We start from the raw sequence: 57,014 nt of genomic DNA, 5'->3' as shown, positions 1-57,014 counted from the left end.
GGGGGCGTCCCGCCGGCCGGCGACCGGATCACGCGGGTCCGGTCGCCGGCGCGGCGACGGCGCGGTGGAACGGGGCGCGGACCTGGAGGGCCTAGGTGAGCATGTCCTTGGCCTTCTGCAGCAGGTTCTTCGTGTCCGTCTGCGGCGTCGGGTACAGCCGCGGATCGCCCGGGGGCAGGATCGGCGCGTCGGCGGTGGCCTCGATCGGCCGGGCCGTGTACGTGCTGCGGCCGTCGTAGGACGGGCCGTTCGCCCAGCGGCCGGACGCCGCCTCGGGGCCGTCGGAGGCGTCGATGAACGTGTACCCCAGGTCGCCGACCTCCTCCTCCAGCGGGAATGCCTCGGGGACCGGGATGCCCTCGAGGCCGTCGGCCTTCAGCTCCTCGGTCGCGTGCAGCCACTGCTGCTGGTGGTAGTGATCGCGGGTGAGGAGGAACCGGAGCATGTCCTTCACGCCCGGGTCGTCGGTCATGTTGTAGAGCCGGGCCACCTGCAGCCGGCCCTGCATCTCGGCCGTGGCGTTGTACATGAAGTCGGCCATCAAGTTGCCGCTGGCGGTGACGTACGCGCCGCTCCACGGGTTGCCCATGCTGTCCATGTAGCTGGCGCCGGCCCCGTTCTGGATCGGGTGCTGCGGGTTGTGCTGGCCGTAGCCCGCGGCGGCCTCCTTGGTGCGGTCGGCGGCGTCGGGCTTGAGCGGGATGTGGTCCAGCAGCCGGTCGATCATCGTCACGATCATCTCGACGTGGGCCAGCTCCTCGGTCCCGATCGAGAGGAGCAGGTCCTTGTACTTGCCGGGCAGCCGGCAGTTCCAGCCCTGCAGCAGGTACTGGGTGGCGACGGTCATCTCACCCCACTGACCGCCGAGGATTTCCTGCATCTTGCGGGCGAAGTCCGGGTCGGGACCGTCGGGCTTGGCCTCGTACTGCAGGGCGTGGGTGTGCGTGAACACGGGCTCTCCCTCGGTGCGTCGTCGCGCCACCGCCGATGCGGTGACACCGGGGATCTGCCCGCTCCCGCTGGCCCGCCCGTGCCGTCCGCTGGCCCTCCGGTGCCATTGTCCGGGCGCAGCTCAGGTCATCTGTCGGGGAGCGCGACGGTGAGCGTGAAGACGTCGCCGTCGTCGTGCCAGGTGAGGCGCCCGCCGAGCTCGCGGGTCTGCCGCTGCACCGACCACAGCCCCAGGCCGGTCAGGTCCAGGGGCGGGCGGGTCTGCTGCAGGTGCCCGACCACCCGGTCGACGGGCACCCCGGCCTGCGAGAGCGCCAGCCGCACCCAGCCGGCACGCAGCGTCGCCTGCAGCCGCACCGGCCGGCCGCCGCCGTGCCGGTGCGCGTTCTCGAGCAGGTTGGTGAGGATGCGCTGCACCCGGGCGTCGGCGACCGGCACCTCACCGGCGCCATCGAGGACCTCGACGGTCAGCAGGGTCCGCGGCAGGCCGGAGGCGGCGACGCCGGCGAGGACGACGTCGCGGAGCAGGCGGGCCCCGGTGCCCCGCACGGCGCCGCCGGTGGCGTCGGCGGTGCGGAGCATGGAGGCGAGCTGGGCGGTCTGGGCGCGGGCGAGGGCGAGCAGTTCGCGGGCGCGGTCGGGGGGCCCGTCCAGCGACCCGAGGACCGCCTCCAGCGAGGCCAGCGGGCTGCGCATGTCGTGGCAGAGGGCGCGCAGGACGGCGTCCTCGGGGGTGGGTGCGGCCCCCGCGTCCGTCGCGCGCCGGCGTCGGGGCAGGTGGCCGCGCAGCACGCGCGCGAGGTCGGCGAACAGGTCGCGGGCGGGATGCGGGATCGGTGCGTCAGCAGCGAGGGTCACGGGCACTCCTGGGTGGTGCCGGTCAGCAGCGCCGGTGGGCGACGGCCGGCAGGAGACGGATGTCGGAGATCGACGGAGCGCTCGGTGCTGAACGCGGGACCCCGGTGGACGTGGTCGTGGTGGACGACCACCCCCTCTTCACCCGGGGGCTGGGCCTGCTGCTGCCGGGGCTGAGCGGCGGCAGGGTCCGTGTGGTCGGGACGACGGACGACGCCTCGGCCGCGGCCGCGCTGGTCCGGCGCCACCACGCGGACGTGGCGATCGTCGACCTGCACATGCCACCACCGGGCGGGACCAGGGCGATCGCGGCGATCCGCCGGGCCGACCCGATGGTGCGGGTGGTCGCGCTGTCCGGGCTGGCCGAGGCCGACGCCGCGATCGAGGCGCTGCGCGCCGGCGCCTCGGGCTTCCTGCCGAAGTCGGCGGACCCCGAGTCGCTGGTGCGGCCGCTGCTCGCCGTCCTCGACGGCTGGTCGGTGGTGCCCGAGGCGCTGCTGCGGCAGCTGCTGGCGGACGCCGCGCCGGCCGGGCAGCAGAGCATCGCCGACCAGCTGACCGCCGACGAGCGCCGGCTGTGGCGGCTGATCGCCGAGGGGGCCAGCACCGTGGACATCGCCACGACGCTGCACGTCTCGGAGCGGACGACGAAGCGGCTCGTGGCCCACCTGCTGCGCCGGCTGCACGTGACCACGCGGGTGGAGGCGGCGGCGCTGGCCGGGCGGGCCGGGCTCGGGGTAGCCGAGGGCCGGCCGGGGTGAGCGGGGCGCGACCTCATCGTGGACCGGCTACCCGCCGCCGTGATCGTCACGCACCCGGGACGGAACGGTTCACCTCGCCGTCCGCCCGGGGGAGGAGCTGCTGCGCCCACGGCTCCGACGCCGCGACCGCGAAGGCGGCGACCTCGTCGGCGGCCATGTCCAGCGCGATGTAGCCGCCGCGCCCGGCCCCGACGCAGGCGACGACGGAGGCCAGCCCGGCGCGGCGCTGCGCCCAGGACTGCGTCACCTGCCAGCCGACGACCGCCCGGCGCTCCAGCACCGCCCGCTCCCGCACCAGCCAGCCGACGCGGACGGCGAAGGACCGTTGGCCGGTCGCGTGGCCCAGCGACGCGTACCGGCCCAGCCCCAGCGGCACGCCCAGGACGGTGAGGACGACGCCGGCGACGAGCAGGGGCCACCACCCGCTGGTCACGGTGAGCACCGCGCCGGCGGCGGTGACGAGCAGCCCCGTGGCCACCGCCCGCACGATGCGCCGGCGCCGCGCCGCGGCCGGGTGGGGTGCCAGCGGGCCGGGGTCGTCGACCAGGCGGCGGCTGAGCCGCTCGGCCTCCGCGCGCGGTCCGAGGGGCAGCAGCTGACCGCGGCGCTGCGCGTCGCCGAGGCCGGTGACCAGGCCGTTCACCCGGGCCGCCCCGACCAGCCGCATGCCCGCGCCGTCGGCCACGGCGACCCCGCGGATGCGGTCGATCTCCAGCTCGGTGTGCCGCCGGGTGAGCAGCCCGCGGACGGCGATGAGCGAGCCGCCGCGGCGCACGAGGCGGAACCGCCAGTTGACCACCGCCGCGCCGATCACCGCACCCGCGGCCAGCACCACCAGCGACACGGCCACCGCGATCAGGGCGACGACGGGCGAGTCCAGAGCCGGGCCGTCGACGTGGGGGAGGAACCGGCCGGGCAGCTCGTCGAGGATCCGGGACAGCGCCCCGACGGCGGCGACGGGGACGGCGAGGTAGCTCCCCACCAGCGGCGCGTACAGCAGCCACCGGTTGTCGAAGCGGGCGAACTCCTCCTCGGGCTCCGGCGGGGGCGGGGCGCCGTCGGCGTCGTCGACCGCGGGCACCGGGACGCGGCCGCGGGTGGTGAGCACCGCCGTCCGCAGCCGCTCCCCCTCGGCGCGGGTGACGCCGTCGATCAGCAGCTCCTCGTCCTTGCCCGCTCCCCGCCCGGCGCTGGTGGAGCCGCCGGCGGCGGCGTCGATCCGCACCCGGACCAGGCCGAGCAGCCGGTGCACCGGCGGCGCCTCGATCTCGATACCGCGGATCCGGTCGTTGGGCACCGTGCGCGTGGAGCGCGACACCAGCCCGCGCGTGACGACGACGGCCGTGGGCCCGTCCAGGTAGCTGAACCGCCACCAGCCGAGGGCCGCCGTCGCCAGGGACACCAGGGTGATGACGACGACGAGCCCCACGACGGTCCAGCGGCCCCCGCCCAACCCGATGCCGGCCAGCGCCGGGATCGCGAACGGGACGAGCTGCCGTGCCTGCCGGAACGTGGCGGTGTCCACCAGGACGATGCGCCTCGACGTCCGGCGGGGGGCTGCCGCGACCGGCCAGGCCCCCGCCCGCGGATCGGTCACGTGGCCTGGTCCCGGGTCCGTTCCGCCCGGACGGCGAGGTCGTCGGCGACCCGCTGGGCGATGCCCTGCTCCAGGTGCCAGATGTGCACCGTGCCCTGGCTGGACGCGGTGAAGACCGCGACCGTAGCCAGCCCGAACAGCTGCTGCAGCACTCCGCGGGTGACGTCGACGGTCTGGATGCGGGAGACGGGGACCAGCGTCCAGGTCTGGGTGAGCCAGCCGGTGCGCGTGTAGACGGCGTCCCCGGTGACCTCCCAGCGGTAGACGCGGTGCTTGAGCCAGGGCCGCACGCCGACGGCGACCAGCGCCTCGAGCACCGCGGCGATCGGCACCGCCCAGCGCAGGAAGGGCACCGGGCCGCCGAGATCGGCCGGCACCCAGATGAGCAGCGCCCCGACGACGACGGCGGTGACCAGCACGCCGACGAGGCTCTCGGTGACCCACAGCCCGATGGCCGTGCGCGGCAGCGACCAGGCGGGCTCGCGCACGGGGGCGGGGGCGGCGGTCATCGCGGCCATCCTCGCAGGCCCGCCCGCCCGCGCGGCCGTGCCACGATGGAGTGCGTGATGCCGCAGCAGGTTCCGACCGTCTCTGTCAGCGAACTGCCCGGGGACGCCGTGATCCTCGACGTCCGTGAGGACGACGAGTGGGTGCACGGCCACGTCGAGGGCGCCACCCACATCCCCATGGGTCAGATCCCCTCCCGGCTGGACGACCTGCCCGAGGGCGACCCGCTCTACGTCACCTGCCGCGGCGGCGGCCGCTCGGCACGGGTGGCCGCGTGGCTCAACCAGAACGGCTACGACGCGGTCAACGTCGCCGGTGGGATGGGTGACTGGGAGGCCGCCGGCAAGCCCATGGTGAGCGAGACCGGCGAGCCCCCCTTCGTCCGCTGACCCTGCTCTTCCGCGGAAAAGCAGGACGCTTTTCCGCGGAGAAGCAGGGTCAGGACTCCAGCGAGTACTCCGCGAACTTCGCGCGCAGGTCCTTCTTGGAGAACTTGCCGACGCTGGTCTTGGGCACCTCGTCGATGAACTCGACCGCGTCGGGCAGCCACCACTTGGCCACCAGCGGCTTGAGGTGCTCCAGGATCTCCTCCGACGTCGCCGTCTCGCCCTGCTTGAGGACGACGCAGGCCAGCGGGCGCTCGTCCCACTTGGGGTGCGGCACGCCCACCACCGCGGCCTCGGCGACCTTCGGGTGGCTCATGATCGCGTTCTCCAGGTCGACCGAGCTGATCCACTCGCCGCCGGACTTGATGAGGTCCTTGGTGCGGTCGGCGATCCGGATGGAGCCGTCGGGGCTCATCGCGGCGACGTCGCCGGTCTTCATCCAGCCGTCGGAAGTGCTGAGCTCCACGCCGGCGTCGGGGTTGTAGTAGTCCCTGGCGCACCAGTTGCCGCGCACCTGCAGCTCGCCGGTGGCGGTGTCGTCCCAGGGCTGGGGCTCCAGCGTGTCGGCGTCGACGATCCGGGCCTCGACGCCGAACAGCGGGATGCCGGCGCGGGCGCGCACGTTCGCCTTGGTCTCGTCGTCGGCGTCCTCGTAGCGCTTGGGCAGGATGCCCGACGAGGCGACCGGCGAGGTCTCGGTCATGCCCCAGGCCTGCAGGATCGGCAGGCCCACCTGCTCGCGGTAGGCCTCGCTCAGCGCCTTGGGCACCGCGGACCCGCCGCAGCCGATCTCGCGGAGCTTGTGCTCCTTGCCGGCGAGGTGCGGCAGCACGCCCTGCCAGATGGTCGGGACGCCGGCGGTGAACGTGACGCCTTCGTCGACGATGATCTTCGCGAGCGCCTCGGGCTGCATCATCGGGCCGGGGAAGACCAGCGCCGACCCGGCGGCGGGCGCGGCCTGCGCGATGCCCCAGGCGTTGGCGTGGAACATCGGCACGACCGGCATGGCGACGTCGCGGACGCTCAGCCCGAACGCGTTCGGCGAGAGCGCGGCCATCGTGTGCAGCACCGTCGAGCGGTGCGAGTAGACGACGCCCTTGGGGTTGCCGGTGGTGCCGCTCGTGTAGCACATCGACGCGGCCAGGGACTCGTCCTGGACGTCGAAGTCGACCGGCGACGCCTCGGCCAGCAGCGTCTCGTAGTCGAGGATCCGCGGGTCGTCGGGCAGCTCGGCGTCCCCGCCGTCCTCCATGACGACGACGTGCCGGACCGTCGTCATGGTGTCGACCAGCGGCCAGAACAGGCCGAAGACCGAGCGGTCGACGAAGACGACCTCGTCCTCGGCGTGGTTGGCGATGTAGGTCAGCTGCTCGGGGAACAGCCGGATGTTGAGCGTGTGCAGCACGCGGCCGGTGCACGGAGCGGCGAAGTAGAGCTCCAGGTGCCGCTGGCTGTTCCAGCCGAAGGTGCCGACGCGGCCGTCGGCGCTGATGCCGAGGGTGTCCAGCACGCCACCGAGCCGGCGGGTGCGCTCCGCCCACTCGCCGTAGGTGCTCCGGGTGGCGCCCTGGGGGCTGTTGGTCACGATCGCGACGTCGCCGTAGTGCTGTTCGGCGTGGCGGAAGATCGTGTCGATGGTGAGGGGGCTGTCCTGCATCAGGCCGCGCATGGAGCGGATCCTGCCAGTGACCGCGCTCACGATCCAGACGGGGCGGTGGCTCGGCCGAGGACGACGGGCAGGGTCCGCAGGCCGCGGATCACGAACTCGGGACGGCGCTCCGGGGCGCCGCCGAGCTCGAACGTCGTCGTCCGGTCGAGCAGCGCGCCGAACGTGGCCTGCAGCTCGACGCGGGCCAGCGGCGCCCCGATGCAGAAGTGGACGCCGGCGCCGAAGGTGATGTGCGGGTTGTCGGCCCGGCCGACGTCGAAGCTGTCGGGCTCGGCGAAGACGGCGGGGTCGCGGTTGGCCGCACCCAGCAGCGCTGCGATCTTCTGCCCGCGCTCGACGGTGACGCCGCCGATCTCGACGTCCTCGGTGGCGGTGCGCTCGAACAGCTGCAGCGGGGAGTCGTAGCGCATGAACTCCTCGATCGCCGTCGGCAGGAGCCCGCGGTCCTCGCGCAGCCGCTGCAGCTGGCCGGGGTGCCGCAGCAGGGCGAGGGTCCCGTTGCCGCTCACGTTCACCGTGGCCTCGTGGCCGGCGTTGAGCAGCAGGATGCAGGTGGTGACCAGCTCGTCCTCGGTGAGCGCGTCGCCGGCGGCGTCCCGCAGGCCCACCAGGTGGCTGACCAGGTCCTCGCCGGGGTTGGTGCGCCGCTCGGCGGCCAGGCCGCGCAGGTAGGCGACGAACTCCCCGGCCGCGCGCTCGGCCGACGCCTCGGTCTCCGCCGTCCGCCCGTACTCGTACATCTTCACGATCGCGTTGGACCACGGGCGCAGCAGCGGCCGGTCGGCCTCGGGCACGCCCAGCAGCTCGGCGATGACGGCGACCGGCAGCTGCTCGGCCATGCCCGCCAGCAGGTCGACCGCCTCCGAGCCGCCGGAGCGCTCGACCAGCTCGTCGACCAGCGTCCGCGCGAGGTCCTCGACCCAGGGGCGCAGCCGCTCGACGTGCCCGCGGGCGAACGCCGAGCTGATCAGCCGCCGCAGCCGGGTGTGCTCGGGCGGCTCCATCTCGAGGATGGCGTTGCGGTGGATGAGGTTGAAGCTTTCGAACCGCTCGGCCGGTTCCTTGTCCCGCCAGATCCGCCCCAGCCGCCGGTCCCGCAGCATCGCGTTGGCCTCGGCGTGGCCGAACGCCAGCCACAGCCCCATGCCCTCGTGCCACTGCACCGGCGCCACGGCCCGCGCCCGGGCGAAGGCCGGGTACGGATCGGCGACGACGGCCGGGTCGGTGAGGTCGAGCGGGACGGCGGCGGCCGGGGTCACGCCGCCGAGCCTAGGGACGAGCGGGGACGACGTCGGTCACACCCTCACTGCCGCTCGAGCCATGCGATCTCGTGGCCATCAGCCGCCGATGGCCACGAGATCGCATGGTTCGGCGCCGGCCAGGGCCGGCGGGGGTGAGGGAGGCCTGCGCTCCCCGTCCGCCGGCGCACCTACGCTGGCCCGCATGGCTTCCCGCAAGCGCTCCTCCGCCCCCGCCGTCGAGTCGGAGGGCATCAACCCGAAGGCGCCGTGCCCCTGCGGTTCCGGGCGTCGCTACAAGCACTGCCACGGCTCGGGTTACGCGCCGCCGGTCATCCGCTCCTTCGAGGGGCTGCCCGGCGAGGCCGACTGGGTCGCGCTGCGCGAGCTCGTCCCCGCCGCCACCGCGAAGCTGCGGACGACGGACGGCCGCGAGGTGACCCTCGCCAGCGTGCTGCCCGGTGGCTCGCCGGCGCTGGTCCGCGCCAACGGCGAGATCCTGCTCGGCGTCCAGCTGCAGAGCTCCTCCGACGACGTCAGCCGCGACCTCGGCACCGCGCTGGCCGCGGCTCTCGAGGCACCGGGCGGCGCGCCGGTCGACCCGGGCCCGATCGGTGGCGCGGGCTCCGCCGGCCCCCGGCTGCAGGAGCTGCTGGACACGACGGCGCCCCTCGACGTGACCGTGCACGACGACTTCGGCTTCTGGCTGGAGGGCACCGAGCCCAACGCCGCGGCGAAGGCGGGTCTCGAGCACGCCAACGAGGCGATCCTGCCGACCGTGCGGCTGGCCGGCCTCGAGGCGGCGTACTGGGTGCGCCCCGGCTCCGAGCGCGCCCACCTGCGCTGGGTGCGGCCGGAGCCCGAGGAGAAGCTGCTCGACGCGCTGGCGCGGCTGCGGGCCGCGGGCGAGCCGATCCTGCTGGGCGAGGGCACCCGCTACGCCGGGGCGTTCCGCGCGCACGGGCTCGTCGTCCCCGTGTGGGACCTCCCTGCTGACACCCCCGCCGACGACTGGGTGGAGCCCGCCACCCAGTGGCAGGCGCGTCTCGAGCAGGCGCTGGCGGTCACCGAGTCGCTGACCGCCGACGAGCGCCGCGCCCGCGCCGGCCTGCTCTCCCGCCAGATCACCATCCGCTGAGCCCCGTCCGGGGTCCGTAGGCATAGGAACCTCTGCCTACGGATCCGGGGGCCACGGCGTAGGTAGAGGTTCCTATGCCTGGGGCGGCAGGGGGGCGCGGGCGACGGGGCAGGACATGCACCGCGGCCCGCCCCGGCCGCTGCCCAGCTCCGAGCCGGCGATCCGCACCACCTCGATGCCGGCGGCCTCCAGCGCGGTGTTGGTGACGCTGTTCCGCTCGTAGGCGACGGTCAGCCGGGGCGCCAGGGCGAGGGTGTTGTTGCCGTCGTCCCACTGCTCGCGCTCGGCGGTGACCGGGTCCAGGCCGGTGTCGATCACCCGCAGCCGGTCGATGCCCATCGCCGCCGCGGCCGCCTCGACGAAGGGGCGGGGGCCGTCCACCTGCAGCTCCACCGGGTCGGCGTCGTCGGCCACGCCGTCGGGCGCGGTCACCGTCCACGCCTTCAGCGAGTCGGCCACCGCCGGGTACATCACCAGCGCGTCGACGTCGACCATGGTGGCGATGGTGTCCAGGTGCATGGTCGCCCGCTCCTGCGCGATGGGGACGACGAGCACCGTGTGCGCCAGCCCGCGCGCGAACAGTCGCCGCGCGAGCCGTTCGGCGCCACCGGGCGTCGTCCGCTCCCCGACGCCGACGGCCAGCACGCCCGGGGCCAGCAGCAGCACGTCGCCGCCCTCGAGGTGCTCGAGGCCGGCGCCGTAGAGCTGCTCCACACCGGCGAAGCGCGGGTGGTGGGTGTAGACGGCGGCGGTGATGGTGCTCTCGCGGTGCCGGGCGGGCATGGCCAGCGAGGTGACCGCGACCTCGTCGCCGATCCAGACCGAGGAGTCCCGCGTGAACAGCAGGTTCGGCAGCGGCGGGACGACGAAGTCCGAGCGGTCCATCACCTCGTAGGCCAGCCCCCGCCCGCCGCGCAGCTCGTCGTGGGCGAGCCCCGCGATGAGCGTGGCCGCGAGGTCCTCGGGCGCGAGCCAGGCGAGGTGCCGGGTGGTGGCCCGCTGCAGGCTGGCGCCCAGCCGCGGGTCGTCGACGGCGGCGCCGATCAGCTCCGCGCGCGCCGACGGGAAGGACAGGATCTCGGCCAGCAGCCGGTCGAGGTAGAGCACCTCGACGCCGCGGGCGGTCAGCGCCTCGGCGAAGGCGTCGTGCTCCTCCTGCGCGCGGTCCACCCACGGCACGCCGTCGAAGAGCAGCTGGTCGTTGTTGCGCGGGGTCAGCCGGCGCAGCTCGTTGCCGGGCCGGTGCAGCAGCACCGTCTGCAGCGCACCGACCTCGCTGGTCGCGCCCATGGCCGGGGACGGGGTCATGCGCCGAGGCTGGCACAGGGTCCCCGCGCCGACGCTCTCGGGAGGGGCGGCGCGCCGTCTGGCTAGGGTGCCGTACGGGCCGGCGGCGCAGCCGGGCCCGACGACGGAGGTGCGGCGTGGACCTGTTCGACCTGACCGGCAAGGTGGCCGTGGTGACCGGCGGCACCCGGGGCATCGGTCTGATGATCGCCCGGGGGCTGCTCCAGGCCGGGGCGGCGCGGGTCTACATCAGCTCCCGCAAGGCCGAGGCGGGGGACGCCGCCGTCGCCGAGCTCGCCGAGTTCGGCACCGCGATCTCCATCCCGGCCGACGTCTCCCAGGAGGCGGAGTGCATCCGCCTGGCCGAGGAGGTCGGCAAGCGTGAGGAGCAGGTGCACGTCCTGGTCAACAACGCCGGCGCCACGTGGGGCGAGGACCTGGAGAAGTTCCCGGAGTCGGCGTGGGACAAGGTGCTGAACCTCAACCTGAAGGCGCCGTTCTTCGTCACCCGCGCGTTCCTGCCGCTGCTGGAGAAGGCGGCCTCGCACGAGGACCCGGCGCGGGTGATCAACATCGGCAGCATCGCGGGCCTGCAGCCCACCGCCGCCCGCACCTACTCGTACTCGACGTCCAAGGCCGCGGTGCACCAGCTCACCCGCAACCTGTCCAAGGAGCTCGCGCCCCGCCGGATCACGGTGAACGCCGTCGCCCCGGGGCCGTTCGAGTCGAAGATGATGGCCGCCACGCTGGCCGCCGCCGGCGACGAGATGACCAAGCGGGTGCCGCTCGGGCGCATCGGCCGCCCCGACGACATGGCCGGCATCGCGGTGTTCCTGAGCTCGCGCGCCGGCTCCTACCTGACCGGCGCGATCATCCCGGTGGACGGCGGCATCGCCACCTAGTTGATGCAGGTGGCGTCGTCGGCCGTGCGTGCCGGCGGCGCGTCCTCGTTCGCCGCCGGCGCCGAGACGGCCTGCCCGATGGCGGTGAAGTCGCTGCCGATCACCAGCGCGACGGTGCCCTCCGGCAGGTCGTCGTCGACGGTCACCGCCGCTCCCGGCACCTGGGCGGCGACCAGCGCGCCCGCGGCCTCCTCGCCGGTGCGGTGCGCGACCGTCGTCGTCTCGGTGGCATCGGCGTTGCCGGCCTCCGCCCCGAACCCGGCGTCGGTCAGCGCGGTGGCCGCCGTCGAGGCGGCACCGGAGACGCCGGAGCCGTTGAGCACCTGCACGGTGACCGATCCGGGGTCGACCGAGCTGCCCTCGTCCTCCGGCGCGGTGGGCTCGTCGGCGGGCTCCGCGTCCAGCGTGGCGAAGAAGCTCCGCACCTCCTCGGCGGCCGGCGGTTCGAGCACCTCGGCGCCGTCGATCCGCGTCGGCGTGAGGCCGGGGATGGTCTGGAAGGTGAGGTCGCCGGGCTGGACGCCCTGCAGCTGCGCGGCCAGGTCGAAGACGTCCAGGCCCTCGTCCAGCGTCATGCTGCTGCCGACCTGCTCGACGATGTCGCGCTGCTTGCCGAGGTCGAACAGCGTGTCGCTGGAGAGCATGTTGCGCAGCATCCCGGCGATGTAGACCTGCTGGCGGACCACCCGGTCCAGGTCGCCCGCCGGCAGCCCGTGCCGCTGGCGGACGAACTTCAGCGCGTCCTCGCCGCCGATCGTCTGCACGCCGGCGGGGAAGTCGGCGCCGGAGAGCGGGTCGCTGGTGGCCTGGCACAGGTTCACCTCCACCCCGCCGACGATCGTGCTGAGGTTGATGAAGCCCAGCAGGTCGATCTCGGCGAAGTGGTCGATCTGCAGGCCGGTGAAGCCGCTGACGGTCTGCACGAGCCGCTGCGCACCGGCGGCCCGCCGCTCGGCGTCACTGCCCTCGGCCTCGGCGAAGCCCACCGCGTAGGCGGAGTTCAGCCGCCCCTGCCCGGAGCCGGGGATGTCGACGTAGGTGTCGCGCGGCAGGGAGACGAACGACGCCGCGGACCCGTCGGCCGGCAGGTGCGCCAGCATCATCGAGTCGGTGTTGAGGACGCCGTCGGCGTCGCCCGTGCTGAACTGCGCCTTCTGCTCGGGGGTGAGCCCGGTGCGGGCGTCCATCCCGACCAGCAGCAGGTTCAGCGCCTCGCCGGCGTCGCCCGCGACGTCCTCGTTGCCGGAGGACGGGATGGCGTCGGTGCGCTGCACGCTCGCCTCGGCGACCCGGACCAGGTGCCAGCCCCATCCGCTGCCGAGCAGCAGGAGCCCGCTGAGCACGGCCGCGACCGACCGCGCCACCGTCGCACCCCGCGCCGTCCCGGCCGCCGTCACCCGCGTCGACCCGGTGGGCCGCCGCGGCTCGCGCGGGGCCGGCCCGCGCCGGGGGTCCAGGTGCGGCGGCAGCCGGCGCGGCTGGTCCGGGCTCACGGCCGTCGCCCGTCGTCCGGGCCGCCGTCAGCGGCCGCACCGTGCGCGGGCGGCTGCTGGGGGGCGGGTGGAGGACGCATCCCGATCATGGTCCCACTCCCGCGGGCGGATCCGGCGTCTCCCGCGCTGCCTACGCCGGCGCGGGCACCCGGGCGAGGTGCGACTCGGCCAGGGCCACCTGGTGCGGCGAGCCGATCAGCCCGCCCTGCTCGCGCGCGGCGGTCCACCAGCGCCGGGCGGCGTCGGCGTCCCCGCGGCGCTCGGCGATCCGGCCCAGCAGCTCGTCGTAGGCGCCGAGGCTGAGCGACGGCGTCCCCAGCACCGCCTGCCGGCCGCGGTAGGGGAGCAGCGACTCCGCCGCGCACGCCCACTCCGGCTCGTCGCCCAGCCACAGCGAGCTCTCCGCCTGCAGGTAGACGGCGACGTCGCTGGCCCAGTCGCGCACCAGCGTCCGCCCCCAGCGGGCGCGCAGCCGCCGGGCCTCGGCGACGTCACCGGACTCGGCCGCGGCCAGCACCGCCATCTCCTGCAGCAGCGGGTTGCCCTCGTCACCGGTCTCGACCAGCAGCGGCAGCGCGGCGGCCTCGCGGTGGTCGGCCCGCCGCAGGGTGAACTGGTGGGCCGCGTACGCGTGCCGCGCGTGCGGGGTCACCCGGCGGAACAGCTCGTAGGCCTCGGTGGTCAGCTCCTCCGCGCGGGCGGCGTTGCCCCGGAGCCAGGCCAGGCCGCCGGCCTGCCAGAGCACGTGCGGGCGCACCTCCGGGCCGCTCAGCGAGACCGCCAGTCGGCGCGCCTGGTCGTGGTCGGCCTCGAAGCCGGCCAGGTCACCCAGGTGCAGCCGGATCGCCGCCCGGTGCAGGTGCGCCATGAACTCGGTGCGCCGCGGCAGGCCGCGCCCGGCCAACGCCAGCGCCTCGTCCGTCGCGGCCAGCCGCAGCTCGGCCGCGCCCGGCCGCCCCCACACCGCGAGGCAGAAGTTGTTGAGCGTGCGGCCCAGCAGCTCCGGCTCACTGATCCGGCGGGCCATCTCCACCGCGCGCTGGGCGGCCCGCACCCCCCGGTCGTCGGGCCCGAAGGCCAGCTCCACGCCCAGGGTGCCGAGCAGGCGGGCGGTGGTCGGGTCGTCGTCGTCCCCGCGCCCGGAGAGCAGGTCCTCCAGGACGCCCACCATGTCGGCGTCGACCACGCCGTGCGGGCGCCAGTTCCACAGCGTCACGCTGCCCCAGACGGCCGCCGACTCGGCCAGGCACTCCCGGTCGTCGAGCTGGCGGGCCAGCCCGATCGCCTCGGCCACGACGCCGCGCGCCTCGGTCAGCTGCCCGCTGCGCAGCAGGTCGTTGCCCAGGGCGGTGAGCAGGTCGTGCCGGGTCCGGGCGGCGTCGGGGGCCTGCGGGTCGAGCAGCGCCAGCGCCTGCCGGCCGTGGGCCGCGGCCTCGCCGTGCGCCAGGCGGGCCCGGGCGGCCCGTGCGGCCGCCCCGAGGTAGAGCAGCGCGGGCCCGGGCCCGACCACGGGCAGCGCGGCCACGAAGTGGTGGGTGAGCCGCTCGACCAGCCGGTCGTCGGTGGAGCCGGCGATCCGCCGTTCCAGCGCCTCGCCGATCCGGGCGTGCAGCCGCGCCCGGCGCACCGCGGGCAGGTCGCCGGCCAGCACCTCCTGGACCAGCGCGTGGGTGAACCGCCAGCTCCACGGCCCGGCCGCCTCGACGACCAGGCCGACGGCGACGGCGGAGTCCATCGCGGTCAGCGCCTCCTCCGCCGGGGTGCCGGCCGCCTCGAGCAGGTCCAGCGACACCTCCCGGCCGGCGACGGCGGCCAGCTCCAGCACCTCGCGGGTGCCCTCGGGCAGCCGGCCCAGCCGGGTGCGCAGCACCTCCCCGACCGACGGCGGCACCGGCACGTCGTCCAGGTGCCGGTCGTGGGCGCCGACCATCCAGCGCGACAGCTCGACGACGAAGAAGGGGTTCCCGCCGGTGCGGTCGTGCACCGCCGCCGCCAGCGCCCGGTCACCCGGCGAACCCAGCTGGGCCGCGAGCAGCGCGCCGACGTCCGCGGTGTCCAGCCCGCGCAGCCGCAGGCAGGTGGCGGCCGGCTCGCGGGCCAGCCGCCCCAGGCAGTCGGCGACCGCCGGGGGCAGCTCCTCGCCCACGGTGCGCGCGGTGACGACCAGCAGCACCGGCGCCCGCGGCAGGTGCCGGGCGAGCAGCCCGAGCAGCGCGACCGACGTGGTGTCGGCACCCTGCAGGTCGTCGAGGACGACGAGCACCGGGCGGGTCGCGGCGGCGGTGAGCCGGGCGCGCAGGTCCTGGAACAGCCGGAAGCGGGCGGCGTCGGCGTCGTCCCCCGAGGTCGCCTGGGCGGGATCGAGCTCGGGCTGCTCCAGCTGCTCGAGCACCTGGGTCCACGGCCACAGCGCCGGCGCTCCGGCGTCGTCGGCGCACCGGCTCCAGGCCACCGGCCAGCCCAGCAGGCGGGCGCCGTCGGCGACCGCTTCGGTCAGCCGCGTCTTGCCGATGCCGGCCTCGCCCTCGACGACGACGACCGCCGACCGGCCGCCGGCCACCTGCTCGGCGACGGCGCGCACCTGGTCCAGCTCAGCACGGCGGCCCACCAGGGCGTCCACCGAGGCGCTCGGCGCCGGCGCGGGCGCGGCGGGCAGCACCGGCCGGGGGAGGCGCTCCAGCAGCCGCGGGTCCTGGCGCAGCACGGCCTGCTCGAGGTCGCGGAGCTCCGGGCCGGGATCGATGCCGAGCTCGTCGCGCAGCAGCTCGGTGCACCGGCGGCAGGCCTCCAGCGCGTCGGCCTGCCGGTCGGCGGCGTAGAGGGCGGTGACCAGCCGGGCCCACAGCCGTTCGCGCAGCGGGTGCGCGGCGACGAGGTGCTGCAGGTCGGGGACGGCGGCCTCGGGGCGCCCCAGGGCCAGCAGGGCGTCGCAGCGGCGCTCACGCGCGCGCACCTGCAGCTCGGTCAGCCGGAGCCGGTCGCTCGCGGCGGCCGGCAGGTCGCCCAGCTCGGCCAGCGGCTCACCGCGCCACAGCGCCAGGGCCTCGTCCAGCAGGGCGACGCCGCGCCCGGGGGCGCCGCCGGCCACCGCGCGGTCGCCGGCCTCGACCAGCTCCCCGAAGCGGAGCAGGTCCAGGTCGGCGGCGTCGGCGTGGACGAGGTAGCCCGGCGGGCGGGTGACCAGCACCGTCGGCGCCTCGCGCGGCCCGCGGCCCGGTTCCAGGGCGCGCCGCAGGTTCGAGACGTAGGACTGCAGGGTGCCGGTGACCGTCGGCGGCGGCTCCTCGCCCCACAGCGTGCTCACGATCCGGTCGATGCCCACGACGCGGCCGGCCTCGGCCAGGAGCAGCGTCAGGAGCGCCCGCGGCTTGGCCCCACCCACGTCGAGCAGCTCGCCGTCCGGACCGCTGACCTCCAGCGGGCCCAGGACTCGGAAGCGCACGCCCACCGATGCTCCTCGCGTCGCGGCTCCGCGGATAGCCCTGCCCGCGCGCGGTCTGCAAGTCGCCGTCCAAGTCGGGCGCAAGGAGCGGTCAAGCGGGGCGTCCCACCCTTCCTGCGTCCCTCCCGCCGCGGCCTCCGCGGCACCCCCGACCCGCGGCTCCCGCCGCGGCCGCGCAAAGGAACCCCGGATGACCCTCCCCCAGCCCCGCCGGCCCGAGCAGCCCGTCGTCGGCCGCGACACCTCCGCCGCAGCGCGCGGCGCCGTCGCCACCCTCGCGCCGCCCGTCCCCGCCGGGGACGTCGACCAGCTGCGGGCCGCCGTGCACGGCCCGGTCTACGCCGCCGGCGACGACGGCCTCGCCGCCGAGGTCGCCACCTGGAACGTCGCGGTGCGGCACACCCCGGCGATCGCGGTCGGGGCCACCTGTGCCGCCGACGTCGCCACCGCCGTCTCGTGGGCCGTCGCGCACGGCCTCGGCGTCGCCGTGCAGGCGACCGGGCACGGGCCGGTCCGCGACGCGGCCGGCTCGATGATGATCACCACCCGCCGGATGCAGGGCCTGTTCATCGACCCGGAGCGGCGCACCGCCCGCGTCGAGGCCGGCGTGACGTGGCAGCGGGTCATGGAGGCCGCCGCCGAGTTCGGCCTGGCCGGGCTGTGCGGCTCGTCGTCGGGCGTCGGCGTCGTCGGCTACACCCTCGGCGGCGGGATGGGCTCCCTCGGGCGGAAGTACGGCTTCGCCGCCGACGCCGTCCGGGCGGTCGAGATCGTCACCGCCGACGGCCGGCAGCGCACCCTCTCGGCCGACTCCGAGCCGGAGCTGTTCTGGGCGGTCCGCGGCGGAAAGGGCAACTTCGGCATCGTGACCGCCCTGGAGATCGAGCTGGTGCCGCTCGGTGGCCTCTACGCCGGGGGCATCTTCTTCGCCGGCGAGGACATGGCCGCCGTCCTGCACGCCTTCCGCGAGTGGGCGCCGACGCTGCCCGACGAGGTGAGCACGTCGATCGCCGTCCTGCGGCTGCCGGATTTCGAGTTCCTGCCGCCGCCGCTGCGCGGGCAGACCGCCGTCCACCTGCGGTACGCCTACAGCGGCACCTCCGTCCGCGAGGGGGAGCGGCTGATCGCCCCGATGCAGGACGTCGGGCGGGTGCTGCTCGGGTTCGTGGGGCACATCCGGACCGACGAGATGGACTCCATCCACATGGACCCGGTCGACCCGCTGCCGGCGTGGGAGAAGGGCCAGCTGCTGACCGGGCTGCCCGAGGAGGCGGTCGACGCGCTGCTCGCCGTCGCCGGGCCGCAGGCGGAGATCCCGCTGATGATGGTCGAGATCCGGCTGCTCGGCGGAGCGCTGTCCCGGCCGGCGGCGGTGCCCAACGCGGTACCGGGCCGGGACGCCGCGTTCTCGATGTTCGTGCTCGGGCCCGGTGTGCCCGAGCTGGCCGAGGTGGTGCCGGCCGTCGGGCGGGCCGTGCTCGGCGCGCTGGCACCGTGGAAGTCGCCCGGCTCGCTGATCAACTTCCTCGGTGACGTGTCGGGGCCGGAGGAGGTGGCCGCGGCCTACCCGCCTGGCGTGTACGAGCGGCTGGCCGCGGTGAAGGCGGCCGTCGACCCCGACCGCGTCTTCTCGTTCGGCCACGCCTTCTGAAGAAGGACCCCGGCGCCGCGGACCCCTGACCCCGGTCCGCGGCGCCCGGCCCGCGTGGGCGCCGCCGGGATCAGGTGACCTGATCGTGCTGCTACCTACCTCACGTCCCACGGTGAGGTAGGACGCTCGGGGATCAGGTCACCTGATCGTCGCGGGGTGCTGGAGCGGATCAGTCGGGGAGCAGGACGCCCGGGTTGCAGATGCCCTTGGGGTCCAGCCGCGTCTTGACCGCGCGCAGCACCTCCACGCCGAGCGCGCCGACCTCCCGCTCCAGCCACGGCCGGTGGTCCGCCCCGACCGCGTGGTGGTGGGTGAGCGTGCCCCCGGCGGCCAGCAGCGCGTCGGTCGCGGCCCGCTTCGCGCCCAGCCACTGCTGGATGGGCAGCTCCTCGTCGCGGTCGGCGAGCACCGTGAAGTAGAGCGAGGCGCCGGTCGGGTAGCCGTGCGAGAGGTGCGTCATGACCAGCGGACGGCGTCCCCCGGTGGTGAGCGCGCCGCGCAGCGCCCGGCGGACCGAGTCGTAGACGGTGGGCAGCGCCGCCCAGGTCGCCGCCGTCTCCAGCGTCTCCACCAGCAGCCCGGCGTCCAGCAGCGTGTCGCGGGTGTAGGGCGCCCCGAACCGGTGCCGGCGCCACGACTCGCCGACGCTGCGGCCCAGCCGGATGCCCTTGCCCTCCCGCAGCAGCGCCGACCCGGCGCGGATGCGGGCCCGGACGCTGTCCGGCAGGCCCTCCCAGCCCACGACCAGCAGGCAGCCCTCGCCGCGCCCGCGCGCCCGGAGCGTGCCGCGCAGGACCCGGGCCCCGGCGCTGCCGGACATGAGCAGGTTGGCCCGCGTCTCGTCGACGTCGGAGAGGCGGACGACGTCGGGCAGCAGGTCGTGCCGGGCGAGGCGCTGCAGCGCGGCCAGGCCCTCGGCCCAGGTGCGGAACGACCAGCCCTCGTACGACGTCGTCGTCGGCTTCGGGCGGACCCGCAGGCTCACGCCGGTGATCACCCCGAGCGTCCCCTCCGAGCCCAGCGCCAGGCCCAGCAGGTCGGGCCCGGCGGCCGACGCCGGCGGGTTACCCAGCTCGAGGACGCCCGACGGCGTGGCCAGGGTCAGGCCGGTGACCAGGTCGTCGAACCGCCCGACCCCGGTGGAGGCCTGCCCGGAGCTGCGGGTGGCGGCGTACCCGCCGATGGTCGCGAACTCCCAGCTCTGCGGCAGGTGGCCGAGGGTGAGGCCCTGCCGGCCCAGCTCCTCCTCGAGGGCCGGCCCGCGCATGCCCGGGCCCACCGTCACGATGGACGAGGGCATGTCGAGCTCCTGCACCGACGCCATCCGGCGCAGGTCGAGGGCGACCGCCGGCCGGTCGTCGGGGTCCACGCCGGCCAGGCCGCCGACCACGCTCGTCCCGCCACCGAAGGGGACGACGACGACGTCGTGCTCGCTGCACAGGGCCAGCAGGGCCGCCGTCTCCTCCGTCGTGCCGGGCAGGACGACCGCGCAGGGGGCGTCGCTGGCGTCTCCGGCCCGCCGTCGCAGCAGGTCCAGGTAGCTCTTGCCGCCCGCGCGCAGCAGCCGCGACTCCCGGTCGGTGCGCACGTTGTCCTCGCCGAGCAGCTCGACCAGCGCGCGGAGCGCGGGCTCGGGCAGCCGCGAGGGCGCCAGCCGGATCTCGGCCACGGGCACCGGTGGCGTGTGCCGCGGCGTCCAGCCGAGCTCGCGTGCCAGGTGGCGGCGGGCCGCCTTGGGCACCGTCTCCTCCAGCCCGGGTGCGCGGTCGCCTGCGGTGTCGGTGGGGTGCGGGCCCCATCCCTGGATCGTCAGTTCCGGCTGCTCGGACACGGCTACAGTCTGCCGGTGCCCCAGCGGGATGGATCGTCGTGATCGGCTCCCTGTCGCCCGAGCAGCGGGAACGCGACCTCGAGCAGGTCGCCGGCTCGCTGGTCGACGTCGTCGTGGTGGGCGGTGGGGTGACCGGCACGGGGGTCGCCCTCGACGCCGCCGCCCGCGGGCTCTCGGTGGTGCTGCTCGAACGCGCCGACCTGGCCGCGGGCACCAGCCGCTGGTCTTCCAAGCTCGTGCACGGCGGGCTGCGCTACCTCGCGCACGGCGAGATCGGGCTGGCGCGGGAGAGCGCCCGCGAGCGCGCCGTCCTCATGGGCACCACGGCCCCGCACCTGGTCGGGCGGCTGCCGTTCCTCGTCCCGGACGCGGCGGGCCGGGACGTCAGCGCGCTCGGCGGCCTCGGCGGGCACCTGGGCGACCTCGTGCGGTTCTCCGTCGCCGGCGGGCGCGGCTCGCTGCCCCCGACCCGGCGGGTGGGCGCCGACGACGTCGGCCGGCTGGTGCCCGCGGTGCGGCCGGGTCGGGGCGGTGTCGTCTTCTGGGACGGGCAGCTCAGCGACGACGCCCGGCTGGTGGTGGCGCTGGCCCGCACCGCGGCGGCGTACGGCGCGCGGGTGCTCACCGGCGCGACGGTCACCGGGGTGGACGGCGCCGACGTGCACGCGGACGTCGACGGCGAGGCCCTGACCCTGCGGGCGCGCACGGTGGTGAACGCGGCCGGGGTGTGGGCGCAGCGGCTGGCCCCCGGCATCCGGCTGGTGCCCTCGCGCGGCTCGCACCTGGTGCTGCGGGCCGACCGGCTCGGCTCGCCGTCGGCCGCGCTGACCGTGCCGCTGCCGGGCTCGCGGTCGCGGTACGTCTTCGCGCTCCCGCAGGCCGACGGGCTGGTCTACCTGGGCATCACCGACGAGCCGGTCGAGGGCCCGGTGCCCGACGACGACCCGCAGCCCTCCGACGCCGAGGTGCGGCAGCTGCTCGACACGGTCAACCAGGTGCTCGCCGAGTCGCTCACCCGCGAGGACCTGGTCGGCACCTACGCCGGGTACCGCCCGCTGGTGCTGCCCGAGGCCGCCGGCAGCGGGCCCGGCGACGCCACCGCGGACCTCTCCCGGAAGCACCTGCTCACGTGGGACGGACCGGTCCTCACCGTCGTCGGGGGCAAGCTGACCACCTACCGCGCCATGGCCGAGGAGACCGTCGACGCCGTCGTCGCGCGGCTGGGCGGGACCGCGCGCTCGACGACGGCCCGGCTGCCCCTGGTCGGCGCGGCGCCGCGGCCGGTGCTCGACGGGCTGACCGCGCCCGCGCGGCTGGTCGCCCGCTACGGCACCGACGCGCCGGAGGTGGCGGCGCTCGGACCCGACCTCGTGGTGGCGGGGCGGCCGGAGACGGTGGGCGAGCTGCGGTTCGCCGTCCGGCACGAGGGCGCGCGCACCGTGTCCGACCTGCTGGACCGGCGGACCCGCGTCGGCCTGGTGTCCGCCGACCGGGCCCGGGCCGTTCCGGTCGCGGAGCAGGTGCTCGCCGACGAGACCTGATTCCGTCTCACGCCGTGGGAACCGGGTTCCGCTGGATGGGACGGCGGAGTAGGACTGACCGCGTGGACACGTACACGCACGGGCACGCCGAGCCCGTCCTCCAGTCGCACCGCTGGCGCACGGCCGAGAACTCCGCGGCCTACCTGCTGCCCTCCCTGCGCCCGGGCCTGGACCTGCTCGACGTCGGCTGCGGGCCGGGCACCCTCACCGCCGATTTGGCCGCGCGGGTGGCGCCGGGGCGCGTGCTCGGGCTCGACGCCTCCGCCGATCCGCTGGAGGAGGCCCGCGCCACCGCGGAGCGCGCCGGCGTGCAGGTGACGTTCGAGGTAGGCGACGTCTACGCCCTCGACCTGCCCGACGCCTCCTTCGACGTCGTGCACGCCCACCAGGTGCTCCAGCACCTCGCCGACCCGGTCGCCGCGCTGCGCGAGATGGCGCGGGTGTGCCGGCCCGGCGGGCTGATCGCGGTCCGCGACGTGGACTACGCGACGTTCACCTGGTTCCCGGCGAACCCCGGGCTGGACCGCTGGCTGGAGGTGTACTACGGCGTCGCCCGCGCCAACGACGCCGAGCCCGACGCCGGCCGCCGGCTCGTCTCGTGGGCGCACGCCGCCGGGCTGCGGGACCTCACCGCGACGACGTCGTCCTGGTGCTATGCCTCGCCGCAGGAGCGGGAGTGGTGGGGCACCTCGTGGGCCGGCCGCGCGACGGCGTCGTCCTTCGCCGAGCAGGCGGTCGGCTACGGGCTGGCGACGCCGGACGGGCTGGCCGAGCTCGCCGATGCGTGGCGGGCCTGGCGGGACGCCGACGACGGCTGGCTCGGGATGATGCACGGCGAGCTGCTCATCCGCGTCTGAGCGGCTCACGCGGGGGTGAGAACCCGCGGGTGCTCGGCGTGCAGGGCGGCCAGGCTGCGCCGGACGCCGACCGCCACCGCGCCCAGGGCGAAGAAGCCCTCGTCGTCCTCGACGGTGGACCGGCGCAGCAGGCCGACCAGCCGGCGCAGTGCGGCGTCGGCGCGGGTGATCTGCTCGTCGCGCTCGTCCGGGGTCGAGCCGTCGGTCGTGTGGTACGGAGTGCGGACCACGCCGGCAAGGCTGTCGAGGGTGTCCGCGAGCACCCAGCCGGTGCCGGCGCCGACCTGGTCGATGCCGCGGCGGTGCGGATGGAACTCCACCACCAGCGACGTCAGGTCGTCGACCAGGACGGCGACCCGGTCGACGGCGCGGGCCTCCTCCCGGATCTCCGACGCGCGGCCCTGCCAGCGGCGGGCGCGCGGATTGGCCCGGCGGGCCCGCTCGACCCGGGTCGCGGCGTCCCGCATGCGGTCCAGGGCGCGGTCGAGCCTGCGGTTGCGGTCACGCCACTCGTCGGGATCGGGCACCCGGCCGTCGCGGAGGGTCGCCGCGATGTCGGCCAGGTGCCGCGCCAGCAGCTCGCGGGTGCCCCCGATCTGCTCCACGGCGCGGGTGAGCTGCAGCGGCGGGAAGAGGACGGTGGTGACGAGGACGCCGATCACCGCCCCGAGCATGGTGAGCCCGGCGTAGCGCAGCACGTAGGTGTCCGGATCGTCCAGGCCGACGGTGAGCATGAGGACGGCGGCGAAGCTGACCCAGCTCGCCTGCTCCCGCCAGAGCTTCAGCTGCTCGACCAGCACCGCCAGCGCGACGATCGCCGCGACGGTGAGCGCGCTGGGCACCGCCTGGGTGAGCTCGTAGACGAGCACGGACAGCGCGAAGCCGGTGAGGATCGCCAGCACGCTGCGCCAGGCGGCGCTGGCGGAGTCGGCGATCGTGGGCAGCACAGCGATGACCGCGCCCAGCGGCGCGTAGTAGGCGTAGTCCGACAGCATCGGCGGCAGCAGCACCGCCACCTGCCAGGCCAGCCCCGCGGCGACCGCCGCACGTACGCCACGCTGGACCCCGGGTTCGCGCAGCAGCGCCAGGATGCGGTTGCTCATCCCGTCCGAGGATGGGGCCTGCCGCGGCGAGTTCGCGGACCGCCCGCGGTGACGTCGGTCTCTGCCGCGACGACGGCGCCGCCGAGGGTCAGGTCCGGCGCGCGGCGTTGGCCTGGACGGCGGTGCTCACGTACTGCGCCAGGCCCGGAGCGATCCGCTCGTAGGTGGCCGTGAAGCGCTCGTCCTCGACGTACATCCGGCCCAGGCCGGCGTGCATCTCCGGCGAGCAGCCGTAGAACCACCGGACGATGTGCTGCCGGTGCTCCTCGGCGAGGTCCATGGCCTGCTCCGAGTCGGCGGGCACACCGGCCCGCAGTGCCTCGGCGAGCCGGCCGTGGATGCCGTCGGCCTCCTGCTGGATCCCGGCCCAGTCCTCCGTGGTGTAGGCCGCCGTCCGCCGCTGCGACTGCGCCCACGCCTCGGTGTCGCCCCAGCGCTCCTCGGCCTCGCGCTCGTAGTCCTCGGAGTAGTGCTCGCCGAACAGCTCGAACTTCTCCTCCGGGGTCAGTGCGATCCCCATGCTCCGTGCCTCCATCTCCTTCTCCACGGCCGCGACCATCGCCGTCGTCCGCTCCAGCCGCTCCCGCAGCAGCCGGTGCTGGCGGCGCAGGTGCTCGGCGGTATCGGCGGACGGGTCGTCGAGCAGGGTCGCGACCTCCTCGAGGGAGAAACCGAGCTCGCGGTAGAGCAGCACCTGGTGCAGCCGGTCCAGATCGGCCGCCGAGTACTGCCGGTAGCCGGCCGACGTGCGGCCGGACGGCACCAGCAGCGAGATGCGCTCGTAGTGGTGCAGCGTGCGCACCGTGACGCCGGTCAGCGCCGCGACCTCGCCCACGAACATCCGCGTCCTCCCTCCTCGTGACGAGAAGAAGGCAACAGCCTGACGTCGCGTCAGGGTCAAGCGACTACCGCGTCTTCTGGCCGGCCCTCAGGGATGCCACGGTCTTCTCGATCCGCGTGGCCCGGGTCTCGGGCTTCTTCGCCTCCTCCACCCAGCGGACCCACTCCTTGCGGTGGCTGGGCGCCAGGCCGTCGAAGAACGCCCGGGCGCCGTCGTCGAGGGCGGCCGCCAGGTAGTCGGGCAGCGCCACCTCGCGCGGCGCGGCGTCGAGCTCGACCCCCACGGTGACCTCGTCGCCGGCGGTCAGCCCCGCGGCCTCCCGGTGCTCGGCGGCCAGCGGGATCCAGGAGGCGCCACCCATCGGAGCGACGGTGCTGCGGTAGGTGTGCCCGCCGACGGTGACCACGACGGGCGGGCGCTTGCCGGCCCCCAGCGCCGTCACCACCTCGTCGGGCACCTGCAGCCCCGTGGCCGTCTTGCCTGCGAGCGTCACCGTCGTCCGGAACTCCATGGCCGCCAACCTAGGGCCGGCGACCCCGCGGATCAGGTGAGGGCGCGGAGCGTCTCGACGACGGCCACGACCGCGAACACCAGGAAGAGGCCGGCCGCGACCCGCCGGATGAGGGCGATGGGCAGCCGGTCGGCGAGGTTCTTGCCCAGGAAGACGGCGAGCCCGGAGACGACGAGCAGCGCGGCCCACGCCCCGACGAACACCGACAGCGGCTCGTCGTAGCGGGCGGCCAGCCCGGCGGTGGCCAGCTGCGACAGGTCCCCCCACTCCGCGGCGAACAGGACGCCGAAGGAGATGGCGGCCACCCGCAGGAACGACCGGCCCTCCTTGCCGGCCGCGGCGTCGCTGGCGTCCTCGGGGCCGCTCTCGGCGCTGCGCCACAGGATCACCGCGCCGACCAGGAACAGCACCGCGACGACGCCGCTCACCAGCGCCTGCGGCAGCAGCGACAGCAGCGAGCCCGCGGTGACCGCGATGGCCACCTGCAGCCCGAAGGCCGCGCCGACGCCCACGAACACCGGCCAGTGCGGATAGCGGGTGGCCAGCACCAGACTGGCGAAGAGCGTCTTGTCCGGCAGCTCCACGGGGAGCACCAGCACGAACGCGGCCAGGACGACCGAGAGGACCACGAGGTTTCCTACTTCCGCGGGGCACCGACGGCCGGGAGCCAGGGCAGCCTCCGACCGGCAGCACGGATGGCTGCGATCGAAGGTCTCGCCCATCCGCGCCGGGCGCGGACCCGCTGACCGGGCGGCCCGCGAGCGGGCGCGCCAGCATGTCGACCAGCGGACGGGGGGCTACTCCCCTTCACCGGACAGGGTAGCGGTGCGCGCGGGAGGCAGCTGCGCGCGGGGGACGGCGGGGCTACCGTCGCCCCATGCGCCGACGATGACTCCCCGCCGCACTCCCACCGCAGGCACGGCCCCTGGCCCGGCTGGCGGTGAGCTGGGCCGCGCTCTCCGAGTTCGTGCCCCTCTACCCGCTGTACGCGCTGCTGTTCCTGGACACCGGCCTGTCGACGGCGGAGATCTCGGCACTGTTCGCGGTCTGGTCGGTCACCGCGGTGCTGGCCGAGGTGCCCGCCGGAGCGCTGGCCGACCGGTGGTCGCGCCGGGGCGTGCTGGTCTGCGGCGCGGTGCTGCAGGCGGCCGCCTTCGGTCTCTGGGCGGTGGCACCGGAGACGGCGGGCTTCGCGGCCGGCTTCGCGCTGTGGGGGCTCGCGAGCGCGCTGCACTCGGGCACCGCGGAGGCGCTGGTCTACGACGGCCTGCGCGCGGTCGGGGCCGAGGAGGCGTTCGCCCGGGTCAACGGACGGATGACCGCCGCGGAGCTGCTGGTCCAGGTGCCCACGGCGCTGGCGGCGGCCGCGCTGCACGCCGTCGGCGGGTTCGGGCTGGTGGCCTGGACGAGCGCGGCGGTCAGCCTGGCCGCCGGGGCGCTCGCGCTGCGCTTCCCCGAGCCCCCGCGCGAGCGGGCGGGCGGGGGGACGCTGCGGGCGGGCGCCGCGCAGGTGGCCCGGCACGCGCCGCTGCGGATCGCCGTGGGCGCGGTCGCGCTGGTCGGCGGGCTGGACGCGATGGAGGAGTACTTCCCCGTGCTGGCCGCCGAGCGGGGCGTGCCGACCGGCGCGGTGCCCGTCGCGGTCCTCGCCATCGCCCTGGCCGGAGCGGCCGGCGCGGCGGCCGGGGGGCGGGCCGACGAGCTTCCCGCCGGCGTGCTGCCCGCGGTGCTGGCGCTCGCCGGGCTGCTGCTGGGGGTGTCGGCGGTGCTGCCCGGCCCGGGCGCGGTCGCCGCGCTCGCCCTGGCCTACGGGCTGTACCTGGCGGTGCTGGTCGCGGCCGAGGCACGGCTGCAGGAGCGCATCGAGGGCTCCGCCCGCGCCACGGTCACCTCGGTCGCCGGCGTGGGCGTGGAGGTGGCCGGCGTCCTCGCGTTCGCCGCCTGGGCCCTGGGCGGTGCGGCCGCGACGGCGCTGCTGGTGCTCGCCGTCGTCCCGGTGGTGGCCCTCGGGCTGCGCGTCCGGCCGGGGTGATCAGCTCCCGGTGACCTCGACGGGCTCCGGCGGCGCGGGAGGCAGCACGGTGAACCGGGGCAGCAGCAGCTGGACCAGCGGGCCGATGGCGAGCGCGTAGACGACCGTGGCGACACCCAGCGTGCCGCCCAGCAGCCAGCCGGAGACGACGACGGCGACCTCGAGGGAGGTCCGCACGAGGCCGACGGGGCGCCCGGTCCGCCGCACGAGGCCGGTCATCAGCCCGTCACGCGGCCCCGGGCCCAGCTGGGAGCCCACGTAGGCAGCGGTGGCGAGGGCGTTGCACGCGATGCCGCCGGCCACCAGCGCGATCCGCACCGCCGGGGACGACGGGGAGTCCACGACGGCGAGCACCGCGTCGGCCACCAGCCCGACCACCACGACGTTACTGACCGTGCCCAGGCCGGGCCGTTCGCGCAGCGGGATCCAGGCCAGCAGCACCAGCACGCCGACCACGATGATCACGGTGCCCAGCGACCAGCCGAGCTGCCGGGCCAGGCCCTGGTGCAGCACGTCCCACGGCATGACCCCTAGGTCGGCGAGCACGAGCGCGGCGATGGAGATCCCGTAGAGCGCGAGGCCCAGGTACAGCTGCACGAGCCGTCGGGGCAGCCGTCGTCCGGTCATGGAGTTGATCATCGTCATGTGGTTGGCCGGCACGCCGCAGCGGGGGGCCGTTCGACGATGATCAACAGGGGGGTGGGGCTCAGCGGGCGGCGCGGCGGGCGACGCGGGCGGCGAAGACGCCGGCCGACCACCCGTTGTCCACGTCCACCACCGCGATCCCCGGCGCGGCCGCGTGCAGCATCGTCAGCAGCGCACCCAGGCCCCCGAGGCCCGCAGCGGACCCCGCCGACGTCGGCACCGCCACGACCGGCACGTCGGTGAGCGCACCGAGGGTCGCCACCAGCCCGGCGTCCATCCCGGCCACCACGACCAGGCAGTCGGCGTCGGGCAGCCGGTCGGGGTCGGCCAGCAGCGCGCGCACCCGGCTCCCGGCGACGTCGTCGTGGCGGACGGTCGCGCTGCCGGTGACCCGGGCGACGAACGCCGCCTCGGCCGCCACCGGGGTGTCGGCACCGCCGGCGCAGACCACCGCGACCCGGCCGACCGGCTCGGGGAGCGGGCCGACGGCGGCGGCGCCCGCGGCGGCGTCCATGGTCGTGCAGGCGTCGTGCTCGGTGGCCAGGGCGACGAGGGTCGCGGGCTCGGCCCGCAGCACCAGCGTCGGGCGGTCGGGGTGCTCGCACCGGGCCTCGCGGACCAGCGCCAGCACCTGCTCGGTGGTGCGCCCGGTCGCCGAGACCACCTCCGGCTCGGGTGCGGGTGCCCGGCGGACCATCCCCGCGGGTGCCCCGCCGTCCGCGGGGATGGGCAGCGGGCCCAGGAGCGGCTCGCCGGTGCGGTCGACGCCCAGCGGGGGATCGGCCGGCCCGGTCTCCGCCGGCGCGGCCCCGCCGACCAGCGACGTGAAGCCGTCGTCCTCGGGCGCCGCGTCGTCCGCGGCGGGGTTCGCGGGGCCGCCGAACAGGACGTCGAGCGGGGTGCCGCCGGCGCGCTTCTGGGTGACCCCGGACAACCGGACCACCCGGTCGCGGCCGCTGCGCTTGGCGTCGTAGAGGACGCCGTCCGCGGCGGCGAACAGGGTGCGCCGGTCGTCGCCGCGGGCCGCGGAGGCGATGCCCACGCTGATGGTCACCGGCGTGCTCAGGCCCAGGGACGCCCAGTCGTAGGCCGCGACCTTGCGCCGGGTGCGCTCCAGCGCCCGCTCCGCCTGCTCGGCCGTCGTGTCGGGCAGCAGGACGACGAACTCGTCCCCGGCCCAGCGGCACACCTCGTCGGTGTCGCGGACGCCGGCGATCAGCAGCTCGGAGACCGCCCGCAGCACGGCGTCACCGCCGGGGTGGCCGATCGCGTCGTTGATGGACTTGAACCGGTCGACGTCGACGACGGCCAGCGCGGGCACGCCCCCGCCGGCGAGCAGCCCGTCGAGGCGGGCCTCGGCGTAGCGCCGGTTGGGCAGGTGGGTGAGCGGGTCCTCGTAGGCCTGCCGGCGCAGCTGGCCGGCGGCCCGCTCGGTCTCGAGCAGGCTCTTGCGCCGGCCGAACAGCTCCACCCAGCGGGTGCGCCGCTCGTCGACCCGGTCGAGCTCGTCGGAGAGGTAGGCCTGCAGGTACGGGAGCGCGCGGCCGGCGTCGTCGAGCTCGGCGTGCAGCGTGCACAGCTCGCGCAGCGCGGCGCGGCGCAGCCGGGGCAGGCCGTGGTCGGTGGCCAGCTGGAGCGTGGAGACCAGGTGCTCGTCGGCGCCGGCAGCGTCCCCCTGCCGGCGCAGCGTCCGGCCGAGCGCCAGCTGCGCGGCGGCCCGCTGTGCGCGGTCGTCGGCCGCGGCGGTGATGCGGACGGCGGCGCGCAGGGGGCCGGTGGCGGCGGTGTGCTCGCCCAGCCCGACCAGCGCCCAGCCGTGCACGATCTGGGCGGCGACGACGCCCGGGGACTCCGGGGGCAGCAGCTGCAGGGCCTCCTCGGCCAGCGCGCGCGCCTCGGCGAAGTGCGGGACCGCGTTCTCCGGCAGCCCGTCGTCCAGCAGCCCCTCGCCCAGCTCCGCGCAGAGCTCGCCCAGGCGGGTGGCGGCGATCGCGACCAGCACCTCCGGCTCGCCGGCCCAGTCGTCGTCGCCCGCCCGCCCCAGCAGCGTCGGGTCGGCCGCGGCGGACCGCGCCGCCTCGTGGGCGCGGCGCTGGAAGTCCAGGGCCAGCGGCATGAGCTCCAGGTCGGCGAGGACGCCGGCCAGCGTGCCGAGGGTGTCCACGAGCAGCCGGCTGGGCGGCAGGCCGGGGTCGAGCAGGCTGGCCGCCTCGACCGCCTCGTCCATCGCCGCGTCGATCCGGCGGGAGAGCAGCTCGATGCGAGCGTGCCGGGCCAGGCCGGCGGCCCGCTGCAGGTCGTCGTCGGTGGCGTCGAAGGCGGCCTTGGCCGACCGGACCAGCGCGATGGCCAGCGCCGCGCGGGACGCCGACTCCGCGCGCGAGTCGGTGTCTCCCCCGCGCGCGCCGGTGCCGTCGATCAGCTCGGCCACCCCGGCGTGCAGGTCGAGGGCCGGTTCGCGCTCGGACTCGGGGCCGCCTGTGGGAACCGGCTCGCCGACCAGCGTGAAGCCCGCGATGCGCAGCCGGCGGACCAGCAGCTCGGCGCGCAGCGTGTCCGCCCAGGCGCGGCCCAGGTCGGTGGTGCCCGGCACGACGGGGTCCGGCTCGGCGGCCTGGTAGGGCGAGGGCTCCGAGTCGACGCCGGACAGCAGCTGCTCGGCGTCGTCGAGCCGCCAGTTCGCCAGGGCGGCCGTCACCCGCTGGTGCAGGGCTCCGGGTGGCACGAGCGCACTGTGCACGGCACCCCCGTCGCTGTCGAGCACGTCCCGGGGAACGCGCCGTCCTGCGTCCGTCGTGTCCCGTCCGTCCCATCCGGGCGCCGCGGTCACGCTCCCTGCCGCCCGTCGTCCGGCGCGTCGTCCGCTCCCGCCGGGGCCCCGCCGGGCGCGCGCACCCGGTTGCGCCCGCTGCGCTTCGCGGAGAACAGCAGCAGGTCGGCGGTGTCGAACAGCGCGCGCCATCCCAGCACCGGCTCGGGCTGGCCCTCGTCGACCTCCGGCGCCGTCGCCACGCCCACGCTCACGGTGACCGGCTCGGTGAGCCGGAGGTCCGACCAGTCGGCCGCGGCGACGGCGGCGCGCAGCCGCTCCATCACGACGACGGCCTGCGCCTCGGTCGCCGTCGGCAGGAGCACGAGGAACTCGTCACCGGCCCAGCGGTACACCTCGTCGTCGGTGCGGCTGTGCTCGCGCAGCAGGTCGGCCACCCGGCGCAGGACGACGTCGCCCTGCGTGTGGGAGGCGCCGTCGTTGACCTCCTTGAACCGGTCGACGTCGACCACGGCCAGCGAGAGGGGCTCGTCGCCGAACCGCAGCCCGGCCAGCCGGCGCTCGGCGCTGCGCCGGTTGCCCAGCCCGGTGAGCGGGTCCTCCAGGGCGTGCCGGCGGAGCACCGCGGCCTGCCGCTCGGCCTCGCGGAGCCGGCTGCGGCGCACGAACATCTCCGCCCACAGCTCGCGGCCGCGGGCGTGCGCGCGCCCGGTGTCGGAGCGGTAGGCCTCCAGCCAGTGCAGCGCCTCGGCCGGCCGCCCCAGGTCCGCGGTGTTCTGGCCCAGCTCCAGGAGGCACTGGCGGTAGCGCCGGCGGTCACCGGAGGCCGCGAAGGCACCCGCGGCGTCGACCAGCAGCTGTACGGCCTCCTCGCCGCGGATGCGGTCGCCGTCCCGGGACGCCAGGCGCGCGAGCAGCCGGCCCAGGACGAGGTCGGTGTAGCCGCGCAGCCAGACGTCGCCGTCGGCCTGCACGTGCCGGTGCACGCGGCGCAGCGGGCCCAGCGCGTCGTCGAGGTCGTCGGCGCAGGTCAGCGCCCACGCCTGGACGACGTCGAGCAGGTCGGCCTCGGCGGGCGCGGGCTCCCGGTCGAGTTCCCGCGCGGCGGTGGCGCACCCGATGGCCTCCTCGGCCAGCTCGTGCGCCCGCTCCACGTCGCCCCGGCGGTGCAGCGTCTGCGCCAGCTCCGCGTGCCGCTGGGCGCTGAGCAGCAGGGTCTGCCACTGGTCGTCGACGTCGGGGAGGTCGGCCGCCACGGCGTACGCCCGGTCGGCGTGCGCGACCGCGAGCTCCTCGAGGTCCAGGCCGGCCAGCGTGAGGGACAGCCAGCGGTGCGCCTGGAGCAGCGGGCGGGAGGGGTCCTGGGCGGCGGGCTCCTCGGTGAGCAGGCTCGCGTCGACCGCCATCAGCATCGCGGCGTCCACCCGGTCGGCGGTCACCTCCACGTGCGCGAGGTAGGCCAGGATGAGGGCGGTCCACGCCGAGGGCAGGCAGGAGTGCAGCGCCTCGCGGGAGGCGGCGACGGACTCCGCGGCCGCGTCCGGCTCGCCGTCGGCCAGGCTGCGGCGGGCCGACACGGCGGCACGCCACGCCGACCAGTAGGGGTCGTGGGCGCCGGACAGCGCGTCGTCGACGTCGTCGAGCAGGCCGCGGAAGGTGCCGTCGTCCCGGTCCCCGGCGGCGAGCAGCCGCCACAGCGCCGCCCGCATCCGGCGCAGCTCGGCCGGGGAGGGGCCGGAGGCGGCGGCCGCAGCCGAGGCAGGGGGCACGCCACCTCCAGTCGCGGGTCGTCGTCCGGTCGTCGTCCGGGCACCCGGGGTCGGGTAGCCGGTCGGCGAGGCAGCTTCCCCCGGGTCGCCTACCTGCCGACCCGCCCGCACTACCCTCGCCGGATGCCCGGGATGCAGCCCAGCAGTTCTCCGACGAGGTTCGCCTATCTCGGGCCCGAGGGTACCTTCGCCGAGGCCGCGCTGAGCAGCGCGATCGCCACGACCGGGGGAACGCTGCACCCCCGCCCGAGTGTCGCCGCGACGCTGGCCGCCGTCCGATCGGGGGAGGCCGACGCCGGGCTCGTGCCGCTGGAGAACTCGGTGGAGGGGTCGGTCCCGGCGACCATGGACGGCCTGGCCGACGGCGATCCGCTGGTCATCACCCGCGAGGTGTTCCTGCCGGTCGCCTTCACCCTCGCCGTCCGGCCGGGGACGACGCTGGCCGACGTCCGCTCGGTGGCCAGCCACCCCCACGCGCTGGCCCAGACCGGGCGGTGGCTCGCCGCCAACCTGCCGGACGTCACGCCGCTGCCGGCGGGCTCCACCGCGGGGGCCGCGGCCGCCGTCGCCGCCGGGGAGTACGACGCGGCGGTGTGCGCGGCGATCGCGGCGCAGCGCTACGGGCTGGACTCCCTGGCCGAGGGCATCGCCGACCACGCGGGCGCGGTCACCCGGTTCGTGCTGGTCAGCCGCCCGGGGCCGCTGCCGGCGCCCACCGGCAACGACAAGACCTCGCTGGTCGTCGTCGTCACCGACCGCACCGGTGCGCTGCTGGACGTGCTGCGCGAGTTCGCCGTCCGCGGCATCTCGCTGACCCGTATCGAGTCGCGGCCGATGCGCGACCGGCTGTGGATCTACTCGTTCGCCCTCGACTGCGAGGGCCACATAGCCGAGCGCCGGGTGGGGGAGGCGCTGGCCGGCCTGCACCGGGTGTGCGAGGACGTCCGTTTCCTCGGCTCCTACCCGCGAGCCGACGGGCGGGAGAACCGGGCGGTGGAGCCCGAGTCGGCCGACGGCGCGTTCGCCGAGGCGGACGGCTGGCTGGCGCGGGTGCGCTCCGGCCACCTGTAGCGCTCGGCCGCTACGCTCCGCCGCCGTGATGCCCCCGACGCCGGTGGACCGGCGACCTGTCGACGCGGCTCGACGCGCCGCCGCGATCGAGCTCGGCGTGCTGCAGGGCCTGTACGTGGTGTTCCTGCTGCCGTGGTTCCTGCTGGCCATCGGCGGCACCATGGGGCTGGCGAACTGGGAGTCGATGGCCGCGGCGTTCATCGTGCTGGCCTGGTTCGCCTACCCCTTCGTCGCGCTCGGCACCACGATCGCCGGGTGGGTGCTGTTCGGCACGCGCCGGCACGAGGCCGCGCGGTGGGTGAACCGGGTGCCGCTGGCGTGGGTCGTCGTCGGCGTCGTGCTGCTCGTCGCGATCCTGCTCGCCGGCTGACGTCGCCCGTCGCCCGAGTTGATCATCGTCAGCTGGCTGGCCGGCGCGCCGGTGGGGCCGGCCATCCGACGATGATCAACGGGGAGGGAGCGTGTTGGGCCACCACACCCGGTCACCGACCAGCCGGACGGCGGCCGGCACCAGCAGCGTGCGGACGACGAAGGTGTCGAGCAGGACGCCGAAGCCGACCAGGAAGCCCAGCTGGATGAGGATCACCAGCGGCAGCACGGTGAGTGCCCCGAACGTCGCGGCCAGCACCAGGCCCGCGCTGGTGATCACCCCGCCGGTCACCGCGAGGGCCCGCAGGACGCCGTCCCTCGTGCCGTGCCGCACGGACTCCTCGCGGGCGCGGGTCATGAGGAAGATGTTGTAGTCGATCCCCAGCGCCACGAGGAACACGAAGCCGATCAGCAGCACCTGCGGGTCGCTGCCCGGGAATGCGAACAGCTGGTCGAAGGCGAGCGCCGCCACGCCCACGGTCGCGGCGGTGCTCAGCGCGACGGTGGCCACCAGCAGCAGCGGCGCCACCACCGCCCGCAGCAGCAGGGCCAGCACGACGGTGATCACGAGCAGCACCAGCGGCACGATCACCAGCAGGTCGCGGGCGGCGGTCTCCTGGGTGTCCAGGTCCTGCGCCGACGTGCCGCCGACCAGGGCGTCGGGGTCGACGTCGCGCACCGTCGTCCGCAGTGCGGAGACGGTGTCCTGCGCGGCCTCGCTGTCGGGGACGTCGGTCAGGGTGGCCTCGAGCCGGACCAGTCCGTCCACTACGAGCGGGTCGCCGCCGGGCCGGTCGCCGGTGTCGGGCTCGACCGCGGCGACGCCGTCGGTGCCGGCCGCCGCGTCGGCGACCTCCCGCCAGCCGTCGGCCGGGGTGACGATCACCGCGGGGCTGGCCGCGCCCGCCGCGTAGTGCCGGGCCAGCACCTCCTGGCCCTCGCCGGACTCGGAGCCGCCGCGGACGGCGTCGGACAGCGGGATGCCGCCGGAGTCGAAGGTCGGCAGGAACAGCGCGAGGACGACGAGCGCGCCGGCGCTGCCCAGCAGGTACCGCCCGGGACGGCGGCCGACCGATGTCGCGATGCGCTCCCAGCCTCGGCCGTGGACGTGCTGCTCGCCGTAGCGCGGGCGGAACGGCCAGAAGGCCGCGCGGCCGAGCAGCACGAGCAGCGCCGGCAGGAAGGTGAGCGCCGCCAGCATGGCGAAGGCGATGCAGACGGCGGAGATGGGCCCGAGTCCGCGGTTGGAGCCGAGGTCGGAGAAGAGCAGGCAGAGGACGCCGAGGATCACCGTGCCCCCGGAGGCCACGATCGGCTCCCACGACTGCCGCAGCGCCACCCGCATCGCCGTGAACCTCGACCGCTCGCGGCGCAGCTCCTCGCGGAAGCGGGCGACCAGCAGCAGTCCGTAGTCCGTGGCCGCGCCGACGACGAGGATCGAGGCGATGCCCTGGCTCTGGCCGTTGACGTCGATCCACCGCTCCCGCGCCAGGAAGTAGGCGACCGCGAGCGACACGACCAGCGCCATCGCGGCGGTGCCGATGACCAGGAGCGGGAGCAGCGGGCTGCGGTAGACGACCAGCAGGATGAGCAGGACGACGCCGAACGCGGCCAGCAGCAGCAGCCCGTCGATGCCGGAGAACCCCGCGGCGAAGTCGGCGAAGAGCGCGCCGGGCCCGGTCACGTACTGCGTCGTGCCGTCGATCGCGGGCAGCTCGCGCAGGTCGGCGACGATCTCGGGCAGCGCCTCGCCCAGATCCGGGTCGAAGGGCAGCACGGCCTGCACCGCGACGCCGTCCTCGGAGGGGATGATCGGCGACGGCTCGCCCCGCAGCGCTCCGGCGTCCTCGGCGATGCGCACGGCGTCGTCGACCCGCTCCTGCGCCTCGGCGGGCGCGGCCGGGTCCAGCGGGCCGCCGTCGCTCTCCCAGAGCAGGATCACCGGGAGCGTCCGCTCGCTCTGGAAGGCGGCGCTCAGCTCGCTGACCTGCGTGGACTCGGCGCTGTCGGGGAGGAACGCGGCGGAGTCGTTCTCCGAGACCTCGGCCAGCTTGCCGCTGAACGAGCCCAGCGGGCCCGCGAGCGCGAGCCAGACGACGGCGACGAGTGCGGGGATCGACCAGCACAGGATCCGGGTGCGGCGCGGCATGATGTCCCTCGACGGTCGATTATCTCGATCATCGAGAGGTTATCCCGGGCGGCGGCTGCGAGCGAACGGAGGTGCAGGGATGGACGACGACGCGACGCGTGCCCGCCAGGAGATCGGCCTGCTGCTGCGCCGGCTCAACGTGGAGCTCGATGCGGTGGGCCAGCGGTTCGCCGACGTGCATGGGCTCAACCGCACCGACGTCCGCGCGCTCGTGGCGATCATGGACGCCGCCCGGCGCGGAGAGGCGCTGACCGCCGGCCGGCTGGGCGAGGTGGTCGACCTGCGATCGGCCTCGGTGACGGCGCTGGTCGACCGGCTGGAGCGGGCCGGGCACGTGCGGCGCGTCCGCGATCCCGGCGACCGCCGGCGCGTGGGGCTGGAGATGTCGGAGACCGCGATGGCGTCGGGCGCCGAGCACTTCGGTGCCCTGGCGCGCGACCTGGTGGCCGCGATGCAGGGCTACGGCGACGAGGAGCTCGCCGTCGTCCGCCGCTGGCTGGAGGAGATGACCGCGGTGGTCACCCGCCACTCGCGCGCGGAGCCGCCGTCGTCCTGACCGCCGTTCGTGCATGTCCGGTCGACGCCCCGCGTCAGAGGTAGAGCCCGGTCGACTCCTCGATGCGCTCGGCGGCGACGGCGTGCACGTCGCGTTCGCGCAGGATGATCAGGTCCTCGCCGTGCACCTCGACCTCGTGCTGGTCCTCGGGGGAGAAGAGCACCTGGTCGCCGACCTTCACCTGGCGCACCGAGGGCCCGACGCCCTTGGCCTCGCCCCACACCAGCCGCTTGGCCACCTGCGCGGTCGCGGGGATGAGGATGCCGCCGCTGGACCGCCGGTCGCCGTCCTCCTTGCGCAGCGCCACCAGGATGCGGTCGTGCAGCATCTTGATCGGCAGCTTGCCGGTGGTGGCGATGTCGTCGGGCACGTCGATCAACGCTACCCGCCGACGCAGCGGCGTCGCCGACGTCGTCGGCAGTGCGGGTCGGCGTCAGCGGGCCGAGTGCGGAGTTGGCGTCGCTCACCGCGGCGTGTCTTGCCGTGTCGCCGACAACAAGTCCGCACTCGGCGCGGGGCTGCTTTTCCGCGGAAAAGCGGGCCGCTTTCCGCGGTAAAGCGGGGGTCAGCCCCAGCCGAGCTCGTGAAGGCGCTCCTCCTCGATGCCGAAGTGGTGCGCGATCTCGTGGACGACGGTGATGGTGACCTCATCGACGATCTCCTCCGCCGTCTCGCAGATCGCGCAGATCGCCTCGCGGTAGATCATGATCCGGTCCGGCAGCGCCCCGCCGTACTCCCAGCCGCGCTCGGTCAGTGCGTACCCCTCGTAGAGCCCGAGCAGGTCGGGCTCGTCGGGATTCCGGTCCTCGACCAGGACGACGACGTTGTCCACCAGTGCCATCAGCTCGGGCGGGACCTCGTCCAGCGCGTCGGCGACCAGCGCCTCGAAGACCGGGAGGGGGAGGGGCTTCACTCCGCCCGCCCGATCACCAGCTGGTCGGCAGCGGGCGGCCCTCCTCGTAGCCGGCCGCGCTCTGCACCCCCAGCACCGCGCGCTCGTGCAGCTCGTCGACCGTGCGCGCGCCCGCGTAGGTGCACGACGAGCGGACGCCCGCGACGATCTGGTCGATCAGGTCCTCGACACCCGGGCGGGCCGGGTCCAGGTACATCCGGGACGACGAGATGCCCTCCTCGAACAGCCCGGCCCGCGCCCGCTCGAACCCGGAGGCCCCGGCGGTCCGCGCCTTGACCGCCCGCGCCGACGCCATGCCGAAGCTCTCCTTGTAGAGCCGGCCCGAGCCGTCGTCGTGGATGTCGCCGGCCGACTCGTACGTGCCGGCGAACCAGGAGCCCACCATGACGTTCGCGGCGCCGGCGGCCAGGGCCAGCGCGATGTCGCGGGGGTGCCGCACGCCGCCGTCGGCCCACACGTGCTTGCCCAGGGAGCGGGCCTCGGCGGCGCACTCCTCGACGGCGGAGAACTGGGGGCGGCCGACGCCGGTCATCATCCGCGTGGTGCACATGGCGCCGGGCCCGACGCCGACCTTGACGACGTCGGCACCGGCCTCGATCAGGTCGCGGGTGCCCTGCGCCGTCACCACGTTGCCGGCCACCACCGGCGTGGAGCCGGCCACCGAGCGGACGGCCGCCAGCGCCTCGACCGCCTTGGCCTGGTGGCCGTGCGCGGTGTCGACGACGAGCACGTCGACCCCGGCGGCCAGCAAGGCCGACGCCTTGCCAGCGACGTCGCCGTTGATGCCCACGGCCGCCGAGGTGAGCAGCCTCCCCTGGCCGTCGACCGCCGGGGTGTAGATCGCCGAGCGCAGTGCGCCCTTCTTGGTGATGACGCCGACCAGCCGGTCGCCGTCGACCACCGGGGCGGCGCTGACCCGCTCGCCGGAGAGCACGTCGAAGATCTTGGGCAGGTCGGTGCCGGCCGGGATGGTGAGCGGCTCGCGGGTCATCACCTCGGACAGCTGGGTGAACCGGTCCACGCCCTGGCACTGGCCGTCGGTGACGACGCCGACCGGGGACCCGTTCTCGACGACGACCACGATCCCGTGCGCGCGCTTGGTCAGCAGCGACAGCGCCTCGCCGACCGTGGAGGTGGGGGCGAGCGTGATCGGGGTGTCGTACACCGGGTGCCGCTGCTTGATCCAGGAGACGACCTCGGCGACGACGTCGACCGGGATGTCCTGCGGCAGCACGGCCAGGCCGCCCCGGCGGGCCGCGGTCTCGGCCATGCGCCGGCCGGAGATCGCCGTCATGTTGGCGACGACGATCGGGATGGTCGTGCCCACGCGGTCCGGGGTGGTGAGGTCGACCTCGAGCCGGGAGCCGACCGTCGACTGGTTCGGCACCATGAAGACGTCGGCGTAGGTCAGGTCGTGGTCGGGCCGCTGCAGGAAGCGCATGGGCGCCATTGTCCCCGAACGCGTGCCCGGGCGGCGTAGCCGCGGTGCCGCCGGGTGGCGGGGTGCCCATCGGCGCGGCGCTTTTCGGCAACTCCTGCCCCTGCCGACGGTCGTACGCAACGTATATGGCCAGCTACGCTGCGTTCCGACCTGGCCCATCCATGGGGCCGAGGGCGCCTCTGCCCTGTCGACCTGATCGGACGGTGGTGACGCCATGGCAGCAGCGCGCAGGTCCGGACGACGGCGCGGCGCGGCCGTCGTCGCCGTCCTGGCCGCCGCTCTGGTGGGCCCGCTGCTGGGCAGCGCGCCGGCGTCCGCGGACACCGACAAGACCGGTGTCCGTCCCGTCACCGCCCAGACCGCCCCGGTGGTGCCCGGGCAGTCGGCCTGGCTGTCCGTCGTGTGGACCGGCGACCGCAGCGTGACCGAGTGGTCGACCACCGTGAAGGCCCCGGCGGGGGTGACCGTCAGCTACCCGACCACCCGGGGTGGTTCGGACACCTCCCTCTACGGCTCCGACACCCTGGTCAGCGGCACGCGTGACTTCACCGCCTTCCGCGTCCGGGTGCCCTACACCCAGCAGTCCTCCTTCCCGGTGACGCTGACCTCCACGTACGTGGACAACTGCGGCGACAACGGGCAGTGCAAGAACAACGGCGGCGGCAACGACGGCAAGGAACGCCGGTACACCCTGACGTCCACGGTGACCGTGCCGGTCGTGCCCGCCACCGGACCGGCGTTCACCCAGGACACCACCAGCGTCACCGTCAAGGCGGGCAGCAACGCCTTCGCGCCGCTGGCCTTCACCGCCGGCCAGGCCGATCTCGCCGACGTCACCGTCCGCGCCGGCGCGCTCCCCCCGGGCCTGAAGGTCGGCTACCCGGGCGACGGGACGGTCAGCCGCCCCGCCGGCGGCACCGGGATCATCGGGCGCACCACCGACCAGGTGGGCCTGCGCTTCGACGCGACGGCGCTGGCGAAGGGCACCTACACGGTGCCGCTCACCATCTCGTACACCGCGGCGGCGCCGCGGACCGCACCCGGGACGGTGACCCTTGTCGTGCAGTGACCGCCGCCTGGCGCGCGCCGTCGTCTCGCTGGCCGCGCTGGCGCTGCTCGGCGGCACCGCGGGCTGCGGGTCGGACGCCACGGCCGAGGCCTCGACCGCCGCCACGCCGACGGCCACCACCGCGGACGCGACCACCCGCCGCCTGGCCGAGGTGGAGTGGGCCCGGCAGTGCACCGTCGACCTGGCCAGCCACGCCGACGAGCAGGCCTTCACCACCGACCTCGACGCCCGGCTGGCCGAGGCGGGCTTCACCCACGAGCAGTGGAAGAAGTGGCACGACGCGCTGGCCGGCTCCCCGGAGCTGATCAGCCAGTTCGCCGAGGTCAGCGCGCCCGGCTGCCCGGCCGCCTGACTCAGGGGCCGACAGGCACCAGCCGCTCGGCCGGCGCGGGCTCCGCGGAGAAGCCGACCCGCGGCATCGCCGTCCACACCGGGCTCCGGCCGGCGAGCGCCGCACCCAGGCCGCACAGCCGGTACCACGAGTGGGCCCAGCGGAACCAGAGGTGCTCCACGACCGCGGTCCCCATGAGCGCGAGCAGGTCGCGGCCGCGGCCGTAGCGGTGGTAGGTGAGCTCCTCAACCGCGATCGCCGTGGCCGACAGCAGCACGCCGAGCGCGATGGCGAGGACCAGCAGCGCCCCGGCGACGGCCGGCGGCACCTGGCCCACGGCCATCGAGGCGAGGACGCCGGCGACGCCGACGAGCTCGAAGACCGGACCGAGCAGCTCGAACAGCAGGAAGAACGGCATGGCCAGCAGCCCGATCGGGCCGTAGCGCGGGTTGCCGATCATCCGGCGGTGCTTCCAGAGCAGCTGCGCCAGGCCGTGCGACCAGCGCGTGCGCTGCCGGCCGAGGACCGTCCAGCTCTCCGGCACCTCGGTCCAGCACACCGTCTGGGGGACGAACACGACGCGGTGCGGACGCCGGTTGCGGCGCAGGTGCTCCTGGATCGTGACGACCAGCTCGGCGTCCTCGGCCAGGGAGAGCGGATCCATGCCCCCGACCTCGAGGACGACGTCGCGGCGGAAGAGGCCGAAGGCGCCGGAGATGATGAGCAGCGCCTGCGCGTCGGCCCAGCCCGTGCGGCCGAGCAGGAACGAGCGCAGGTACTCCAGCACCTGCACGCGCACGACCCAGCGCCGGGACAGCCGCGGCTCCAGGATCGTCCCGCGGTCGGTGCGCGCGCCGTTGGCCGCCCGGATCACCCCGCCGGAGGCGACCACCTGGTCCGGGTCCTCCACGAAGGGGCGGGAGACCTGCAGCAGCGCCTCGGTCTCCAGCAGCGAGTCGGCGTCGACCATGCAGACCAGGGGGTGGCGGGCGTGATTGAGGGCGGCGTTGAGGGCGTCGGACCGGCGTCCGACGCTCGTCTTGCGGATCACCAGCAGCGGGTCGCCGGTGGTGGCGCGGTGCACGGAGAGGATCTCGCCGTCGACGGGCAAGTCGGCGGTGGGCCGTGGCGTGACCTCGCGCAGCGCGTAGCGCTCGGCGACGAGCGCGAAGGTGCGGTCGGTGGAGCCGTCGTCGACCAGCACCACCTCCAGCGCCGGGTACTTCTGCCCGAGCGCGGCGGAGAGGGTGTCGAGGATGCCGGCCTCCTCGTCGTGCGCGGGCACGAGGATGGAGACGGCGGGGGTGAGCGGGCTGGCGAAGGTCTCGTCGTGGCCCTCCACCCCGCGCCAGTGGCGGTTGCGCCAGACCCGTCGCGCACCGGCGAGCACCAGCAGCAGCGTGACCAGGTGGAACAGGGCGACGTGGCCGGTGAGCACCCACCCGGAGACGAGCAGGACGTCCAGCAGGAACTCGCTCATCAGCACGTTCAGCAGGGGCTGCAGGGCGTCCAGCAGGAGATCGCTCATCAGCGTGCTCCGGCCAGGGCGCGCGGGGAGTCCGCGGACACGGCGTCCAGGGCGGCGCGGGCGACGGGCGCGGCCGGACCGGCGGAGGCGCCGAGCAGCCCCAGCCGCGCGCGGCCCTCGGGGACGATGGAGGCCAGCGCGTCGGCGCAGGCGGTGCGCACGCGCAGGTCGGCCGCGGTCATCCCGGCGGCCAGCGCCGGCACGGAGTCGGGGTCGCCGATGCGGCCCAGCGCCTCGGCCGCCGTCGCGCGCAGGGCGGGATCGACGGCGAGCACGGTGGCCCGGGCGAGGGCGTCGGCGGCCTGGGGCGCGCCGATGCGGCCGAGAGCACCGGCCGCGGCGAGGCGCACCTCGGTCGGCGCGCCGGCGTCGTCGAGGGTGGTGGTGAGGGCGGCCACGGCGGGGAGGTCGCCGTGCAGGCCGAGCAGGCTGGCGGCCGTCGCGCGGGCGGGTGCGGCACCGGACTCCAGCGCGGAGCGCAGGGCGGGGAGCGCGGCCGTGCCGAGGTCGAGCAGGGCCATGCCGACGATGCCGGAGGGCACCGGCCGCGCCGAGCCCAGCGACGCGAGCAGGTAGGGCACGGCCGCGACGTCGCCGGCCTTGCCGAGGGCCCGGGTGGCGGCGGAGCGGACGTCGGAGGAGCGGTCCTCCAGCAGGGTCACGAGGTCCGGGGTGTAGCGCGTGCTGCCGGTGGCGCCCAGCAGCATCGCCGCCCGGCCGCGGCGCCACGGGGCGCGGGCCGACAACTGCTCGGCGGCCCGGTCGACGACGCCGCGCGCGAGCAGCAGGTCGCGCAGGACCTGCCGGTCGTTGCCGCGGAGCTGGGGGAGGAGGTGCAGGACGACCTCGTCGAGCACGGCGGGTGCGTCGGCCAGCGACGCGGCGGTCTGCTCGCCGTCGAGGAGGGTGTAGACCAGCGGCGTGAGCTCGGCGCGACGGGCCAGGTCGCGGCGTTCGCGGCGACGGCGGGCCAGGTGCGCCCCGCCGACCGAGAGGAGGAGCAGGACGACCAGGCCGGTCACCGCCGTGCTGGTGATCAGCACGGGGCCCGGCAGCGCGGTCACGCCGGGATGCTGCCGGGCGGCAGCGCGGCGGTCACGCGGCTGATGAGCTCCCGCGTGCTGAACGGCTTGGCGACGAAATCCGTCGCGCCGGCGGCGAAGCCGCGCTCGAGGTCGGGCTCCTGGGCCTTGGCGGTGAGCAGCAGCACCGGGGTGCGGGCGAGCGCCGGGTCGGCGTCCGAACGCAGCGCCGCGCAGACCTCGAGGCCGTTCATCCGCGGCATCATCCAGTCCAGCACCACCAGGTCCGGGCGCAGCTGACGGGCGGCGGCCAGGCCGGCCTCCCCGTCGGACTCCACCGAGACCTCGAGGCCCAGCCGGCCCAGCCGGAAGGCGACGAGGTCGGCGATGACGGGGTCGTCGTCGACGACCAGGACGTGGCTCATGGGACTCCGATCGGGAAGAGTGGGGCACAACCGGCATCGGCACGTCCGACCCGGAGCTGTAGCGCCGGCTCGCCTTCACACCGGGAGGTCGGCGGCCGAAAGCCGGGAGTGCCCCTCTCCACGTCCCGCGGTGCCCACCACGACGCACGGCCACTCCGGGCGCTGCTGCGCCGCCCGCTGACGGTGGGTCTGGCCGCGCTCACGGCGGTCGCGCTGACGACCGTCGGCCTGGCCGTCGTGGTCCTGACCGTGCTCGGTGATCGCGTGGACCGCTCCAACGAGATGCTCAGCGCGCTCCAGGACGGGCACATCGCGATGCTCAACCAGGAGACGTCGCTGCGCGGCTTCCTGGTCACGCGCGAGTCCCGCTTCCTGGAGCCCTACGTCAAGGGTTCGGCCGACCTGGCCGCGGCCGACGAGACGCTGGAGCGGCTGATGGCCGACGACCCCCAGCTGGCCGAGGCGTTCGCCGAGCTCCAGGCCGCGGAGTGGCGCTTCCTCACCGAGTGGGCCCGGCCCGTGCTGCGGTGGCAGCCCGCGGTCGGTGACATGGCAGCCCTCGACGAGCTGCTCAACCGGGACAAGGTGCGGTTCGACGCCTACCGCGAGGTGGAGAGCGAGGCGCGGGTCCTGGTGGAGGAGCAGCGCCGCAACGCGCTGGCCTCCCAGCGCGCCGTCGTGATCGCCGGCGCCGCCCTCGGCCTGGCCGTCACGGCGGCCGTCGCGGTCGCCGTCCGCCGGGCGAACCGCAAGCTCGCCGAGACGCTGCTGCCCCCCACCCAGCGGGTGCGCGAGACGCTCGCCGCGCTCACCGCCGGGGACGTGCTGCGCCGCGTCCCCGAGTACGGGCCGGCGGAGCTGCGCGACATCGCCGGCGACGTCAACGCGCTCGGGCAGGCGCTGCACGACCGCAACGCCCTGGTCGAGGCCCGCGAGCGCGAGCTGGTGACCGCCCGGGACGACGCCGAGCGCGCCGGCCAGGCCAAGACGGCGTTCCTCGCAACGATGAGCCACGAGATCCGCACGCCGCTCAACGCCGTCCTCGGGCTGACCGACCTGCTGCTGACCACCCAGCTCACCGCCGAGCAGCGCAGCCACCTGGAGACGGTGTCCCGCAGCGGCGACAGCCTGCTGATGCTGATCAACGACATCCTGGACTTCTCCAAGATCGAGGCCGGCGAGCTCGACCTCGAGCAGACCCCGTTCGAGCTCGACGAGGTCGTCTACGACGTCGCCCAGCTGCTCGCCCCCCAGGCCGCGGGCAAGGGGCTGGACCTGCTCGTCGACATCCCCGGCGACTGCGGCTGGCGGGTGCTCGGCGACGCCGCCCGGCTCCGCCAGGTCGTGCTGAACCTCGTCGGCAACGCCGTGAAGTTCACCGCCCAGGGGCAGGTCGTGGTCGTCCTCTCCAGCGACGGCGACCTGGCCGACGACGGCACGATGCTGTGCCGGCTGGCCGTCATCGACACCGGGATCGGGATCTCCGCCGAGCAGCAGGAGCGCCTGTTCCGGTCGTTCAGCCAGGGGGATGCCTCGATCACCCGGTCCTACGGGGGCACCGGCCTCGGCCTGGCGATCAGCCAGCGGATCGCGCAGGCGATGGGCGGGGAGATCACCGTGTACAGCGACCTGGGGGCCGGTTCGACCTTCACCCTCACCGTGCGCCTGACCCCGGCCGACGCCGCGCCGGACAGCGGCGTGTCGAGCGACCTCGTCGGCCGCCGGCTGCTGGTCGTCGACGACAACCAGACCAACCTGCGCATCGTCGAGCACCAGCTGCAGTCGCTCGGCGCCGACGCGGTGCTGGTAGGGTCGGGCGCGGAGGCGCTGGCGCTGGTGGACGCCGGGGAACGCTTCGACGCCTTCCTCCTGGACCTGCACATGCCCGACATGGACGGCGAGGAGCTGGCCACCCGGCTGCGGGCGCACCCGGTCTCCGCGGGGACGCCGCTGGTCCTGCTCAGCAGCTCGACGGTGCTGCACCCCTCCGGGTCGGTGCCGTTCGACGTCCGGCTGCACAAGCCGGTCCGCCCGGCCCGGCTGCACGAGACCCTGCTGGCCCTCCTCCGGCCGGGTGCCGGGTCGGCGCCGGCACCGGTGGGGGCCCTCGGGGAGCCGGCCGGGGAGCAGCGGCTCCGCGTCCTGGTCGCCGAGGACCACGAGGTCAACGCGCACCTCATCGGGCTGTACCTCCGGCAGCTGGGCCACGACTGCGAGCGCGTCGCCAACGGTCAGGAGGCGGTCGCGGCGGTGCAGGAGCGGGCCTACGACGTCGTGCTCATGGACGCGCAGATGCCGGTGATGGGCGGGGTGGACGCCACCACGGTCATCCGCCGGCTGCCGATCGACCAGCCGCGGATCGTCGCCGTCACCGCCAGCGTGCTCGCCAGCGACCGCACGGCCTTCCTCGGCGCGGGCGCCGACGAGTTCCTCACCAAGCCGGTGCGCCTGGCCACGCTGGACGCGACCCTGCGGCGCATCGTCCCGGCGGCCGGGCAGATCTCGGCCCCGGCTCCGACCCCGGCCGCGGCCGCGGCGCCGGTCCCCGCGCTTCCGGTGCCCCGGTCCGGTGAGCCGCTGGACGTCGTCCGGGACGACGTCCTGGACGGTGAGACCGTCGACGAGCTGCGCGACCTGGGCACCGAGGCCTTCGCGCACCTCTACGGCACCTACGCCGACGGTCTGCCCGACACCCTGGCGGCGCTGGCCGACGCGGCCGCGCGCGGCGCCTGGTCCGAGGACGACGAGCAGTCGGTGCCCCGGCTGGCGCACCGGCTCAAGGGCAGCAGCGCCGCGATGGGTGCGGTCCGGATGGCCGAGCTGTGCCAGGTCCTCCAGGCCGGCACGGGCGCGACCCCCGAGCTGGACCTGGCGCTGCGCCGGCTGCAGGACGAGGGCCGGCGGGTGCAGGCGGCCGTGTCGTCCCTGCTGGCGGCGCAGCACTGACCTCGGGCGGTCCGGCGCGGCCGCTCCGTACGATCGGGCACGTGATCGACCTGCGACTCGTGCGCGAGAACCCCGACCTCGTCCGTGCCAGCCAGCGCGCCCGGGGTGCCGACGAGTCCCTGGTCGACGCGCTCCTGGCCGCCGACGTCGCCCGTCGCGAGGCGGCCCGGCGCGGAGACGACCTGCGTGGCGAGCAGAAGGCCGCCTCCCAGGCGGTCCGGACGGCCACGCCGGAGGAGCGCCCGGCCGTCCTCGAGCGGGCCAAGGCGCTGGCCGCCGAGGTGAAGCAGGCGGAGGAGGCCGAGCGCGAGGCGGACGCCGCCCTGCGCGAGGTGCACCTGCGCATCCCCAACGTCGTCCACGGTGACGTCCCGCCCGGCGGCGAGGACGACGCCGTGACGCTGCGGACCGTCGGCGACGTGCCGATCTACGACTTCCCGGTGCGCGACCACATCGAGATCGGCGAGGGCCTCGGCGCGATCGACATGGAGCGCGGCGCCAAGGTGTCGGGCTCGCGGTTCTACTTCCTCACCGGCCCGGGGGCGCTGCTGGAGTTCGCGCTCGCCCAGCTGGCCATCAGCCGGGCCGTCGCCGCCGGCTTCACCCCGGTCGTCGCCCCGGCGCTGGTGAAGCCCAGCGCGATGGAGGGCACCGGCTTCCTCGGCGAGCACGACGAGGAGGTGTACCGGATCGAGCGTGACGACCTGTACCTCGTCGGGACGTCGGAGGTCGCGCTCGCCGGCATGCGCAGCAACGAGGTGCTCGACCTGTCCGCCGGGCCGCTGCGCTACGCCGGCTGGTCGTCCTGCTTCCGCCGCGAGGCCGGCTCCTACGGCAAGGACACCCGCGGCATCATCCGCGTGCACTGGTTCGACAAGGTCGAGATGTTCAGCTTCTGCGCACCCGAGGACGCGGCCGCCGAGCACCTGCGGCTGCTGCAGTGGGAGGAGGAGTTCCTCCAGGCGCTGGAGCTGCCCTACCGCGTGGTCGACATCGCCGCCGGTGACCTGGGCACCAGCGCCGCGCGCAAGTACGACATCGAGGCGTGGTTCCCGACCCAGGGCACCTACCGCGAGCTGACCAGCACGTCGGACTGCACCACCTTCCAGGCCCGGCGGCTGAACATCCGGTACCGCGACGCGGACGGGAGGAACCAGACCGCGGCCACGCTCAACGGCACGCTGTGCGCGATCGCCCGCACCATCGCCTGCCTGCTCGAGGTGCACCAGCGCGCGGACGGCTCGGTGCACGTGCCGGCTGCGCTGCGCCCCTGGCTGGGCGGGGTCGAGACGCTCACGCCGGGCATGACGCTGGTCCCGCCGGTGCCCACCGCATGACCGAGCGCCCCCCGCGCGCCATCCGGGCGCACGGCATCCTGGACGGCGCCGAGCGGGTGGTCGAGCTCGGCGACGCCGTGGGCGGGACGCACGATCCGTGGCGCCCGAAGCTCGTGGCCAGCGACCTCGACGGCACGCTGCTCGACGCCGACGGCCTGGTCACCTCGCGCACGCGCGCGGCGCTCGACGCCTGCTGGGAGGCCGGCATCCCCGTCGTCGGCGTCACCGGCCGCGGTCCCCGGCTGCTCGAGACGGTGAAGGCGGCCCTGGACCACCGCGGCATCGCCGTGCTCTCGCAGGGCGGCTTCGTCGTCGACCTGGAGCGCGACGAGGTGCTGCGCGCCGTGGCGCTCCCGCGCGACCGGGCCGTGCGGGTCATCGAGCAGATCGAGCAGGCCGCCGGCGAGGTCACCCTGGCCGTCGAGGAGGCCGCCGAGCAGGGCCAGGTGCACGCCCGGCTGCGGGTGCAGCACGGCTTCGACTGGCCCTACCCCGAGCCGTCCCAGCTGCTGGAGCGGGGCGAGGTGCTGCCGCCGGGCGCCGTCCTCAAGGTCTTCCTGCGCTCGGCCACGCTGGACCAGGACGAGCTCCTCGCGCGCGCCCGGTCGGTCGTGGACCCGGCCGACGCCGAGCTGACGCACGCCGGTCTGGGCTTCATCGAGGTGCTGCCCCCGGGCATCACCAAGGCCAGCGGGCTGCAGCTGGCGCTGGACCGGTACGGCGTGGGGTTCGGCGACGTCCTGGTCTTCGGTGACATGCCCAACGACCTGCCGATGCTGAGCGCCGTGCAGGACGCCGGCGGCCGGGCGGTGGCCGTGGCCAACGCCCACCCCTCGGTCCGCGCGCTGGCCGGTCACCTGACCAGCGGGCACCAGGTCGACGGCGTCGCCCGCTACCTGGAGGCGGTGCTGCGCGATGTCTGACTGGCGGCCGCGGCTGATCGCCAGCGACATGGACGGCACGCTGCTGCGCTCCGACGACACGGTGGGCGAGGCGACGGTCGCCGAGGTGGCCCGCTGGCGTGCCGAGGGCGTGCCGTTCGTGCTGGCGACCGGCCGGCCGCCGCGCTGGATGCACCGCATCCGGGAGGTGCTGGGCACCGGGACGGCCGTCTGCTGCAACGGCGCGGTGCTGCTCGACCTGGAGTCCATGGAGATCCGGCACGAGGAGCCGCTGCACCCCACGACGCTGCAGGCCCTCACCGACGCGCTGCGCGAGCGGCAGCCGACCATGTGGTTCGCCGTCGAGTACGGCTGGGAGTTCCGCCACGAGCCGGTCTACCGGCCGCGGTGGGACGTCGACGTGCCCGGCGTCGCCGTCGCCACGCTGGAGGAGATGACCGCGGCACCGGTGGCCAAGCTGCTGGCCCGCTCGGAGTCGATGACGCCGGACGCGTTCGTCGAGCTCATCGAGGAGGTCGTCGGCGACCGGGCGACGGTCACCCACTCCTCCAGCGACGCCCTGGCCGAGATCTCCGCGCCCGGCGTCACCAAGGCCACGGGGCTGGCCACCGTCGCCGCCCGGCACGGCATCGGGCCGGAGGACGTCGTCGTGTTCGGCGACATGCCCAACGACATCGCCGCGTTCGAGTGGGTGCGCGACGGCGGTGGCCGCGCGGTGGCCATGGCGCACGCGCACCCGGACCTGCTCGCCGTCGCCACCGACGTCACCGGCGGCAACGACGAGGACGGCGTCGCCGCGTTCCTGGCCTCGCTGTAGCCCGCGGCGCCGCCCCGGTGGATGGCGCACCATCCGATGTGGTGCCAGTGACGCTCGAACCCGCCGATAGGGCAGGTGTCCTGACCAGCGGATACCCGGAGCGTCACCATGCCGTCATCGCCCAGCCCGCGCACCACCGATGCTGCGCTGGAGGAAATGCGCGGCGTGGTGGAGGCCATCCACCGCTCGCAGGCGGTGATCGAGTTCGCGCTCGACGGCACGGTGCTCACCGCCAACGATAACCTCCTCGCCCTCATGGGCTACGAGCTGGCGGAGATCCAGGGCCGGCACCACAGCATGTTCTGCGACGAGGAACTGGCCGCGAGCACCGAGTACGCCGACTTCTGGCGCCGGCTGGCCGGTGGCGCCTTCGAGTCGGGCGTCTACAAGCGGCGCGCCAAGGACGGCCGGACGGTGTGGCAGCGGGCGTCCTACAACCCCGTCCTCGACGACGCCGGACAGCCGGTGAAGATCGTCAAGCTGGCCAGCGACATCACCGACGCGATGGTCGAGGCGGCCGAGCAGCGTGGTGCGGTCCTCGCGATGGACCGCTCCCAGGCCGTGATCGAGTTCGCGCTCGACGGCACGGTGCTCTCGGCCAACCGCAACTTCCTGGACCTGATGGGCTACCGGCTGCAGGAGATCACCGGCAAGCACCACCGGATGTTCGTCGACCCGGTGCAGGCGGCCGGTGAGGAGTACGCGCAGTTCTGGGGCCGGCTCGGGAAGGGCCTGTTCGAGGGCGGGGTGTACCGGCGGGTGGCCAAGGGCGGCCGCGAGGTGTGGCTGCAGGCCACCTACAACCCGGTCCTCGACGAGTCCGGCCGCCCGCTGAAGATCGTCAAGTTCGCCAGCGACATCACGTCGGCCAAGCTGGCCGACGCCGAGTTCCGCGGCCGGGTGGCGGCGATCGACCGTGCCCAGGCGGTGATCGAGTTCGGGCTCGACGGCACGGTGCTCGCCGCCAACAAGAACTTCCTGGAGTCGATGGGCTACGCGCTGCACGAGGTGCAGGGCCGCCACCACCGCATGTTCTGCGAGCCCGAGCTGGTCAGCAGCGACGAGTACGCCCAGTTCTGGGAGCGGCTGGCGGCCGGAGCGTTCGAGGGCGGCGAGTACCGGCGCCTGGCCAAGGGCGGTCGCGAGGTGTGGCTGCAGGCCACCTACAACCCGATCCTCGACGACACCGGCCGGCCGCTCAAGGTGGTCAAGTTCGCCACCGACATCACCGAGGCGAAGCTGCAGAACGCCGACTACAAGGGCAAGGTCGCCGCCATCGACCGCGCCCAGGCGGTGATCGAGTTCGACGTCAAGGGCCGCATCCTCACGGCCAACCAGAACTTCCTCGACGCGGTCGGCTACACGCTGCCGGAGATCCGCGGCAAGCACCACCGCATCTTCGTCGACCCCGCCTACGCGGCGTCGGACGCGTACGCGGAGTTCTGGGAGCAGCTGGGCAAGGGGAAGTTCGAGGCCGGGGAGTTCCGGCGCTTCGACAAGGACGGCCGGGAGGTGTGGCTCCAGGCCACCTACAACCCCGTCCTCGACGAGAACGGACGCCCGCTCAAGATCGTGAAGTTCGCCTCGGACATCACCCGGGAGAAGCGGCGGACGGCCGAGTTCCTGGGCAAGGTCGCGGCCATCGAGCGCGCGCAGGCGGTGATCGAGTTCGACCTGGACGGCACGGTGCTGGCCGCCAACCGGAACTTCCTCCAGACGTTGGGCTACAGCGCCGGCGAGGTGCAGGACAAGCACCACTCGATGTTCTGCGAGCCCGCCTACGCCGCCTCCGACGAGTACCGCCAGTTCTGGCGCAAGCTCGCCAACGGCGACTTCCACGCCGGCGAGTACCGCCGGGTGGCCAAGGACGGCCGGGACGTCTGGATCCAGGCCACCTACAACCCGATCCTCGACGAGTCCGGCAAGCCGTTCAAGGTCGTGAAGTTCGCCATGGACGTCACCGAGGAGAAGACCCGGCGGGCCGAGGTCGAGGCCCGGGTGGACGCCGTCGACCGCGCCCAGGCCGTGATCGAGTTCGACCTCGAGGGCAACGTGCTGGGTGCCAACGACAACTTCCTGCGCACCATGGGCTACTCCTTGCGCGAGATCATCGGCCACCACCACAGCGAGTTCTGCGACGACGACTACGTCCGCACGCAGGAGTACCGCGACCTGTGGCTCTCCCTCGCCAAGGGGGAGGTCATCGCCGGGCGGTTCCACCGCCGCGGCAAGTTCGGCCGGGACGTCTGGATCCAGGCCACCTACAACCCGATCCTCGACCTCGACGGCAAGCCGGTGAAGGTGGTCAAGTACGCCTACGACGTCACCGACGCGGTGACCAGGGAGAAGGCAGTCGAGGCCGGGGCCCGGGAGATGACCGAGCTCGTGGGCGTGCTCTCGGCCTCCATCGAGGGCGTCGCCCGCAACTCGGCGACGGCGACCGGTCTGGCGGACGAGACCCAGGGCAACGCCGAGCGCGGCGTCGAGGCGCTGCGGGCGTCGCTCGAAGCGATCGGGCTGATCCAGAAGTCCTCCGTCGCGATCACCGAGATCGTCCGGGTGATGGGGGAGATCGCCAACCAGACGAACCTGCTGGCGTTCAACGCCTCCATCGAGGCCGCGCGGGCCGGCGAGCACGGCGTCGGGTTCTCCATCGTCGCCGGGGAGGTGCGCAAGCTGGCCGAGCGGTCGTTCGACGCCGCGCAGCAGATCGGCAAGCTGATCGAGGAGTCCGCCGAGCGCGTCGAGCAGGGCTCGGAGGTGTCCCGGCGGGCCGAGGCGGCCTTCGAGCAGATCGTCGGCGGGGTCACCCGCACCAACGAGGCGATCAAGAACATCTCCCGGGCCACCCAGGAGCAGCAGGCGACGTCCTCGGCGGTGGACCAGCTCATCGCCGAGCTCGCCCGTTCGGCGTCCTGAGGCCGGTTCGATGGGAACCGGTCCGGTGGTCGCGGCGGACGCTGCCGACGACGTCGTCTACGGGCTGCTGCGCCTGGCGGGGATGGACGTCGCGCTGCCGCTGTCCGCCCTGCGCGAGGTGGTGCCCTGCCCCCGGGAGCTGGCCGGGCTCCCGGCGTCGGCGCCCGGACTGCTCGGCGCCATCGAGCTGCGCCGGCTGGTGCTGCCGGTGGTCGACCTGCGGCCGCTCATCGGCCGGGAGGACGACCGCCGTCCCGACCAGGTGGTGGTCGTCGTCGCCCACCAGGGGCAGGTGCTGGGGCTGCTGGCGGACGAGGTGCGCGGCGTGACCAGGCTGCCGGCGGCGGCCCTCGTCGCGGCGCGGACGCACGGGAGCCAGTTGCTCTTCTCGCACACCTTCCGCCACCCCGACACCGGGCGGGCGCACAGCGTGCTCGACGCCGCCGCCCTGCTCGGCCGCCCGGGTGTCCCGACGGTGGAGGACGTGACCCGGCAGAGCGCGGCCGTCGCGGGACGCGGTGCCGGCGAGCTGCGCACCCTGACCGTGGTCCGCTGCGGCGGCCACCGGTTCGCCGTCGACGCCGTCCACGTGCACACCACGCTGCCCACGCCCGACGTGCAGGCCTCGGTCCTGTCCGGTCCGGCCTGCCGCGGCGTCATCCCGTACGCGGACCGGGAGGTGCCGGTGGTCGACCCGCTGGTGCTCCTCGGGCTGGGGGAGATGCGGCCCGAGGACCTGGGGGCGGGCCTGGTGCTGGAGCTCGCCTCGGGCTACGTCGTCCTCGCCCTCAGCGACCTGCTGGAGCTCGCCCCGGTGCCGGTCGCCGACGTCCTCGCCCTCCCGGCGCACGCGACCGCCCGGCCCGACCTGGTCACCGGCATCGTGGAGATCGAGCACGTCGGGGACTGCCTGGTCCTCTCCGGGGAGGCGCTGCAGGCCGATCCGGAGCTGGCCGGCTTCGCCTCGGTGAACACCGCCGTCGCCACGGGGCCCGCACCCGGGGACACCACGGCCGGGGCGGTTGCCGTGGCCGCCGCCCACGGGGCCCCGAGCTACCTGACCTTCTCCGTCGGTGTGGACGTCGCGGTGCCGCTGGAGCAGGTCATGGAGATCCTGCCCTTCCCCGCTTCGCTCACCGACACCGCTGTCGAGGGGCAGCTCGGCGTCATCGTGCACCGCCGCTCGGCGGTCCCGGTGTACTGCCTGTCGCAGCTGCTGGGCCGGGGACAGCGGGCTCCGACGGCCACGTCCTGCCTCCTGCTCGTGGGGGTCGACGGAGCGGCCGTCGCGTTCGCGGTGGAGGGGCTGCGCACCATCGACCCGCTCACCTGGCGGGACGACCAGCAGACGACCGGCGATCCCGGGGAGCGGGGTGCCACGCTGCGGACGTCGCCCCTGGTGCAGGTGGGGGCGAACGACCGGCTCCTCCCGGACCTCGACCTGCGCGCGGTCGCCCGCCGGGCCGTGGCGGGCCGGCAGTCGACCGCGCTCCCGCAGCCGGCTCCGGTCGGATGACCGGCCGGTCGGACAGGAATCGGCTCAACAACGACCGCATCAGACCGATAGGGCGTGCGAGCAGTCCGCCCGCCACAGGAGAGCAGGAAGACATGGAGCACGAGCCCGACCTCCCGACCGCGACCGGGGCCGTCCCGGGAACGGGCCCGGACGCGCCTGGGGGCAGCCGTTTCGGGCTGCGCAGCCGGATGCTGGGCGCCATCCTCGTCGTCGCGCTCACCACCGTGGGCGTCGGCGCCTTCGGCGTCCAGCGCATGTCGGTCCTGAGCGATCAAGCGCAGCGGGTCTACGACGACGGGGCCGTCCCGCTCGACGGTCTTCGTCAGCTGCAGGTCGACTGGTGGGCGATGTCGGCCTCCACCGCGCGGGCGAACATCGCCGCCCTGCCCGAGGAGTCCCGGGTGAAGTACCGGGAGCGGGCCACCGAGCTCCAGCAGCAGATGGCCGAGCAGCGGGTCGCCGTCGCCGCGATGCCGCTCGCGGACGCGACCCGCGCGGAGTTCGACCGCTTCGAGACCGCCGTCGACACCTACCTGGGCTACCTGACCGAGCTCGTCGCCGCCGGCACGACGGCCAGCGGCGCCTCCGCGACCAGCCCGGCCCGGCTCGGCGAGCTGCTCGCCGGCATGAACGAGCAGGAAGCGGTCATCTCCGAGTCGATCGCCGCCGCCACCGCCTCCGCGGCCGACAGCGCCCAGGCGACGGCGGACGAGGCGGAGGACGCCTACGCGACCGGCCGCACGCTCACCCTCGTCATCATCGCCGTCGGCCTGGCGATCTCGGTGCTGCTCGCGATCGTCGTCTCCCGAGGCGTGACCCGCCCGATGCAGCGCATCCGCGAGGTCCTCGGGCAGGTCGCCGCCGGTGACCTCACCGTGCGCGCCGGGCGGACCGGTGGCGCCGAGCTCGGCGAGATGGCGCAGTCGCTGGACGACACCCTCGACGCGATCGGCCACGTGCTCCTCCTGGTCGGTGACAGCTCCACCCGCCTGGCCACCGCCTCCTCGCAGCTGAACGGCGCGGCCGAGGGCATCTCGCAGAACGCCCGCACCGCCGCCGACCAGGCCGACGACGTCGTGGCCTCGGCCGGTGCCGTCGCCGCCAGCGTCGACACGGTGGCCACCGGCTCCGCGCAGATGGAGTCGGCGATCCGGGAGATCGCGCACAACGCGACCGAGGCCGCCCGCGTCGCCGGTCAGGCCGTGACGGTCGCGGAGAGCACCACCCGGACGGTCGGCAAGCTCGGCGACTCCTCGCAGGAGATCGCCACGGTCGTCAAGCTGATCAACGGCATCGCGGAGCAGACCAACCTGCTGGCGCTCAACGCGACCATCGAGGCCGCCCGTGCCGGTGAGGCGGGCAAGGGCTTCGCGGTCGTCGCCAGCGAGGTCAAGGAGCTGGCGCAGGAGACGGCCCGCGCGACCGAGGACATCTCCCAGCGGGTGGAGGCCATCCAGGCCGACACCGCCGGGGCGGTCGAGGCGATCAGCCAGATCTCCACGGTCATCGCCGAGATCAACGACTTCCAGGCGACCATCGCCGCGGCCGTCGAGGAGCAGACGGCGACGACCAACGAGATGAACCGCAACGTCGCCGAGGCCGCCAACGGCACGCAGGGCATCGCGGCCGCGATCTCGGGGCTGGCCGCCGGCACGCAGGAGACCAACCAGCGGGTGGACGACGCGCAGGCCGCCGCGGCGGACCTGGCCCGCATGAGCGGTGAGCTGCAGCAGGCGGTCGCCCGCTTCACCGTCTGAGGCGCGAGCCGGGATCAGGTGACCTGATCGTCGAGCGTCCTCCCTCACGGTGCACGGTGAGGGAGGACGCGTTGCGATGAGGTAGGACGCCCCAGCGGGCGACGACGGTGCCAGTCAGGCGACGGCGTCCCCGGGCTCTGAACCGGGTTCCGGGCGACGGACGACCCGGAAGCGTCTGGGGCCGCTGGACGGCCGGGCCAGGAGGTACCTGAGCCGCTCGACCGGCCCGTGCAGCCGAGGAAGGTCGGCCTGGACGACGCGGACCACCGGTACGTCGAGGTCGCGGATCGCGTCCTCCCGTCGCTTCTCCTCCCACGCGACTTCCGCAGGCGTCCGGCCGTCACGCGGGTCCTCGTACTTCACGCGGCCGTCGAACTCCAGGGCGACGCCCGGGTCCTCGAACCAACCGTCCACGCGCGCAACGAAACCGCGCGGACCGTGCAGCTCGACCTGCAACTCGGGGCGCGGGAGGCCGGCCTCCACGACTCCAAACCGCCCGCGCGACTCGAGCGGCGATTCCGCCCGGCCGTCGGACAGGTCGACTGCCTGAGCCGCCCTGCCGATGCCCAGCCAGTGACTCTGCGCCAGCACCGCGGCCGTCAGGGCCGCGCGCGTCACCTTCCCCTGGAACATCGCCGCATCCATCGCGACGACGCCGTCGACGAGCGGCCATTCCCGCGCGCAGTCAACGAGCGTCCGCGCCACCGCGGTCACAATCAGCGCACCGGCGTCGACGACGTCGAGGGAGGGGAGGTCGGCTGCCGAGATGCGGTACCCCCGGCCGGTCCGCCACTGGTCCCTGTCCGTCAGCCTGACCAGCCCGTCGGTGCCGCGTGGCAGGACGAGCTCGTGGAACCGTGCGGCGGACGAGTGGCTGACCACCGGTCCGGGTCCGAGGACGGCGAGTGCGGCCAGGACGTCGAGCAGATGGCGGGCGCGCGGGTCGGCCGCCGAGACGGCCCACCGCTCCGCGGCCACGTAGACGCCGCGCCGGAGACGGTGCCAGGCGCCCGAGCCGACAGCGGCGCGCACCTCGTCGGGGCGGTAGCCCACCTGACGGGCGTCGGCAACGGTGAAGACGCCGCCACGACGTCGCGCGATGGCTTCGAGGTGTGGATGCACCCCCTCACCCTCGGGACCGGACGGCGCGTGGTGAACGGGTTCGGCGAATCTGTGGACAACCACTGTCCTCCCTCAGCGCCGAGCGTCCTACCTCACGGCGCGCGGTGAGGTAGGACGCTCGACGATCAGGTCACCTGATCCCGGCAGCACGTGGGCGGAGGGAGGGCCCTAGAGGTACTGGCCGCCACCGGGGCGGAAGTCGGGCTGGGCGGGTGAGCCCTGACCGCCCGGGAGTGCCCGGCGGCGCATCTCCTCCAGCTGCGCCCGCGCGGCCATCTGCTGGGCGAACAGCGCCGTCTGGATGCCGTGGAAGACGCCCTCCAGCCAGCCGACCAGCTGCGCCTGCGCGATCCGCAGCTCGGCGTCGGTGGGGGTCTGGTCCTCGCTGAACGGCAGGGTGATCCGGTCCAGCTCCTCGCGCAGCTCGGGGGCCAGGCCCTGCTCGAGCTCGCGGATGGACGAGGCGTGGATGTCGCGCAGCCGGTTGCGGCTGGCCTCGTCCAGGGGCGCCGCGCGCACCTCCTCGAGCAGCTGCTTGATCATGGTGCCGATCCGCATGACCTTGGCCGGCTGCTCCACCATCTCGCCGATCTGCGTCGCGGCGCCGTCGCCGTCCTCGGCGCCCTGGGCGAGGTCCATCGGCAGGGCGCCCACGGACTGGCCGTCGGGGCCCACGACGACGACCTGGTGCGGACGTTCGCTGCCGGTGCCGGGTGCAGTCATGCCTCCATCCTGCCCCCCGATGCCGATCGCCGGACGCGCGGTCGGCCGACGCCGGAGCGACTGGCCGGTTCGGCGCCCCGGCCAACTAGGGTGCGGAGCATGGAGGCCCGGCTCGACGTCGCTCGGGTCCGCGGCCTCTTCCCCGCCCTCGCCGACGGCTACGTGCACGTCGACGGGCCCGGTGGCGCGCTGCTGCCCGAGGACGTCGCCCGGGCGGTCGGGCACGCGCTGCGGATGCCGGTCGCCGCGCGGGGTGGTGTCTTCGCCGCCTCCGCCCGCGCCGAGGGGCTGGTCGCCGGCGCCCGGTCCGCGGTCGCCGACCTC

At 75.1% G+C, this 57,014-nt stretch carries 47 protein-coding genes (1 of these 47 only partly in view); 21 read left to right on the top strand and 26 right to left on the bottom strand.

Going from position 1 to position 57,014, the window contains the following annotated elements; translation table 11 throughout:
• Positions 1-91: 91 nt before the first annotated feature.
• Positions 92-952, bottom strand: a complete 861-nt coding sequence (locus tag DQ239_RS18440; RefSeq protein ID WP_113835874.1) for a manganese catalase family protein — start codon at positions 950-952, stop codon at positions 92-94.
• 125 nt (positions 953-1,077) lie between these two features.
• Positions 1,078-1,809, bottom strand: a complete 732-nt coding sequence (locus DQ239_RS18435) for an ATP-binding protein (RefSeq protein WP_113835873.1) — start codon at positions 1,807-1,809, stop codon at positions 1,078-1,080.
• A gap of 59 nt (positions 1,810-1,868) precedes the next feature.
• Between DQ239_RS18435 and DQ239_RS18430 the strand changes: the two genes are divergently transcribed.
• The gene (locus DQ239_RS18430; RefSeq protein ID WP_113835872.1) at positions 1,869-2,567 is read left to right on the top strand and encodes a response regulator transcription factor; all 699 of its coding nucleotides are present in this window, start codon (positions 1,869-1,871) and stop codon (positions 2,565-2,567) included.
• Positions 2,568-2,613: 46 nt separating this feature from the next.
• Here the strand turns inward: DQ239_RS18430 and DQ239_RS18425 are convergent, their stop codons facing one another.
• Both DQ239_RS18425 and DQ239_RS18420 read right to left on the bottom strand, forming a co-directional pair.
• On the bottom strand, positions 2,614-4,164 hold the full coding sequence (locus tag DQ239_RS18425; protein WP_113835871.1) for a PH domain-containing protein: 1,551 nt from the start codon (positions 4,162-4,164) through the stop codon (positions 2,614-2,616).
• Positions 4,161-4,673, bottom strand: coding sequence for a PH domain-containing protein (locus DQ239_RS18420; protein ID WP_113835870.1), 513 nt, complete (start codon positions 4,671-4,673; stop codon positions 4,161-4,163). Before DQ239_RS18420 ends, DQ239_RS18425 begins: the two co-directional genes overlap by 4 nt.
• Positions 4,674-4,730: 57 nt before the next feature.
• On the opposite strand from DQ239_RS18420, the gene DQ239_RS18415 reads away from it, so the two are divergent.
• On the top strand, positions 4,731-5,060 hold the full coding sequence (locus DQ239_RS18415; protein WP_233489475.1) for a rhodanese-like domain-containing protein: 330 nt from the start codon (positions 4,731-4,733) through the stop codon (positions 5,058-5,060).
• Positions 5,061-5,109: 49 nt separating this feature from the next.
• Here DQ239_RS18415 and DQ239_RS18410 read toward each other — a convergent pair whose 3' ends face one another.
• Together DQ239_RS18410 and DQ239_RS18405 are read right to left on the bottom strand one after the other, a co-directional pair.
• Positions 5,110-6,726, bottom strand: a complete 1,617-nt coding sequence (locus DQ239_RS18410; protein ID WP_113835868.1) for a long-chain fatty acid--CoA ligase — start codon at positions 6,724-6,726, stop codon at positions 5,110-5,112.
• Positions 6,727-6,752: 26 nt separating this feature from the next.
• Complete coding sequence (locus DQ239_RS18405; protein ID WP_113835867.1) at positions 6,753-7,985, bottom strand: cytochrome P450; 1,233 nt, start codon at positions 7,983-7,985, stop codon at positions 6,753-6,755.
• A gap of 184 nt (positions 7,986-8,169) precedes the next feature.
• Here DQ239_RS18405 and DQ239_RS18400 point away from each other — a divergent pair, with 184 nt between their 5' ends.
• Positions 8,170-9,102 carry a DUF5926 family protein gene (locus DQ239_RS18400; protein ID WP_113835866.1) on the top strand — a complete coding sequence of 311 codons (933 nt, stop codon included), beginning with the start codon at positions 8,170-8,172 and terminating at the stop codon, positions 9,100-9,102.
• 72 nt (positions 9,103-9,174) lie between these two features.
• Here DQ239_RS18400 and DQ239_RS18395 read toward each other — a convergent pair whose 3' ends face one another.
• A complete protein-coding gene (locus DQ239_RS18395; protein WP_199583154.1) occupies positions 9,175-10,410 on the bottom strand; it encodes an arginine deiminase in 1,236 nt (411 codons plus the stop codon).
• Between the two features lie 116 nt (positions 10,411-10,526).
• On the opposite strand from DQ239_RS18395, the gene DQ239_RS18390 reads away from it, so the two are divergent.
• Entirely contained in the window at positions 10,527-11,291 is a 765-nt protein-coding gene (locus tag DQ239_RS18390) for an SDR family oxidoreductase (protein ID WP_113835865.1), read from the top strand.
• Here the strand turns inward: DQ239_RS18390 and DQ239_RS18385 are convergent.
• Together DQ239_RS18385 and DQ239_RS18380 are read right to left on the bottom strand one after the other, a co-directional pair.
• Positions 11,288-12,784 carry an LCP family protein gene (locus tag DQ239_RS18385; protein WP_113835864.1) on the bottom strand — a complete coding sequence of 499 codons (1,497 nt, stop codon included), beginning with the start codon at positions 12,782-12,784 and terminating at the stop codon, positions 11,288-11,290. The genes DQ239_RS18390 and DQ239_RS18385 overlap by 4 nt on opposite strands.
• Positions 12,785-12,914: 130 nt before the next feature.
• Positions 12,915-16,226, bottom strand: a complete 3,312-nt coding sequence (locus DQ239_RS18380) for an AfsR/SARP family transcriptional regulator (protein ID WP_158544894.1) — start codon at positions 16,224-16,226, stop codon at positions 12,915-12,917.
• A gap of 190 nt (positions 16,227-16,416) precedes the next feature.
• On the opposite strand from DQ239_RS18380, the gene DQ239_RS20170 reads away from it, so the two are divergent.
• Positions 16,417-17,877: an FAD-binding oxidoreductase gene (locus DQ239_RS20170; RefSeq protein ID WP_158544893.1), complete on the top strand. Its 1,461-nt coding sequence runs from the start codon at positions 16,417-16,419 to the stop codon at positions 17,875-17,877.
• Positions 17,878-18,046: 169 nt separating this feature from the next.
• Here DQ239_RS20170 and DQ239_RS18365 read toward each other — a convergent pair whose 3' ends face one another.
• Positions 18,047-19,708 (bottom strand): FAD-binding oxidoreductase, encoded by a 1,662-nt coding sequence (locus DQ239_RS18365; RefSeq protein WP_113835861.1) that lies wholly within the window; start codon positions 19,706-19,708, stop codon positions 18,047-18,049.
• Positions 19,709-19,746: 38 nt separating this feature from the next.
• On the opposite strand from DQ239_RS18365, the gene DQ239_RS18360 reads away from it, so the two are divergent.
• Positions 19,747-21,249, top strand: coding sequence for a glycerol-3-phosphate dehydrogenase/oxidase (locus tag DQ239_RS18360; RefSeq protein WP_113835860.1), 1,503 nt, complete (start codon positions 19,747-19,749; stop codon positions 21,247-21,249).
• A gap of 62 nt (positions 21,250-21,311) precedes the next feature.
• Positions 21,312-22,106 (top strand): methyltransferase domain-containing protein, encoded by a 795-nt coding sequence (locus DQ239_RS18355; RefSeq protein WP_233489474.1) that lies wholly within the window; start codon positions 21,312-21,314, stop codon positions 22,104-22,106.
• 5 nt (positions 22,107-22,111) lie between these two features.
• Here DQ239_RS18355 and DQ239_RS18350 read toward each other — a convergent pair whose 3' ends face one another.
• The 4 genes from DQ239_RS18350 to DQ239_RS18335 all read right to left on the bottom strand — a co-directional run bounded on the left by DQ239_RS18350 (position 22,112) and on the right by DQ239_RS18335 (position 25,190).
• On the bottom strand, positions 22,112-23,209 hold the full coding sequence (locus DQ239_RS18350) for an aromatic acid exporter family protein (protein WP_113835859.1): 1,098 nt from the start codon (positions 23,207-23,209) through the stop codon (positions 22,112-22,114).
• A gap of 88 nt (positions 23,210-23,297) precedes the next feature.
• Positions 23,298-24,050, bottom strand: a complete 753-nt coding sequence (locus tag DQ239_RS18345) for a MerR family transcriptional regulator (RefSeq protein WP_113835858.1) — start codon at positions 24,048-24,050, stop codon at positions 23,298-23,300.
• 64 nt (positions 24,051-24,114) lie between these two features.
• Positions 24,115-24,561 carry a YdeI/OmpD-associated family protein gene (locus DQ239_RS18340; protein ID WP_113835857.1) on the bottom strand — a complete coding sequence of 149 codons (447 nt, stop codon included), beginning with the start codon at positions 24,559-24,561 and terminating at the stop codon, positions 24,115-24,117.
• A 32-nt stretch (positions 24,562-24,593) separates the two neighbouring features.
• Positions 24,594-25,190 carry a TMEM165/GDT1 family protein gene (locus tag DQ239_RS18335; protein WP_113835856.1) on the bottom strand — a complete coding sequence of 199 codons (597 nt, stop codon included), beginning with the start codon at positions 25,188-25,190 and terminating at the stop codon, positions 24,594-24,596.
• A 311-nt stretch (positions 25,191-25,501) separates the two neighbouring features.
• On the opposite strand from DQ239_RS18335, the gene DQ239_RS18330 reads away from it, so the two are divergent.
• Positions 25,502-26,593 (top strand): MFS transporter, encoded by a 1,092-nt coding sequence (locus DQ239_RS18330; RefSeq protein WP_113835855.1) that lies wholly within the window; start codon positions 25,502-25,504, stop codon positions 26,591-26,593.
• Here the strand turns inward: DQ239_RS18330 and DQ239_RS18325 are convergent, their stop codons facing one another.
• The 3 genes from DQ239_RS18325 to DQ239_RS18315 form a co-directional block, all read right to left on the bottom strand.
• Positions 26,594-27,220, bottom strand: coding sequence for a hypothetical protein (locus DQ239_RS18325; RefSeq protein ID WP_199583152.1), 627 nt, complete (start codon positions 27,218-27,220; stop codon positions 26,594-26,596).
• A 79-nt stretch (positions 27,221-27,299) separates the two neighbouring features.
• The gene (locus DQ239_RS18320) at positions 27,300-29,963 is read right to left on the bottom strand and encodes a diguanylate cyclase (RefSeq protein ID WP_233489473.1); all 2,664 of its coding nucleotides are present in this window, start codon (positions 29,961-29,963) and stop codon (positions 27,300-27,302) included.
• A gap of 101 nt (positions 29,964-30,064) precedes the next feature.
• Positions 30,065-31,777 carry a GGDEF domain-containing protein gene (locus tag DQ239_RS18315; protein WP_233489472.1) on the bottom strand — a complete coding sequence of 571 codons (1,713 nt, stop codon included), beginning with the start codon at positions 31,775-31,777 and terminating at the stop codon, positions 30,065-30,067.
• A gap of 123 nt (positions 31,778-31,900) precedes the next feature.
• Here DQ239_RS18315 and pheA point away from each other — a divergent pair, with 123 nt between their 5' ends.
• Both pheA and DQ239_RS18305 read left to right on the top strand, forming a co-directional pair.
• Entirely contained in the window at positions 31,901-32,848 is a 948-nt protein-coding gene (pheA, locus tag DQ239_RS18310; protein WP_233489471.1) for a prephenate dehydratase, read from the top strand.
• A gap of 25 nt (positions 32,849-32,873) precedes the next feature.
• Positions 32,874-33,218: a hypothetical protein gene (locus DQ239_RS18305; protein ID WP_147252163.1), complete on the top strand. Its 345-nt coding sequence runs from the start codon at positions 32,874-32,876 to the stop codon at positions 33,216-33,218.
• 75 nt (positions 33,219-33,293) lie between these two features.
• Here the strand turns inward: DQ239_RS18305 and DQ239_RS18300 are convergent, their stop codons facing one another.
• Positions 33,294-35,366: an MMPL family transporter gene (locus DQ239_RS18300; protein WP_113835851.1), complete on the bottom strand. Its 2,073-nt coding sequence runs from the start codon at positions 35,364-35,366 to the stop codon at positions 33,294-33,296.
• Positions 35,367-35,445: 79 nt separating this feature from the next.
• On the opposite strand from DQ239_RS18300, the gene DQ239_RS18295 reads away from it, so the two are divergent.
• Positions 35,446-35,922 (top strand): MarR family transcriptional regulator, encoded by a 477-nt coding sequence (locus tag DQ239_RS18295; protein WP_113835850.1) that lies wholly within the window; start codon positions 35,446-35,448, stop codon positions 35,920-35,922.
• A gap of 34 nt (positions 35,923-35,956) precedes the next feature.
• Here the strand turns inward: DQ239_RS18295 and DQ239_RS18290 are convergent, their stop codons facing one another.
• From DQ239_RS18290 to DQ239_RS18280, 3 genes are all read right to left on the bottom strand, one after another.
• Positions 35,957-36,292, bottom strand: a complete 336-nt coding sequence (locus DQ239_RS18290; protein WP_233489470.1) for a co-chaperone GroES — start codon at positions 36,290-36,292, stop codon at positions 35,957-35,959.
• 195 nt (positions 36,293-36,487) lie between these two features.
• Complete coding sequence (locus DQ239_RS18285; protein WP_113835849.1) at positions 36,488-36,835, bottom strand: metallopeptidase family protein; 348 nt, start codon at positions 36,833-36,835, stop codon at positions 36,488-36,490.
• Positions 36,836-36,848: 13 nt separating this feature from the next.
• Positions 36,849-38,276 (bottom strand): GuaB1 family IMP dehydrogenase-related protein, encoded by a 1,428-nt coding sequence (locus tag DQ239_RS18280; protein WP_113835848.1) that lies wholly within the window; start codon positions 38,274-38,276, stop codon positions 36,849-36,851.
• A 214-nt stretch (positions 38,277-38,490) separates the two neighbouring features.
• Between DQ239_RS18280 and DQ239_RS18275 the strand changes: the two genes are divergently transcribed.
• The gene (locus DQ239_RS18275) at positions 38,491-39,345 is read left to right on the top strand and encodes a hypothetical protein (protein ID WP_113835847.1); all 855 of its coding nucleotides are present in this window, start codon (positions 38,491-38,493) and stop codon (positions 39,343-39,345) included.
• On the top strand, positions 39,332-39,697 hold the full coding sequence (locus DQ239_RS18270) for a hypothetical protein (RefSeq protein ID WP_113835846.1): 366 nt from the start codon (positions 39,332-39,334) through the stop codon (positions 39,695-39,697). Before DQ239_RS18275 ends, DQ239_RS18270 begins: the two co-directional genes overlap by 14 nt.
• A 1-nt stretch (position 39,698) precedes the next feature.
• Here the strand turns inward: DQ239_RS18270 and DQ239_RS18265 are convergent, their stop codons facing one another.
• From DQ239_RS18265 to DQ239_RS18255, 3 genes are read right to left on the bottom strand one after another with little or no spacing between them, the layout of a single operon-like run.
• Positions 39,699-41,204: a glycosyltransferase gene (locus tag DQ239_RS18265; protein ID WP_113835845.1), complete on the bottom strand. Its 1,506-nt coding sequence runs from the start codon at positions 41,202-41,204 to the stop codon at positions 39,699-39,701.
• Positions 41,204-42,268: a HEAT repeat domain-containing protein gene (locus tag DQ239_RS18260; protein ID WP_113835844.1), complete on the bottom strand. Its 1,065-nt coding sequence runs from the start codon at positions 42,266-42,268 to the stop codon at positions 41,204-41,206. The genes DQ239_RS18265 and DQ239_RS18260 overlap by 1 nt, the downstream gene beginning before the upstream one ends.
• Entirely contained in the window at positions 42,265-42,651 is a 387-nt protein-coding gene (locus DQ239_RS18255) for a response regulator (protein ID WP_113835843.1), read from the bottom strand. The genes DQ239_RS18260 and DQ239_RS18255 overlap by 4 nt, the downstream gene beginning before the upstream one ends.
• Before the next feature lie 108 nt (positions 42,652-42,759).
• Here DQ239_RS18255 and DQ239_RS18250 point away from each other — a divergent pair, with 108 nt between their 5' ends.
• From DQ239_RS18250 to DQ239_RS18220, 7 genes are all read left to right on the top strand, one after another.
• A complete protein-coding gene (locus DQ239_RS18250; protein WP_113835842.1) occupies positions 42,760-45,597 on the top strand; it encodes a response regulator in 2,838 nt (945 codons plus the stop codon).
• Positions 45,598-45,638: 41 nt separating this feature from the next.
• Entirely contained in the window at positions 45,639-46,934 is a 1,296-nt protein-coding gene (serS, locus tag DQ239_RS18245) for a serine--tRNA ligase (protein ID WP_113835841.1), read from the top strand.
• Positions 46,931-47,857 carry an HAD family hydrolase gene (locus DQ239_RS18240; protein WP_113835840.1) on the top strand — a complete coding sequence of 309 codons (927 nt, stop codon included), beginning with the start codon at positions 46,931-46,933 and terminating at the stop codon, positions 47,855-47,857. The genes serS and DQ239_RS18240 overlap by 4 nt, the downstream gene beginning before the upstream one ends.
• Complete coding sequence (locus DQ239_RS18235) at positions 47,850-48,653, top strand: HAD family hydrolase (RefSeq protein ID WP_113835839.1); 804 nt, start codon at positions 47,850-47,852, stop codon at positions 48,651-48,653. The genes DQ239_RS18240 and DQ239_RS18235 overlap by 8 nt, the downstream gene beginning before the upstream one ends.
• Positions 48,654-48,761: 108 nt before the next feature.
• Positions 48,762-51,572: a PAS domain-containing methyl-accepting chemotaxis protein gene (locus tag DQ239_RS18230; protein WP_113835838.1), complete on the top strand. Its 2,811-nt coding sequence runs from the start codon at positions 48,762-48,764 to the stop codon at positions 51,570-51,572.
• A gap of 10 nt (positions 51,573-51,582) precedes the next feature.
• Positions 51,583-53,088 carry a chemotaxis protein CheW gene (locus DQ239_RS18225; protein ID WP_113835837.1) on the top strand — a complete coding sequence of 502 codons (1,506 nt, stop codon included), beginning with the start codon at positions 51,583-51,585 and terminating at the stop codon, positions 53,086-53,088.
• Positions 53,089-53,180: 92 nt separating this feature from the next.
• Complete coding sequence (locus tag DQ239_RS18220) at positions 53,181-54,845, top strand: methyl-accepting chemotaxis protein (RefSeq protein ID WP_113835836.1); 1,665 nt, start codon at positions 53,181-53,183, stop codon at positions 54,843-54,845.
• Positions 54,846-54,959: 114 nt separating this feature from the next.
• On the opposite strand, the gene DQ239_RS18215 is transcribed toward DQ239_RS18220, so the two are convergent.
• Positions 54,960-55,967, bottom strand: a complete 1,008-nt coding sequence (locus DQ239_RS18215; protein ID WP_113835884.1) for a type IV toxin-antitoxin system AbiEi family antitoxin domain-containing protein — start codon at positions 55,965-55,967, stop codon at positions 54,960-54,962.
• A gap of 168 nt (positions 55,968-56,135) precedes the next feature.
• Positions 56,136-56,690, bottom strand: coding sequence for a bacterial proteasome activator family protein (locus DQ239_RS18210; RefSeq protein ID WP_113835835.1), 555 nt, complete (start codon positions 56,688-56,690; stop codon positions 56,136-56,138).
• 99 nt (positions 56,691-56,789) lie between these two features.
• On the opposite strand from DQ239_RS18210, the gene DQ239_RS18205 reads away from it, so the two are divergent.
• Positions 56,790-57,014: the 5' portion of a cysteine desulfurase-like protein gene (locus DQ239_RS18205; RefSeq protein ID WP_233489469.1), read on the top strand. 996 nt of this gene lie beyond the right edge of the window; 225 of the gene's 1,221 nt are visible here — the first part of the coding sequence; it begins with the start codon at positions 56,790-56,792; its stop codon lies off the right edge, out of view.

The sequence above is a fragment of the Blastococcus sp. TF02-09 genome (assembly GCF_003319105.1).
Lineage (GTDB): Bacteria > Actinomycetota > Actinomycetes > Mycobacteriales > Geodermatophilaceae > Blastococcus.
The sequence above is the reverse complement of the archived record's forward strand: the minus strand, read 5'-3'. Positions and strand labels throughout refer to the sequence as shown.

What these genes read in the sequence shown, in the direction of transcription:
- pheA (WP_233489471.1), top strand. Translation starts at nt 31,901, where the DNA reads ATGCCCGGGATGCAGCCCAGCAGTTCTCCGACGAGGTTCGCCTATCTC.
- DQ239_RS18230 (WP_113835838.1), top strand. Translation starts at nt 48,762, where the DNA reads ATGCCGTCATCGCCCAGCCCGCGCACCACCGATGCTGCGCTGGAGGAA.
- DQ239_RS20170 (WP_158544893.1), top strand. Translation starts at nt 16,417, where the DNA reads ATGACCCTCCCCCAGCCCCGCCGGCCCGAGCAGCCCGTCGTCGGCCGC.
- DQ239_RS18240 (WP_113835840.1), top strand. Translation starts at nt 46,931, where the DNA reads ATGACCGAGCGCCCCCCGCGCGCCATCCGGGCGCACGGCATCCTGGAC.
- DQ239_RS18415 (WP_233489475.1), top strand. Translation starts at nt 4,731, where the DNA reads ATGCCGCAGCAGGTTCCGACCGTCTCTGTCAGCGAACTGCCCGGGGAC.
- DQ239_RS18340 (WP_113835857.1), bottom strand. Translation starts at nt 24,561, where the DNA reads ATGGAGTTCCGGACGACGGTGACGCTCGCAGGCAAGACGGCCACGGGG.
- DQ239_RS18210 (WP_113835835.1), bottom strand. Translation starts at nt 56,690, where the DNA reads ATGACTGCACCCGGCACCGGCAGCGAACGTCCGCACCAGGTCGTCGTC.
- DQ239_RS18255 (WP_113835843.1), bottom strand. Translation starts at nt 42,651, where the DNA reads ATGAGCCACGTCCTGGTCGTCGACGACGACCCCGTCATCGCCGACCTC.
- DQ239_RS18225 (WP_113835837.1), top strand. Translation starts at nt 51,583, where the DNA reads ATGGGAACCGGTCCGGTGGTCGCGGCGGACGCTGCCGACGACGTCGTC.
- DQ239_RS18325 (WP_199583152.1), bottom strand. Translation starts at nt 27,220, where the DNA reads ATGACCGGACGACGGCTGCCCCGACGGCTCGTGCAGCTGTACCTGGGC.
- DQ239_RS18300 (WP_113835851.1), bottom strand. Translation starts at nt 35,366, where the DNA reads ATGCCGCGCCGCACCCGGATCCTGTGCTGGTCGATCCCCGCACTCGTC.
- DQ239_RS18395 (WP_199583154.1), bottom strand. Translation starts at nt 10,410, where the DNA reads ATGACCCCGTCCCCGGCCATGGGCGCGACCAGCGAGGTCGGTGCGCTG.
- DQ239_RS18295 (WP_113835850.1), top strand. Translation starts at nt 35,446, where the DNA reads ATGGACGACGACGCGACGCGTGCCCGCCAGGAGATCGGCCTGCTGCTG.
- DQ239_RS18275 (WP_113835847.1), top strand. Translation starts at nt 38,491, where the DNA reads ATGGCAGCAGCGCGCAGGTCCGGACGACGGCGCGGCGCGGCCGTCGTC.
- DQ239_RS18235 (WP_113835839.1), top strand. Translation starts at nt 47,850, where the DNA reads ATGTCTGACTGGCGGCCGCGGCTGATCGCCAGCGACATGGACGGCACG.
- DQ239_RS18410 (WP_113835868.1), bottom strand. Translation starts at nt 6,726, where the DNA reads ATGCGCGGCCTGATGCAGGACAGCCCCCTCACCATCGACACGATCTTC.
- DQ239_RS18350 (WP_113835859.1), bottom strand. Translation starts at nt 23,209, where the DNA reads ATGAGCAACCGCATCCTGGCGCTGCTGCGCGAACCCGGGGTCCAGCGT.
- DQ239_RS18220 (WP_113835836.1), top strand. Translation starts at nt 53,181, where the DNA reads ATGGAGCACGAGCCCGACCTCCCGACCGCGACCGGGGCCGTCCCGGGA.
- DQ239_RS18430 (WP_113835872.1), top strand. Translation starts at nt 1,869, where the DNA reads ATGTCGGAGATCGACGGAGCGCTCGGTGCTGAACGCGGGACCCCGGTG.
- DQ239_RS18280 (WP_113835848.1), bottom strand. Translation starts at nt 38,276, where the DNA reads ATGCGCTTCCTGCAGCGGCCCGACCACGACCTGACCTACGCCGACGTC.
- DQ239_RS18265 (WP_113835845.1), bottom strand. Translation starts at nt 41,204, where the DNA reads ATGAGCGATCTCCTGCTGGACGCCCTGCAGCCCCTGCTGAACGTGCTG.
- DQ239_RS18420 (WP_113835870.1), bottom strand. Translation starts at nt 4,673, where the DNA reads ATGACCGCCGCCCCCGCCCCCGTGCGCGAGCCCGCCTGGTCGCTGCCG.
- DQ239_RS18400 (WP_113835866.1), top strand. Translation starts at nt 8,170, where the DNA reads ATGGCTTCCCGCAAGCGCTCCTCCGCCCCCGCCGTCGAGTCGGAGGGC.
- DQ239_RS18345 (WP_113835858.1), bottom strand. Translation starts at nt 24,050, where the DNA reads ATGTTCGTGGGCGAGGTCGCGGCGCTGACCGGCGTCACGGTGCGCACG.